The sequence below is a fragment of the Polyangiaceae bacterium genome (assembly GCA_016715885.1).
In the GTDB taxonomy this organism is placed as follows: Bacteria; Myxococcota_A; Polyangia; order Polyangiales; family Polyangiaceae; genus Polyangium.
Genome location: JADJXL010000016.1, coordinates 415,452 through 473,122, shown reverse-complemented (window position 1 = coordinate 473,122; position 57,671 = coordinate 415,452). Strand labels below are relative to the sequence as shown.

General features: G+C 60.2%; 44 protein-coding genes. 17 read left to right on the top strand and 27 right to left on the bottom strand.

From position 1 onward, the window contains the following. Positions 1–137 precede the first annotated feature (137 nt). From tssI to IPM54_19390, 3 genes are read left to right on the top strand one after another with little or no spacing between them, the layout of a single operon-like run. Entirely contained in the window at positions 138–2,453 is a 2,316-nt protein-coding gene (gene tssI, locus IPM54_19400) for a type VI secretion system tip protein VgrG (protein ID MBK9261957.1), read from the top strand. Next, the gene (locus tag IPM54_19395; protein MBK9261956.1) at positions 2,450–3,052 is read left to right on the top strand and encodes a hypothetical protein; all 603 of its coding nucleotides are present in this window, start codon (positions 2,450–2,452) and stop codon (positions 3,050–3,052) included. The genes tssI and IPM54_19395 overlap by 4 nt, the downstream gene beginning before the upstream one ends. Before the next feature lie 16 nt (positions 3,053–3,068). Then, entirely contained in the window at positions 3,069–5,081 is a 2,013-nt protein-coding gene (locus IPM54_19390; protein ID MBK9261955.1) for a tail fiber domain-containing protein, read from the top strand. An 8-nt stretch (positions 5,082–5,089) separates the two neighbouring features. Here the strand turns inward: IPM54_19390 and IPM54_19385 are convergent, their stop codons facing one another. Further along, a complete protein-coding gene (locus tag IPM54_19385) occupies positions 5,090–7,564 on the bottom strand; it encodes a DUF2169 domain-containing protein (protein MBK9261954.1) in 2,475 nt (824 codons plus the stop codon). A gap of 494 nt (positions 7,565–8,058) precedes the next feature. Here IPM54_19385 and IPM54_19380 point away from each other — a divergent pair, with 494 nt between their 5' ends. From IPM54_19380 to IPM54_19370, 3 genes are all read left to right on the top strand, one after another. After that, positions 8,059–9,405 (top strand): hypothetical protein, encoded by a 1,347-nt coding sequence (locus IPM54_19380; GenBank protein ID MBK9261953.1) that lies wholly within the window; start codon positions 8,059–8,061, stop codon positions 9,403–9,405. A 99-nt stretch (positions 9,406–9,504) separates the two neighbouring features. Continuing rightward, on the top strand, positions 9,505–11,232 hold the full coding sequence (locus tag IPM54_19375; protein MBK9261952.1) for a protein kinase: 1,728 nt from the start codon (positions 9,505–9,507) through the stop codon (positions 11,230–11,232). Between the two features lie 17 nt (positions 11,233–11,249). Next, on the top strand, positions 11,250–12,251 hold the full coding sequence (locus IPM54_19370) for a hypothetical protein (GenBank protein MBK9261951.1): 1,002 nt from the start codon (positions 11,250–11,252) through the stop codon (positions 12,249–12,251). On the opposite strand, the gene IPM54_19365 is transcribed toward IPM54_19370, so the two are convergent. From IPM54_19365 to IPM54_19345, 5 genes are all read right to left on the bottom strand, one after another. Beyond that, positions 12,236–13,318: a glycosyltransferase gene (locus IPM54_19365; GenBank protein MBK9261950.1), complete on the bottom strand. Its 1,083-nt coding sequence runs from the start codon at positions 13,316–13,318 to the stop codon at positions 12,236–12,238. The two genes, IPM54_19370 and IPM54_19365, sit on opposite strands and share 16 nt — an antisense overlap. Positions 13,319–13,599: 281 nt before the next feature. Then, entirely contained in the window at positions 13,600–14,520 is a 921-nt protein-coding gene (locus IPM54_19360) for a hypothetical protein (protein MBK9261949.1), read from the bottom strand. Between the two features lie 79 nt (positions 14,521–14,599). Continuing rightward, positions 14,600–15,901: a copper oxidase gene (locus IPM54_19355; GenBank protein ID MBK9261948.1), complete on the bottom strand. Its 1,302-nt coding sequence runs from the start codon at positions 15,899–15,901 to the stop codon at positions 14,600–14,602. Between the two features lie 20 nt (positions 15,902–15,921). Next, complete coding sequence (locus tag IPM54_19350) at positions 15,922–17,379, bottom strand: TolC family protein (protein MBK9261947.1); 1,458 nt, start codon at positions 17,377–17,379, stop codon at positions 15,922–15,924. Between the two features lie 7 nt (positions 17,380–17,386). Continuing rightward, positions 17,387–17,692 carry a hypothetical protein gene (locus IPM54_19345; protein MBK9261946.1) on the bottom strand — a complete coding sequence of 102 codons (306 nt, stop codon included), beginning with the start codon at positions 17,690–17,692 and terminating at the stop codon, positions 17,387–17,389. 49 nt (positions 17,693–17,741) lie between these two features. On the opposite strand from IPM54_19345, the gene IPM54_19340 reads away from it, so the two are divergent. From IPM54_19340 to IPM54_19330, 3 genes are all read left to right on the top strand, one after another. Then, positions 17,742–20,348, top strand: coding sequence for a protein kinase (locus IPM54_19340; protein MBK9261945.1), 2,607 nt, complete (start codon positions 17,742–17,744; stop codon positions 20,346–20,348). A gap of 115 nt (positions 20,349–20,463) precedes the next feature. Further along, on the top strand, positions 20,464–21,822 hold the full coding sequence (locus IPM54_19335; GenBank protein MBK9261944.1) for a hypothetical protein: 1,359 nt from the start codon (positions 20,464–20,466) through the stop codon (positions 21,820–21,822). A 125-nt stretch (positions 21,823–21,947) separates the two neighbouring features. Then, positions 21,948–23,180, top strand: coding sequence for a hypothetical protein (locus IPM54_19330; protein ID MBK9261943.1), 1,233 nt, complete (start codon positions 21,948–21,950; stop codon positions 23,178–23,180). A 421-nt stretch (positions 23,181–23,601) separates the two neighbouring features. Here IPM54_19330 and IPM54_19325 read toward each other — a convergent pair whose 3' ends face one another. Then, positions 23,602–24,381 carry a hypothetical protein gene (locus IPM54_19325; GenBank protein ID MBK9261942.1) on the bottom strand — a complete coding sequence of 260 codons (780 nt, stop codon included), beginning with the start codon at positions 24,379–24,381 and terminating at the stop codon, positions 23,602–23,604. Between the two features lie 104 nt (positions 24,382–24,485). Between IPM54_19325 and nth the strand changes: the two genes are divergently transcribed. From nth to IPM54_19310, 3 genes are all read left to right on the top strand, one after another. Next, the gene (nth, locus tag IPM54_19320) at positions 24,486–25,124 is read left to right on the top strand and encodes an endonuclease III (protein MBK9261941.1); all 639 of its coding nucleotides are present in this window, start codon (positions 24,486–24,488) and stop codon (positions 25,122–25,124) included. Between the two features lie 46 nt (positions 25,125–25,170). Beyond that, on the top strand, positions 25,171–26,301 hold the full coding sequence (locus IPM54_19315) for an SUMF1/EgtB/PvdO family nonheme iron enzyme (GenBank protein MBK9261940.1): 1,131 nt from the start codon (positions 25,171–25,173) through the stop codon (positions 26,299–26,301). A gap of 74 nt (positions 26,302–26,375) precedes the next feature. Further along, a complete protein-coding gene (locus tag IPM54_19310; protein ID MBK9261939.1) occupies positions 26,376–28,367 on the top strand; it encodes a lipoxygenase in 1,992 nt (663 codons plus the stop codon). A gap of 41 nt (positions 28,368–28,408) precedes the next feature. Here IPM54_19310 and IPM54_19305 read toward each other — a convergent pair whose 3' ends face one another. The 3 genes from IPM54_19305 to IPM54_19295 all read right to left on the bottom strand — a co-directional run bounded on the left by IPM54_19305 (position 28,409) and on the right by IPM54_19295 (position 32,463). Next, complete coding sequence (locus IPM54_19305; protein MBK9261938.1) at positions 28,409–29,149, bottom strand: Uma2 family endonuclease; 741 nt, start codon at positions 29,147–29,149, stop codon at positions 28,409–28,411. A 289-nt stretch (positions 29,150–29,438) separates the two neighbouring features. After that, on the bottom strand, positions 29,439–30,443 hold the full coding sequence (locus tag IPM54_19300) for a metallophosphoesterase (GenBank protein ID MBK9261937.1): 1,005 nt from the start codon (positions 30,441–30,443) through the stop codon (positions 29,439–29,441). Between the two features lie 265 nt (positions 30,444–30,708). Further along, positions 30,709–32,463, bottom strand: a complete 1,755-nt coding sequence (locus IPM54_19295) for a hypothetical protein (protein ID MBK9261936.1) — start codon at positions 32,461–32,463, stop codon at positions 30,709–30,711. A gap of 122 nt (positions 32,464–32,585) precedes the next feature. On the opposite strand from IPM54_19295, the gene IPM54_19290 reads away from it, so the two are divergent. Further along, entirely contained in the window at positions 32,586–34,133 is a 1,548-nt protein-coding gene (locus tag IPM54_19290) for a hypothetical protein (GenBank protein MBK9261935.1), read from the top strand. On the opposite strand, the gene IPM54_19285 is transcribed toward IPM54_19290, so the two are convergent. Beyond that, entirely contained in the window at positions 34,053–35,474 is a 1,422-nt protein-coding gene (locus tag IPM54_19285; protein MBK9261934.1) for a YkgJ family cysteine cluster protein, read from the bottom strand. The two genes, IPM54_19290 and IPM54_19285, sit on opposite strands and share 81 nt — an antisense overlap. Positions 35,475–35,680: 206 nt before the next feature. Between IPM54_19285 and IPM54_19280 the strand changes: the two genes are divergently transcribed. Both IPM54_19280 and IPM54_19275 read left to right on the top strand, forming a co-directional pair. Further along, positions 35,681–39,226, top strand: a complete 3,546-nt coding sequence (locus IPM54_19280; GenBank protein MBK9261933.1) for a protein kinase — start codon at positions 35,681–35,683, stop codon at positions 39,224–39,226. Between the two features lie 3 nt (positions 39,227–39,229). After that, positions 39,230–40,219, top strand: coding sequence for a tetratricopeptide repeat protein (locus IPM54_19275; GenBank protein ID MBK9261932.1), 990 nt, complete (start codon positions 39,230–39,232; stop codon positions 40,217–40,219). Between the two features lie 198 nt (positions 40,220–40,417). On the opposite strand, the gene rpsS is transcribed toward IPM54_19275, so the two are convergent. The 9 genes from rpsS to IPM54_19230 form a co-directional block, all read right to left on the bottom strand. Next, positions 40,418–40,714 carry a 30S ribosomal protein S19 gene (gene rpsS / locus IPM54_19270; protein ID MBK9261931.1) on the bottom strand — a complete coding sequence of 99 codons (297 nt, stop codon included), beginning with the start codon at positions 40,712–40,714 and terminating at the stop codon, positions 40,418–40,420. A gap of 3 nt (positions 40,715–40,717) precedes the next feature. Further along, entirely contained in the window at positions 40,718–41,548 is an 831-nt protein-coding gene (rplB, locus tag IPM54_19265; GenBank protein MBK9261930.1) for a 50S ribosomal protein L2, read from the bottom strand. Positions 41,549–41,551: 3 nt separating this feature from the next. Beyond that, positions 41,552–41,851, bottom strand: a complete 300-nt coding sequence (rplW, locus tag IPM54_19260) for a 50S ribosomal protein L23 (GenBank protein ID MBK9261929.1) — start codon at positions 41,849–41,851, stop codon at positions 41,552–41,554. A 12-nt stretch (positions 41,852–41,863) separates the two neighbouring features. After that, positions 41,864–42,487 (bottom strand): 50S ribosomal protein L4, encoded by a 624-nt coding sequence (gene rplD / locus IPM54_19255; protein ID MBK9261928.1) that lies wholly within the window; start codon positions 42,485–42,487, stop codon positions 41,864–41,866. A gap of 9 nt (positions 42,488–42,496) precedes the next feature. Then, the gene (gene rpsJ, locus IPM54_19250) at positions 42,497–42,808 is read right to left on the bottom strand and encodes a 30S ribosomal protein S10 (GenBank protein ID MBK9261927.1); all 312 of its coding nucleotides are present in this window, start codon (positions 42,806–42,808) and stop codon (positions 42,497–42,499) included. A gap of 15 nt (positions 42,809–42,823) precedes the next feature. Further along, entirely contained in the window at positions 42,824–44,014 is a 1,191-nt protein-coding gene (tuf, locus tag IPM54_19245) for an elongation factor Tu (GenBank protein MBK9261926.1), read from the bottom strand. Between the two features lie 6 nt (positions 44,015–44,020). Further along, on the bottom strand, positions 44,021–46,135 hold the full coding sequence (gene fusA, locus IPM54_19240) for an elongation factor G (protein ID MBK9261925.1): 2,115 nt from the start codon (positions 46,133–46,135) through the stop codon (positions 44,021–44,023). Between the two features lie 369 nt (positions 46,136–46,504). Continuing rightward, entirely contained in the window at positions 46,505–46,975 is a 471-nt protein-coding gene (rpsG, locus tag IPM54_19235) for a 30S ribosomal protein S7 (protein MBK9261924.1), read from the bottom strand. 50 nt (positions 46,976–47,025) lie between these two features. Continuing rightward, positions 47,026–47,424 carry a 30S ribosomal protein S12 gene (locus IPM54_19230; protein ID MBK9261923.1) on the bottom strand — a complete coding sequence of 133 codons (399 nt, stop codon included), beginning with the start codon at positions 47,422–47,424 and terminating at the stop codon, positions 47,026–47,028. A gap of 154 nt (positions 47,425–47,578) precedes the next feature. On the opposite strand from IPM54_19230, the gene IPM54_19225 reads away from it, so the two are divergent. Both IPM54_19225 and IPM54_19220 read left to right on the top strand, forming a co-directional pair. Beyond that, positions 47,579–48,301, top strand: coding sequence for a hypothetical protein (locus IPM54_19225; protein MBK9261922.1), 723 nt, complete (start codon positions 47,579–47,581; stop codon positions 48,299–48,301). 194 nt (positions 48,302–48,495) lie between these two features. Then, positions 48,496–49,278, top strand: coding sequence for a hypothetical protein (locus IPM54_19220; GenBank protein MBK9261921.1), 783 nt, complete (start codon positions 48,496–48,498; stop codon positions 49,276–49,278). A 7-nt stretch (positions 49,279–49,285) separates the two neighbouring features. Here IPM54_19220 and IPM54_19215 read toward each other — a convergent pair whose 3' ends face one another. The 7 genes from IPM54_19215 to IPM54_19185 form a co-directional block, all read right to left on the bottom strand. Then, positions 49,286–50,917 (bottom strand): DUF1957 domain-containing protein, encoded by a 1,632-nt coding sequence (locus IPM54_19215; GenBank protein ID MBK9261920.1) that lies wholly within the window; start codon positions 50,915–50,917, stop codon positions 49,286–49,288. 15 nt (positions 50,918–50,932) lie between these two features. Next, complete coding sequence (gene hemC / locus IPM54_19210; GenBank protein ID MBK9261919.1) at positions 50,933–51,844, bottom strand: hydroxymethylbilane synthase; 912 nt, start codon at positions 51,842–51,844, stop codon at positions 50,933–50,935. Continuing rightward, the gene (locus IPM54_19205) at positions 51,841–53,253 is read right to left on the bottom strand and encodes a glutamyl-tRNA reductase (protein MBK9261918.1); all 1,413 of its coding nucleotides are present in this window, start codon (positions 53,251–53,253) and stop codon (positions 51,841–51,843) included. The genes hemC and IPM54_19205 overlap by 4 nt, the downstream gene beginning before the upstream one ends. An 8-nt stretch (positions 53,254–53,261) precedes the next feature. Then, complete coding sequence (gene ccsA / locus IPM54_19200) at positions 53,262–54,128, bottom strand: cytochrome c biogenesis protein CcsA (protein MBK9261917.1); 867 nt, start codon at positions 54,126–54,128, stop codon at positions 53,262–53,264. 67 nt (positions 54,129–54,195) lie between these two features. Next, complete coding sequence (locus IPM54_19195) at positions 54,196–54,591, bottom strand: hypothetical protein (GenBank protein ID MBK9261916.1); 396 nt, start codon at positions 54,589–54,591, stop codon at positions 54,196–54,198. A 225-nt stretch (positions 54,592–54,816) separates the two neighbouring features. Further along, the gene (gene pssA, locus IPM54_19190; GenBank protein MBK9261915.1) at positions 54,817–55,638 is read right to left on the bottom strand and encodes a CDP-diacylglycerol--serine O-phosphatidyltransferase; all 822 of its coding nucleotides are present in this window, start codon (positions 55,636–55,638) and stop codon (positions 54,817–54,819) included. Positions 55,639–55,924: 286 nt separating this feature from the next. Next, entirely contained in the window at positions 55,925–57,463 is a 1,539-nt protein-coding gene (locus IPM54_19185) for an ATP-binding protein (protein MBK9261914.1), read from the bottom strand. Between the last annotated feature and the right edge of the window lie 208 nt (positions 57,464–57,671).

Here is a 57,671-nt window from a genome sequence, read left to right as displayed (position 1 = left end):
GCCCCAGCGATCAACCGGTCGATGTCAATACGCAATATGTATGACGTCGAAAGGCAAGAAAAGCGGCAACTGCGAGTATCAAGGTAGCCACGATCTGAAAGCTACTGGTTTTTCATGGCGCATTCGCAGTAGGATGGATGCATGGCCGTCCTCGACCTCTGGTTTGCCTCCGGCGAGAACTCCTTTCCGTTCGTCACTTCAAGACCATCGAGCACATCTTCGATCTGTTTGAGGTCATAGTTGTTGCTTTGTCCTCCAACGAAGACGTCGACTTCGATGCGATCGTCGGCAAGCCCGCTGCGCTCTACGTCGCATCCGGTACGCTTCACCTCGCGCGCGAGGGACGTCGGCTTGCGGGTCTGTGTTCACACATCGAACAAATCGCGACCGAGACGACGGGCCTATCGACGTATCGCATCCGAATCGTGCCTACGCTGTGGCAACTTACGCAACGCAAGAACCACCGCACGTTCCAGCATCTTTCGATCCCGGAGATCATCGATCAACTTCTTGGCGAATGGCGCATCGATCACACGTGGATCGTCGATCGCAGCATCCATCCAAAGCTCGAGCTGCGCGTGCAATACGGCGAGACTGACTACGACTTCTTCCGCCGTATGCTCGAGGAAGCGGGCATCGGCTTCTACTTTCGCGATGCGGACGACGACACTGCGGGAAAGCTCGTGCTTCACGAACGCCCTGATCGCGGCGACCTACGTCAAGGGTGCCCCCTGCGCTACGTCGACAACCCCAACGACGCGGCCGAGCACGAGTACGTAACGGAGCTGCATCTCGCGCAGGAGGTTCGAACGGGTCGCGTCACGATTCGTGATCATGACTTCCGCAGGCGCATGGAGCACAAGCTTCAAGGGCAGTCCACCGTACCTGCACCCGAACATCTGCTCGAGCATCACGTGTACGCACCGGGGGCATTTCTCGTCGAGGGCGGCAAGGGTGGGGATACGCCCGCGGCAGACGACAAGGGTGTTGCACGACATGCTGACGATGCGGGGGCACACCTGGCGGAGCGACGGCTCGAAGGGTTACGTATCTCGCGGCGAATCGTTTCATTCCGCACGAACGTGCTCGATCTACATCCTGGCGTGATCTTTTCGACGAAGGGACACTCTCGCTCGGATCTTGGGCCGCAACGACGCTTGCTTGTGACTGAGCTGTCGATGGAGGGGACTTCCACAAGCGAATGGACCATGCGCGGTAAGGCATTTTTTGCAGACGCGGCGTATCGACCTCCGCAAGTAACGCCGAAGCCGAAAATACAAGGTGTGGAGAGTGCCGTCGTCGTAGGTCCCAAGGGCGAAGAGATCCACACGGACGAGTTCGCGCGTGTTCGCGTTCAGTTTCATTGGGACCGTTACGCCGACTTCAGCGACAAGAGCTCGTGCTGGGTACGTGTGAGCCAAAGCTGGGCAGGCACAGGCTTTGGGATGATTGCGATTCCTCGCGTAGGCCAGGAGGTGCTCGTGGCGTTTTTGGGCGGGAATCCAGACCACCCGGTGATCGTGGGTCGGCTCTACAACGCGACGTCGCCCGTTCCGTACAAGCTCCCGGAGAACAAGAGTGTGAGCGGTTGGAAGAGCGCATCGACGCCTGGCGCAAACGGCTACAACGAGATCAAGTTCGAGGATGCGCGAGGGCGCGAAGTGCTGTCGATCCAGGCCGAAAGAAACCTCGAAAAGATTGTCAAGATTGACGAACGCGAGCTCACGGGCAAGACGCGCATCATCGAAGTCGGCGAACGTCTCGAGTTGACCACGGGCAAAGCGACGATCGTTCTCGACGGGGAAAACATCTCACTTGAAGCACAGGGGGATGTGATCATCAAGGGGGACAAACGCATCGTCACGCATGGCGGTCCGCTGACGGAGATGAACCCGTCGGTGCCGAAGAACAAGAAGGGCAAGGTCGAACCGCCCAAGCAATTTCCACCGATTCCGCACGTTCCGGGGGAGATCGCGGTGGAGGAGTACGCGGTTGGTATCGCCATGCGGGGGTATCCAGCGTTTCGCGAGCGGGTGCGGGCGGCGCTGGATCGATTGAAAGCGACGCGTACGGGGCGCGCGGTGATGAAGAAGATAGCGAAGAGCGGCGAGGTTGCCGTCATCATCGAGACGAAGTTGAAAAATACGATTACGTACCCGATGGATCCCCCAAATGCATCGTGGCAAGCGGCCGGCGTGGCAGGGCGTGGATCGAGCTCGATGATTGCGCACAATCCGGCCTTCGCACCCAAGGGACAAACGCCCGACGTCGTGCTTGGCCACGCGCTCGTCAATGCGTGGTACAACGCTGTCGGCCAACGCGAGGTGGGTACGACGGGGGGCGTGAGCAATCAATTGTTGAAGGCCCTTGGTTTGGCGCCGTATTCGAGATTGCGGCCGAGCGCGAACAGGCTGCGTAAGAACTTGGGTTTGCCGCTGCAGGACAGCGTGTGATTGCAACGAGCGAGGGCGGCACGGTGGACGACGGACAAGTTCGTCTCGAGACGGCGATAGGCAAGATGGATCGGGCGTCGATGGAGGTCCGTTACCGCGTGACGAACGGCCTGGAATGGCCGATTTTGCTACTAACGCCATTGCCACAATTCGACGAGGACACGCTTCGGGGGGTGCCTGGACGGGTCTACACTTACGTCGATCCAGAAGGCATTTTGCACATTACCAAACGTCTTTGGCTCATGCCCGACGATATCGATGTGGTCGTGCCCGAAGTGCCTTTTGCCACGGAAGTTCTTCCGCGCAAAGCGTTCAGTGAACGTTTCACGCTATCGTTGCCGGTCAAGTTGGAGCTTCCGTACTTGCTCGAGCCGGAGGAGTTCGACAAACCGCGTGAGGAGCTGTTTGGCGTGGCTTCGGGTGTGGTATTTTCGGTGGGGTACTTGAGCGAGGAGCATGGGCCGCTTCGGTTTGGACCGGCGGATCCCGACAGCGGTGCGAGTTTGACGGTACGATATGGTGTGGCCGCAGAGAACCAGCGAATTCTCGAAGGCGGACTCTTGCGAATCGGTGTGCCAGTGAAGGATTTGGCACGGTAGTCGAAGGAGTTGAGACATGGCGCTAGCAACGTACTACCCATTCTTTTTCAACTACACCGCACCCGGCGGCATTGTCAACCTAACACAAGGCGCCATTACGGAGGATCCGGCGATCTTGGATCGTGCGAAATGGGCGTTGGGAGTATCCTTCGATCCCGACGGCGTTGGCATGACGTATGCGCCATCGGTCACAGTAGGCCAGTCTTTGGGTGTTGGATTCGACCTTAACGAAGACGTCGGGTTGCTCAATCCTATCAATCATCCTAGCAATGCGGACCGAAAGCTTTTCGTTCTCGGTACCGGTAAAATCATGCGGCACCCGGATACGAGCAAGCAACCGATTGCGCTGCCGGATCTCGTGGTGGGTGCTGACAACCCCAATTTGCCTCCCGTGTACAAGCTCGGGCACCCCTATAGTTTACGCGTCAACGGACAAACCAGCGTAGTCACATTGGATGTCGAAGACAGTGCGTTGATACCACTCGGAAAAATCGAGACTGCATTAGTTACGACCAAGCTTGCAGTCCAAGGTACTGGCGCTGGAGGTACGCCCAAGCTAATCGAAGCGATCGTGGCAGATGAACATGTCACAGTTCACAGCGATTTGACGGTGAATAAAAACGTCAAGCTTCTGGGCAGACTTGATATTGATTACGTGGCGAAGTCGACAACCACCGGGATTTTTTTCAAAGACGTCAACAATGCCGGTGGCTCCGGGGTCAATCATATTCATCAATACAACCCGTTCAAACCAGGACCGACAGGCGCCACGGGTGCCACAGGAGCAACGGGGGCTACCGGCGCTACGGGGCAGACGGGGGCCACGGGCGCTACGGGGCAAACGGGGGCCACGGGCGCTACGGGGCAAACGGGGGCCACGGGCGCTACCGGGCAAACGGGGGCCACGGGCGCTACCGGGCAAACGGGGGCCACGGGCGCTACCGGGCAAACGGGGGCCACGGGCGCTACGGGGTCGAGAGGAGCAACAGGTGCGACGGGACCGCGTCGGCCGTGGTGGTTTCCACCTTGGTGGCTCTGGCACCACCATCACCATGGCCATCATCATCACCACCATCATCATGGCCATCACCACCACCATCACCATGGCCATCACCATCATCATGGCCATCATCACCACCATCACCATGGCCATCACCACCATCACCATGGCCATTACCATCACCCGTGGCGGCCCCGGTTATGGCCACCACTATCACCGCCCAACGAAAACCCCACGTCTAGCATTACATCGATCACTGGCGGCTTTTTTGGCCATTCCGCAACGCCCAATCCTACATTCACTGGGCCCGGCAAATACATTGCCATTGGTCAGGGGCCTGCCAGCGCATACGGTGGACGTTATGGCGTCACCATTCAAAATGGTAACCACTTCTGCGCATTGCGCGTGGTCACTGGCTCGCCTGGGGATGCCATTCTTTCTTGGGGAAACCGGCGGCTGCGCTTCAGGTACGAAGGGTCGTCATGGCCGGCCAACATTCAGGGAACCTGGACCAAGACCAGAAGCCGCGACGTCGTCGTCGTCCATCCCGACCAAATGATCGTATTTGGCGGCGTCACGTCAAACTCGTATTATTATCGATCCGACGCACGTTTCAAGGAAGCCGTCGAACCGATACGTGGCGCACTCGACAAAGTCCTGCACATGCAAGGCGTGAGCTTCCGCCTGAAGGACATGGATCTTCGCACAGACGTCGACGACGACCCTGAAGACGGCGATGTCGGGCTACCCATGGGACCCCTCGAGGGCAATGCCGCAGCCGCAACATCATCGGCCGACCGGCGCCTGGGGCTCGTCGCGCAGGAAGTCGAAAAGGTTTGTCCTGAGGCCGTCGCCACCGATGACGACGGATACAAATCACTGGACGTCACACAGCTCAATGCCGTTCTCGTCGAGGCCGTCAAGGATCAGCAAAAAATCATCGAAACGCAACAGGCACAGCTCGAAACGCAACAAACAAGGCTCGAGAGATTGGAAAGAGCGCTCGCGAAGCTGGGTATCGAGCTCTGAGTCTTCCGTCACCGGCGTGGCGTACCGCCGAGGATACGGCCGAGCGCGACTACGCGTAAGGCGCTCGGATGCGTTTCGTATTGATCCAACTGCGCTCTCACTTCGGCAATCATCCGAACGTTGAACCGCTGATACATCGGCAGTTCGCGCGCCAACGAGTAGGGAATGTAGGTGGGGGCTCGCGTAGATACGTTCTGCGAGCCGAGAAGCGCGCGAATCCAGGGTTGGCCCAAGAGCACACGCTTTTGGTAATGCCGCTGTTCAAGCAGAATGCGCTCGGTATGGGTCTCGAGATACCCGGCAGGAAGCAGTCGATTGCCGGTGCCGAACGCTTCCTTGACTTGATTCGTAAGCCGTTCGGTCACACTGCCGGCCGCCTGCAACCACGGCGTCCGCATGAGCTCGGTGACAGCGTCGATCGTTTCCTTGAGTTTCTTGTCGCCGGCCGCGAGCGGTGTGACGGCGGCAACGGTCGCTTTGAGCGTCTCGACTTCGTCAAAAGGAAACGACAGTTCGCCTCGAAGAAGAAGCAAGGGCGGTTGAAAGATCCCTCGTTCGTCGACCGCTTCGGCGAGTGCCATGTTCAACACTTCAATGCCCGACGCGTCGCCAAGCGTCAGGATGGCATTGATGTCCTCACGATCCTTGGGATCCGGCTGTCCCGGCGAAGGCGGCGCAGGCGGTTGCTTCTTATCGGTTTTCTTGATGCCATTGAGCTTGTCGCGCTCCTGCAGAATCGTGCGCATGGTTGCATCCTTGCGGATCGCCACTACGAATGCCGGATCGAACCACAAGACCTCCACGGGCGTTCGCCCGCGAAGCGGCGATATCGGAGAATCGGTAACCACTCCGCCAAACCAGGGGTCCGCTGCGGCATTCGATGCTGCAGTCGCGCTCGACGGAGCCATTCCCGGCACGGCGCCACTATTACTCAATGCGGCGACCGACCCCAGTTGTGGCGGTGCGCTCGGTGCGCTGTCTGCTGGATCGAACATCGCGACGCTTGCCACGAGCGGAGGTGCTGGTGCGTCGGCGATCCCTACGGGGCCAGGGGAAGACGCCGCTGCAGCAAGAACCGCTGCTTGCCCCACCGTGACCGCGGGTGCCGCGGCGATAGCGGCCGGTGGAACGACCGGTTGTGCTGCGACAATCGGTTCTACGGGACGAACCACGGGGGGGTTTTCTTGGCCAAACGGCAGCGGTGCCGCACGAGGTAGCCCCAGGGGCGCGAACATCGTTCCGCCCGCGTCATCTCGTTCGAGATCCACAGGTCCCATTGGCGGCAGCCACGCATCGAGCGCCGGAACTTCTTCGGGTGGTGCAGCCAGAAACGGCATCGTTCTTGTTGAACGATCCATGGGTAGCATCGTCATTTCAACCGATCTGTCGTCCGCAATCGATGTCGCGGAACCGCCACTGGTTGCTCGTCCGACATGCCCCATGACTGCGGGCGTTTCGCCGCTTTCCGAATCGAGAACGTACGTGCCTTCGACGTAACCCGTTGCCGTTGGCTGCGCTGCTTGCGCCAGAGCTTGTACCGTCGTGATGGTTACCCGCCCCGGCATGTCGGGGTTGTCGAGACGGATCTGACCCCGCCACGTCAACGTTGCGATGCCCCTATCCGTATCAATCCACAAAGTGTCCGCCGTCATCGACAATTCCTCGGCCGTGCTGGAACGCTCGACGCTGACTCGTGGCATCACGCCGGCGAGTGATGTCGCGAGTTGCGCATGCTGACCGTGTAAGTTTTCGAGAATGATTCTTTCGTGCGGATGGAGTCGATCGACTTGTTGGTCGAAAGGTGCGGAATTAAAAAAACGTGGATCGATTCCCTCGGGCATGGAACGCCGATTCCAGTCGCTCGGCAGTGATGGTGCGTGGGATGGTAAACGGCTCGCACGCGCATGCCACGAGGGAGCAATGGGGCCGTAACCAATGGGTGGAATACGCCCACTGACGGCAGTATCACTCAGGTCCGCGGGTTGAAGGTTGGGCAACGAGACGGTGCCTCCCTTGTCGCGCCGTGGTTCCACGCGAATGCCGACGGGGTTGTCGAGGCCGGCAGCCGCACGCTCATACCGCAATGGTACCTTGACAAACGGTGCCCCTTCATGCACCGTCCCGTCGGGCGTGATCGTACGGTCCGTCCAAACCTCGATACGCTTGTCGATCCCCCCAACGTGGAGCCGCGTTATCAGTGATCGCATGGGGGTCTGGCGCGGCGCGAACGCGTACCCAACCAGCAGCACGTCGGCGCGCGGTTTGAATGGCACCATGTCCGACGGTGCGTAGAGGCTCCGTGTATCGTCGTCGTTCCAGTGGTTGTCGTACTCGTTGGGAGGTTCTTGCCGCTCCGCAAGCGGTGAGACCCCGGGAACGAGCTGGTAGGTGGCCTTGGCGACGATGGTGAGCACATGCAGTCCCGCGCGTGGCATCCACAGAAGTGACGCGGTTTGGATGGGCCCGTAGGTGAGGATTTCCACGAGGAAAACTTGTACCAGAACGCTGGTCGGGTGGAAACGATTCGTTCGCCAGGGTCCGAAGAAAGTTGGCCTTTCACTCCATGATGTGATGTAGTAGGCTGCGGCTCCTGCTCTTGGATGGGCGGCCGGAGGCCATCGAAATGCGTGTTCGTCCTGGTACAGCAGTGATCATAGGTGGGCTGCTGGGGTCCGTCGCGGTGACGCTCCTTGGCTGCGGCAAGCTGATCGGGTGGGTTGAGCTGACGGATGATGGCCTTGATGTGGGCGCAGGCGGCGGGTCTACGAATGCGAGCAGCAGCGGTGGTGGAGAATCATCGTCCTCGAGTGGCATGGGTTCAGGAGCCGGCGGTACGGGCACGGGGGGCGGCGGCGTAGGCGGTGTGGGGGGCGGTGGAACATCAACGACCAGCTCGAGCTCGTCGAGTAGCTCGAGTAGTGGTGTACCACCGTGTTTCGATTGTCTCGAGCCTACGTGGCTTCAATCGCTCAATGGCATGGGCGATGAAGTTGTGAATGATATCGCAGTTGATAGTAAAGGAAACGTTGTCTTCGTTGGTAGCATCAATAGTTCGTCGAATTTCGCCGATAATTGCCCCGCATTGATGACCGGATCATGTCCGCTAAATACACTCGGTGGAATGGACGTGTTCGTCGTGAAAGTCGATCCTTCTGGTATACCGCTCTGGACGATCGTGGCCGGAGACCCAAATCCAACTCAAGAGGCACGATCTGTAGCCTTTGGCCCAAATGACGCGGTATTCATTGCCGGGAATTATGACGGCAAAATTGCGTTTCCTGGCGGCACGATACTGGAAAACCCGACGTTGACGACATCGAACATATTCGTCGCCAAATACAATGCCGACGGGACACACGGATGGAGCAAGGGCTTTGGAGACGAGTTTAAGCAAGTTGTTGGCGGGATTGCAGTTGATTCAACTGGCGACGTTGTCGTGACCGGCTATTTTACCAACTCCATCGACTTTGGCTGTCTAGACGGCATGATGATGCCGAACCTGCTGACCAGCACCGGTAGCAATGATATCTTTGTGGTCAAATTTCGCGGCACGGATGGTTCGTGCGTATGGAACCGGTCATTCGGCGATCCTAAGGATCAACGTGCTGCGGCTGTTGATATCGACAAGAACAATGATGCAATCTATTTCACTGGACGCTGTGCCGGCGTATTCCCGGTGAATTCAATGATGCCAACCCTGGACTGCGGCCAATCCGGCATGGATGTCATCGTTGGCAAACTAGATTCAATGGGCGAACCTATTTGGGGGATTCGATTCGGCGACACCGCCGATCAAGAAGGAACGAGCATTGCAGTTGCGCCGGACGGCAAAATTGCCGTGACCGGCCGTTTCTTCGGCACGCTGGACTTTGGTGGGGGAATGTCGGCGACGGCGCCGGGCGTCTTCGAGGATGCGTTTGTCGTTCAGCTCGATTCCACGGGCCTTGCAACGTGGGCGCGCTGGTTCAGTAGCACAGGGAAACAGGCGGGCACCAGCGTTGCGATTGGTGACAATGGTCAGGTTTTCGTTGCCGGTGAGATGACGGGATCCGTTCAATTTGGACTGAAACTTCTCTCCGCGACAGGAACGGATGCGTTTGTCCTTGCATATGATTCCTTAGGAAATACCATATGCGGAAACAACTATGGTGATACCGACGCGCAGAGTGGCGTAGCCATAGCGTCAATTAATACAAACGAAATTGTCGCAGGCCTCAACTATCAGGGCACTGTGGACCTCGACTACACCGCACAGTGCCTTGCGCCTGCGCCCAGTGCCACCTTCCAAGATGCGCTCGTCGGGAAATTCACATTGAAACCATGAACGATGCGTCGTTCAATTCGTTATCATTGATTAAAATCGAAATAATCCCTGCGCTATCGATGGACACCTAGCCTAACATTTCGTTGTGTTGTAGCCGCCATGAACCAATCCCAGCCTCCCGAACTCAAGGTCGGTAACATCATTGCCGGAAAGTACCGCGTCGAGCGCATTCTTGGTCAGGGCGCAATGGGCATGGTCGTCGCCGCAATGCACATCGATCTCCACGAGCGTCGTGCCATCAAATTCATGCTCCCGACCGCACTCGGAGACAATGACGGCGTCGAACGTTTTCTACGCGAAGCGCGCGCGTGCGCCAAGCTGAAAAGCAAACACGTCGCCGCGGTCTACGACGTCGGTCGGCTCGAAACCGGCGCGCCGTATATCGTCATGGAATACCTCGAGGGCACGGATCTCAAGGACGTCCTTCAAGTGCAGCGCGTCCTTCCCGTCCCACAAGCGGTCGATTACATGCTCCAAGCGCTCGAAGCTGTCGGCGAAGCACATCAGGCCGGTATCGTTCACCGCGATCTGAAACCCGCCAATATGTACCTTGCATCGGGTGTGGGTGGCGTGCCCTGTATCAAGATCCTCGACTTCGGTATCGCAAAATTGGCTCCGTCTCCAGCTTTCGGTCCGGAAATTCAAGAAATGACGACGACTGCCATGATCATGGGGTCGCCGCTTTACATGTCTCCAGAACAAATGCGCTCCAGTCGGCACGTGGACGCTCGAAGCGACATCTGGGCACTCGGCGTCGTACTGTTCCGAATGGTCACGGGAACAACTCCCTTTCACGCACCCACGCCGCCCGAGCTATTTGCAATGGTATTGAAGGACGCTGCGCCTCGACCATCGTCGTTGAATCCTCAGATTCCGCCCGGGTTCGAAGCGATCATCCTGAAATGCCTCGACAAGGATCCGAATCAACGGTGGAGCAGCGCCGCCGAATTAGCAGACGCGCTTCGTCCTTACTCCACACAAAACGTTGCGGCGACATCGAAAATGCAGCCCGCCGAGGTGGCGACACAAATATGGCGACCGCCTTCACCCTCCATACCGGATGGCAGCAGTAACACGGGCACAGTGCACGCAGGCGCTTCTGCATCGACGCGTAACTCAGCGAATGAACGCTTGTCCGCCAGCGGCAGCGTGCATGGTCAAACCACACCGCCAACGTCGGAAGGTGGAACCATTGCATTGTCTTCACAGCCCGGATCTCCAACGCCGTACCCATTGTCACAAACAGGCTCGAATCCAGCAATGTCACTTTCCTGGACAGATAGCCGGTCACATTCGAACGGTGCGCCCTTGCCAATGGGAGGAACGCACGTCATCGGCTCAAAGGGGGCCCTTGCAGCGACAAGCGAATCTGGTCTGTCTGGCCAAACGAGTCGATCGTGGTCACCGAACAGCACACCCATTGCGCCTCCACAGAACAAATCTCATGTCATCGCGATCAGCGTTGCTTTGGGGGGCCTGTTCTTTTTTGCAGGGATTGCATTGCTCCTGTTCATGCGCAATGGCGAATCGTCACAACCGACGTCGCATAGCACCGCAATGCCCACAGTGACAGCGTCGGTCCCGCCAGCCAACCCCGTCGTCACGCCGCTCGAGCCGTCATCGCCTCCACCCCTGGTCGAAGCACCGCTACAAGCGCCAGTAGCAAGTGCCAGTTCAAAACCGCTCGTGTCCACGGCACGCCCTTTAACCACCTCACCGATCAAAGCCCCAGCGCAACCGAGTACAACTGCAAACAAGCCTCCGCCGACGCCTCCCCCAGACGACAACCCATTCGCGAACGCCAGTCGTAGACCTCGCAAACCATAGATCGGAGCGTACGTTCAATGCGCAAGACCGTCATGCTCGTGCTCATCAGCACACTCGTCACCGCCGCGCCTGACGTGTATGCGCAAGCGACGCCAACAGACGTGGCCATGGCCAAAGATTTCTTCGAGCAAGGCATGGAGGCCATGCGTGCCAAAGACTATGCCAAGGCTTGCCCCCTGCTCGCCGACAGCGATCATCTCGATCCCTTGCCCTCCACCAAGGGCAATCTCGCCGTCTGTTATGAGCACCTTGGGCGCATTGCGAGCGCGTGGAAGCTGTTCGAAGCCGTCGCCGCGGCCTATCAGGACCAAGGTGACGAAAAACTCGCGAATTTCGCTCAAGAGCACGCCAACGACCTCCGACCGCGGCTTCCTCGAATCAAAATCGTCCTGCCACCCGGCAGTGCCGCTAGCGGGCTCAAGATCGAGCGCGATGGCGAAACCGTCGAAGAGATGTACTTGGGTAAGGAAGTTCCGGTCGATCCAGGAGCCCACACGATCAAAGCCTCGGCAGTCGGCAAGAAAACGTGGGAAACATCGGAATCGGTTGCTGAGCGTGCAGTTATCGTCGTCACGATTCCCGTACTCGAAGATCTACCCAAGTCGGACCAAACGCCTTCATTGCCGTCAGATAAGGTGATCCAGCCACAAGCCCCAAACTGGGGCCTTCGCGGTACAGCAATTGGGCTGGGCGTGGTCGGGCTAGCGGGCGTTGTCATTGGATCCATTACGGGTGCAAGTGCCATGGCGAAATGGGATCCTGACATCGTGAAAAATCAGTGCATTGACACCAAGACGAACAAATGCGACGACGACGCAATTGCACTGAGTCAAGAAGTCGGCACGTTGTCGTCGACATCAACGGCCACACTCATCGGAGGTGGCGTGAGCCTTGCTGCTGCTGGAGTTTTTTGGTACTTGTCGAGGCCGGCACCTCAAAAACCTGCATCAACGGGCGTCATCGTTTTGCCATCGGTAGCGCCGGGGCATCTTTCAGCACTCGTTCACGTCCAATTCTGACGCGGCTTCGCGCGGGAACCCGAATCCTCCGCCATCGCCCTTGCGCGAAGCCTGTTCGCTTCAGCCAATGCTCGCTCCGGTACGTCGCTCCTCGCGCGTACGATATCGCATGCCGTAATGGCCTGCTCATAAAGACCCAGTTCAACACAACAATACGCATACTCGAGCGGCATACCGTACGTATACATCCATCGATGGACGAACAGCACGTCATTGGACGGATACGGTTGGCTGAGCGCCGGATGCGCAAACACGATGGCCGTGTGAAACTCCCTCCGGCGTCGAAGTCGATGCACAATATGATACACCGGTTCGAGACGCGATGGCCGATATTCCCACGCCCGCACGTAGGCTTGAAATCCGGTGCCCCAGTCGTTGTGCCGGTCCACGAGCACGGCGATCTGATAAAGTGAATAGAATATTTCTTCCTCCCAACCGCCCCCCATGCTCACCCGTTTCTCGTAATACTCGAGCGCTTCATCGACACGACCCAGATCCCGCAGCGTTTGTGCAAGATAAAAAACCGTTCGAGAATTTTTCGAATCCTTTGCAAACGACGCCATCAGCATCTCGAGGTATCGTTGCGGTTTGCCACTCGACACACCGCAATCGCCATGATGCGTAACGGTCAATGTGTCGAGGAGCTCGAATCGCTCGTCAGCGGCTGTTTCCACGTACTCGTGCACGGCGCCGACGTACCTGTACGTTCGCCGCCCGCTAAGAATCAAACGCTGCCGATAATCCAAATCGCCAGTGAAGCGTATGAGGTACGAATCCAAGGACAGTGCGCGCTTGAACCCTTTCCCATACGACGCGGTCATGTCGCCGTCGAGGACGAGAATATAATCGGCCTTGTTTCTCGCCAGGGTAATTGCCTCCGTTCGGTTGGTCCCGAAATCCACCCAGGGGCGCCTATGCAACTCGCCTGGAACACCTTCGAGCGCTTTATGAATACGTTCTGGCGTATCATCGGTGGACCCGGTGTCACAGATGACCCAATAGTCGATGACTTCTCGGATGGAGGCAAGACATCGTTCAATGACTGCGGATTCGTTTTTGACGATCATGCAAAGGCAAATCGACTTTTCCGCATTGGATCTTGTTCGAGATGAATTGTGTTCGTGTGTGTCGATCATGTTATTAATGAGCTTGGCGCAAACGGAACATTCCACACGATGCCCCTCCCAAACGTAAGCGGTACGGGGCGCCGCCGTGACATCTGCGACCGTTATCACGATTCCGGGGGGTTGTCCACAACATTGGCAACGTCGCGCAGCGCGCGTCCCACGCGCGCGGAGCGAGGGTACAAATTCTGGCCCGGATTCAAACCGTATTTGGCAGCGAAAGGCTAAAAACAAGCCTTCCCCAACTTGGGGTACCGGTAGACTCCAGCGAAACACATCTCGGCCTTGGAGCTGTCGCCCCAATGGATCGTCTCCGATGTCGGATTTTTGTAGGTGCATTCGACGCGAAGCTGCTCTCCGGCGGCAACGGTGAGGGGCTCGATGGCATAGTTGACCTGTTCCCCAAAGCTGAAGGCACCGTCGTGCAATACCTTGCTGCCCGAAGCTCCGTCGTGGGTAATCTTCATGTTCGTCCCATATTGATGCATGTGGGGCCATAACGTGAATATCGTGGACGTCTCAGGAAAAACGCATGCATCTTCGATGGTTTGGGTGCCATTCGGAGGCACATTGACGTTCGTCGGGCCAGTCAAAATCATTTCCGCCTCGTACTTCACTTCGGCTGCGGAGACGGTTTTCACGAGCACCCCCGATACACCGTTCAAAGTGCTCGAATTGCTGTTGAAGAGATGCAAATTCAAGAGTAGCTGCGTGCCCGCGGGAATTTTGACGGCAACACCTTCGGGCATGACGAGATCGTCGGTATTGATCCCCGACGCGTGGACCATGTTCGACCCAAGGAGCGGTCCACATGCCTCTTCACCGTCGGGGCCTCCACCGTCTTTCCAAAGCAGCAGCGTATGATGCGTGCCTGGCGGCGCCTCCGCACGAAATGCCGTGATGTAAACATCGTCCTCGAGCGTCTTGCGCGTACACCAATACCCTTCGGTCCCCGGCGTCAATTGCCAGGTTCCGTCGACGAGCGTGGTCCAATCGTCGCTTACGCTGCCGCCGCTGGAGCTCGAAAACGAGCCCGAAGACGAGCCCGAAGACGCACCTTCGATGACGACGGTGCCGCCACAGCCGAAAAGCGCAAAAACGCCAAGAATGATCGCTGCATGAGTGGTTCGTTGAAGTGACGTCATGGTGAGAAGGATACACGAAATTGCGCGCAAAGTCCGCAACTCCTTACAACCGCCCCTGACAGCCAACTCAACCTCCCCCTCAGAATTTCACATCCGGATCCACTCCATCCGCTTGCATCATCGCCGCGTCGGCCTTGTCGGCAACCGAGCCTTTGGGATGCGAATACCAGCCTGATCCGTCTTCACTCTCCGGATTGTCCCGCACTTTCAAAATGGTGAACATGCCGCCCATGTCGATGCTCGAAAAGGGCCCTTTGCCGCCGACCATGGGAATCGAATTCTTCGGCGCTGGCATTTTCATTTCGGCCATGTCCCCCATGCCCGTATGTCCCATCGTCATGTAACCGGGGACCAATTGCTGCACGCGTGCATCGATTTTCGCCGCATTGGCACCGACGATCACGCCCATCCCGTGCCCCATTTGATTCATGATGTGGTGTGTCATGTGGCAATGCATCGCCCAATCGCCGGATTCGGTCGGGACAAACTCGATCACGCGCACGCTCCCCGTCGGCACGAGCACCGTCGTCTCGGGAACCCGCGCCGATACGGGAATGTCACCACCGTCCGTCCCAACGACCTCGAAGGACAAACCATGCAAATGAATCGGGTGGTGGTCCATCGCCGAAAGGTTGCCGAGCCGAATACGCACGCGTTCGCCTTTGCCCACGACGAGCGGTTCAGTTCCGGGAAACGCCTTGGCGTTGAACGTCAACACGTTGAAATCTTTCATTTCATTCGGATCGGGCCGGCGCATGCCCGCTCGAATGGCCCATTCGTGCGTGATGAGCGCAAAATCGCGATCGACGCGAGGTCCTTTTGGTTTTTTCGGATGAACCACGATCATGCCCACCATCCCGAGCGCCATTTGCGTCATCTCGTCGAAATGCGGGTGGTACATGAACGTTCCGGGTTTGTCGAACGTGAACTCGTACATGTGCGTCTCACGCGGCATGATCGGACGTTGCGTGAGTCCCGCGACGCCATCCATGCCATTGGGCAGAATGATACCGTGCCAATGCACCGTCGTGGGCTCCGGCAATCGGTTCGTCACGTAAAACCTCGCCCGATCGCCCTCGACGACTTCGATCGTCGGACCATGCACGCGCCCATTGTATCCCCAGCAGGCGCCTTCGAGCCCCGGGGCGAACGTGTGATCGACGGGCATCGCCACGAGGTGGCCAATCTTGAGCCCGTCCTTTTCCTTCATCGGCAGCGTCGCGCCGTTTGGCGTGACAACCCTCACCTGCCCTCCAGGAAACGGCCCTGGTTTCGCCGGCAATGGCCGCGCCTGCGAAGGCAACGCTTGACCTGCAGCACGGGCCGCGACGAGCGTTCCGGAAATGGCGGCACCGAGTTTGACGAAATCGCGACGATCCATTGAACTCACCTTTTCCGTGCTCAGTGTCCTGCACCCGAGCCTACGTCCATGCCTGCCGAAGATGTGTGTCCCGTACTGACCGCCCCGAGCGCTCGAGGTCGGGCGCCTCCAGCGAGAATTTGGTCGAGCGATGCGCGAGCTTTCCAATAATCGAGGAGCGTTTCGGTATAGGCAATGCCCGTTTCCGTGACGCGCCGCTGGACATCCAAAACCTGGAACACGGATACGTGCATCGCGTTGTATTGCAGGAGCGTTTCTGCTAGCGCTTTTTCACGAGCTGGCAAGAGGGCCTGCTGATAATGCCGAGCCCGCTTTCCTGCAGATTCGATTCGATTTTGCGTCATGCGCGCGCTCGAACGCACGCCAATCGCGGCAGCCACGTACCTTTCGCGCAATGCCCCGAGCTCGCTCTTGGCGCTGATGATCCGCCCCTGAGCTCGATCGAAAATGGGCAAACCCACGGTGACGTGCCCACCGAGCTCCCAGGAAATGCCGTCCTGTTCGCCGTGAAATCCCCCCGAAACGTGCGGCATGACGCCTTGGGTGCGATGCAGCCCCACGCGTTTGGCTGCTGCTTCCATTCGCCGCCCAATCTCGGCCAATTCGAGGCTTGCCGTGATCGCTTTTTTCTCCGTCACGACCGCATCGACGGGCATGTCTTCGGGCGGCGGCAAAGGCCCCGCAATGGTCCACGTGACCTGCTGTCCCGACAAACCAGCCGCGACGTTGAATCGTTCTCGCGCATCGAGCAGCGCATTTTCCGCTTCGGCGACGTCGATGCGCGAAGCCTCGACCGCCGCGCGATGTATTGCCAGGTCCGCGTCTGGGAGGTTACCGACGCGATGGAGCTCTTCGGCCGCCGCATATCCTGCCTGGAATGCGTCGAAAGCGCGCTTTTGCAAATCGAGCACCGCTTGCCTCGCCTGCACGTCGTAAAATGCAAGGCGCGCCTGAAACGCCGTTTCCAGCACGTCACGTGCGACGCGCACACGCGTCGCTTCGAGCTCGGCATCGGCGACGCCTTTGCGGAGCGGAACGAGGATCAAGGCCGAAAGATCGTATTCGAAGCCGATGTCCGCTTGGAGTCGCTGAAATGGATCCTGCGGCGCCCTTAGCGATATTTCGATTTCAGGATTCGGCAACAGGCCCGCCTGCACGGCCTGACCGCGCGCAATGCCCAATTCGTACATCGATGCACGCAATTCGCGATTTTGCACGAGCGCCAGCTTGACCGCATCGTCGGCCGTCAATGGCTTAGCCAAAATGCGCGGAGCCTCGGCACCATCGTTTTCCCAGGCATCCTCGGTCGGCATCGATATGGCCGAACCCGCGCCAGGACGCTGACCGATGTTCCGCCCCTGCGCTGCCAAGAACGCATTCACATCGCGCACGTCCGTCGCGACGGTCGACGAAGAACATCCGGTGACGAGCGCCACGGCAAGCGGCAGAATGTATTGAGCTTTTCGTGATAGGTTCATGGTTTGGTCAATGGTGGTGGTGATGGTGATGATGATCCGATTCCGCAGGCGCCGGAGGAGTCGCTCCGCTTGGAAGCGCACACGGTCCCGATTCCGGGCAAACTCGAGCTGCAAGAGGATCCTTTTCGGCGAGGATCGTTGCAACGGGCAAACGTGGAGCTGCCGGTGCGGTAGGATTGGCGGCCGAATCGGCGCGAAATGCGGTCGGCGTCTGTGCGCATCCCAATGGCGCACAAATGATCGAACAGAGCGCTAGCAAGAATCGAGTCACGAGCATCACCGAAACCTCGGGGGAAAACAGCTTGGACCACAAGGCGGCGCCAAGCTAGCACGGTTTCACGCGTCAGGCTTTCGCTACGAACATGAACAGCTTGCGTTTGCCGCGAAATGCTTCATCTTGCGGTGCCGTGCAGGAGGGAGACATCATCGGCGGTCGCTTCGTTCTCGGAAAACTTGCCGGACAAGGCGGGATGGGAACCGTTTTTCGAGGCCACGATCGTACGACATGCAAACCCGTGGCGGTCAAAGTGCTCGCGCACCACGACGCGGATGCAATCATCCGGTTCGACCACGAAGCCCGCGTGCTCGCGGAGCTTGGTCATCCGCACATCGTGCGGCACGTGGCGCATGGAGCAACGCTCGACGGCACACCGTACCTCGTCATGGAGTGGCTCGAAGGTCGAAGTTTGGCCGCGCGCCTGAATGAAGGACGATTGCCGCAAGCCGAAGCCATCGATTTGGCCACGAATGTCGCGTCGGCCCTGGCCGCGGCGCACGCCCGAGGCATCGTGCATCGGGATGTAAAACCAAGCAATGTTTTTCTCGTGGATGGCTCGGTACGCGCGGCACGCGTGCTCGATTTCGGTTTGGCTCAAGCGGCCGCTCCGGGCGCTCGATTGACGCGCACGGGGAGCGTCATTGGAACGCCCGGCTACATGGCTCCGGAGCAAGCGCAAGGTTCGCGTGGACGAGCGACTGCGCGCGTCGACGTTTTTTCGCTTGGTGCATTGTTATTCGAATGTTTGACGGGGAAACCTGCATTCGAGGGAGATGGTGTGATGGCCATTTTGGCGCGCGTGTTGCTCGAAGAGGCACCGCGTGTTCGCGCCATTTTGCCTGACATTCCCGAAGAGCTCGATACGCTCGTCGCGCGCATGCTGTCGCGCGTGCCGGAAGCTCGTCCGGCCGATGGAGCGCAGGTATTGCACGTGCTCGAGCAATTTGGACGTGGTCAATCGACGACGGTATCGAGCGAGCGACGCACGGCGCGCAATTTGGGTGAACGGGAAAATCGACTCGCCTGCATCGTGCTCGCCGCCCCGATTTCCGAAGCAACGACGGGACAATCGACGCCGACTTTGCGCACGAATTTGTCTCAATCGCGGTGGAACGAAGTGCAGCGCGTGGCCACGCGGCATGGTGGAATTACATCGGAGTTTGCCGGCGGCGGACTTCTCGTTCGGCTTCACGGCTGCGACGACCTGCTTACTCGAGCGGCCCAATGTGCGCTCGCAATATCGCACATCCTCGAAGGATTTCGCGTTGCGCTCGTGACGGGATGCGCCGATACGGCGCGAGATTTGCCCTATGCAGAGCTCATTGGGCGGGCCATTCATTTGCTGGAATTTTCCGTACGGCAAAAAAGCGTCGTGGGGGTGCGGATCGATCAGCAATCTGCCGCGCTTCTCGATTGTCGCTTCGAGGTCGCAGGGCCCAGCGATGCACCGCGCTTGTGCCGCGAACGTAGCGATCTTGGAATGTCCAGGCTCCTCTTGGACAAACCAATTCCATTCACGGGGCGAAAACGCGAAATTGGAACGCTCGTGGACTTTTTGGCCGAAGGGCTCGAAGAGGGCGAGGCAGCAACGGCGCTCGTCGTTGCGCATGCAGGAATGGGAAAGTCTCGGCTCGCGGGAGAAGTGCTGAAAGAATTATTTCAAAAAATTCCTAATTTGATTGTCGGCATCGGACGACCAGGTGCGACGTGCGCCAAGTTTAGCGTGCTTGCAGACCTGGTTCGACACGTCATCCCGTTTCGCGCACGGGCATCACGAAAGGATGTCAGCCGCGCGCTCGAAATGGTCATGACGGAAGGGAACGCTACCGGGCCCGAAAGGTTGGCGGGGTTTTTCCTGGACGAACGGGACGCGCACGACTCGACGCCCGCTCCGTCGGTCGAACAAGTGCGCCAAGCGTGGCTCGACCTGCTCGGGGCTCTTGCACGACGCGGGCCGCTGCTATTCATCGTCGAAGACGCGCAATGGGCCGATACCGCATCGATGGATTTGTTGCACGATGCGCTTGCCGAGGTGGATATTCCTCCATTCGGAGTTTTGGCGCTCGCACGGCCGGAAATACGCGAACGTGGCTTTGGACTATTTTTCCGGCGAGACGTTCAAGAAATGCGCCTCGGGTCATTGACTCAAAAAGCGGGGCGCGAGTTTGCTACGAAGTTCGTCTCCGGTGGCTCGGGCGCCATTGAATCGATCGTGGCTCGCTCGGAAGGGCATCCCATGCTGCTCGAAGAACTGATTCGATCTGCCGCGGCGGGTCGCGCTGGGTTTGCCCCGGAAACGCTGCTCGCCGTACACGGGCCTCAGATGTCGCGACTGCCCGCGGATGCTCAACAAGCGCTGCGGCTGGCGAGTCTCGTGGGCGACACGTTTTGGCTCGGTGCGGTGCTGGCATTGCAAGAGGCAACGAATGCAGAAGCGGACTTGCGTCGGATTTTCAGCCAGCTCGTGACAAGTGGGATCATTGCACGTCGTCGCACGAGCCGCATTCCGAACGACATCGAATACATGTTCGCGCAACCGACGATGCGCGAAGCATTTCTGGCGACGTGGACGAGCGACGATCGACAATACGCTCGCGGCATCGCAGAGGAATGGTTCGACAAACCCGATATTCGAGCAGCGCTGCAGGGAGGCGAAGAGCAGGCTCTTTCGGAGAGGAGGGGAAAGACGTGACGATCTTTGCCAATGAACTCGTATGTTACAGTAAGCGTAATACAAGACACAACTTTTACGTAACAAAAACCCGTCCCTGCCGCTCCTAAATCGGTTATCGTAACGTGGTGAAACGATGCTCGAGAGGCGCGAGATGACGGGCGCGCGCAGAACGCTCATGGGAATAGGCGCAGCGCTCTTGATGCTCGCGAGCATCGATTGTCGAAAAGCGCCGCCGCGCAAGGAAAACGCGCCGCTACCAGCGCCCCCACAAACCGCGTCCGCCGAAGCGCTGACGATCGCCAGCGCAGAGCCCGAAGAAAGCGCCGCGCCCGAGACGCCGGCAGCACCGTCAGCGTCGAGCGCGGGCGCAATGGCGCCCACTGGTTCGGCAGGACAAACGCACGCGCGAGGACCGCGACGAAGCTCGGCGCGCTTCATGCTCGATGGCCCCGAAACTCCGATTGCGATAGGCGGAGCAGCCACGGTGTTTTCGAAAGGAATCATCTGGCGCCTCTCGGGGAATGCGGCATCGGTGAGTCTTTTTGGGCCGAACGGTCCAGCGCTCGGACCAATGGAACCGGAGCGCGCGAAAAAATGGCCGCGCGGAAAAGTCGCCGTCGCCGAAGACGCTTCGGGAGCAATGCATGCGTATTGGATCGAAGGCAAAGACCTGATACGAAATACGATAACGCCCGAGGGAAAACTCGAAGCGCCTTCGGTCATTGCGCAGGACGCAGTGGCGGGTTCGTCACCATCGGCCCTGCGTTCTGCCGGACGAGATGTGGTCGCTTACGTCGCCCTCGGCAATGCGCGTAATGCCGAAAGGCACGCGCGGCTGTGGGTCGAGGGTGGGGGCATTTTGGATTTATCGCCCGAAGGCTCGGGTGCTTCGTCGATATCGCTCGTTCCCGTGGGCGAAGGGCAAGCGATTGCAATGTGGCTCGATGCACGACAAGCCATGACACCCTTGCATGCACGCAGGTTCGAGGTTCGCGAAAAAACGACGGCCATTGCCGAAGACGAAGTGGTCTTCGTGGGCGGGCCTCCCGAAGGGTATCCGGAATTGACTGCGATTCGCAAAGGAGGTTCTGCCGCAGGCCTCGTGCCACTCGCAACGGACAAAGGTTTTGCCCTGCATAACATTCTGGTGAATTGGCAAGGCAAAGCCCAAGTCAAGACGCTAGAATATCCCAACGGAATGGATATCGCGCCGGTAGCGGGCGCAACAGCGTGTGGGCAAGCGATTGTCGTGTACGCTCGGCCCGACGCCAAAGCACCAGGTTCCCCGCAAGTCTTGGAGCTCGCAACGATTGGAAGTAGTGGGTCGATCGACGTCGAAGAAGTGGCGGCGTATCCGGGACACGTCCTCGAGCTGAGCGCCGCGGCGACGGGCGATAGCACCGCGTGGGTGGTTTACACGGCAAACGCGAAATCGTTCGCCCTCCGTATCGGTTGCGGGGACAAAGCACAGGACAAACCAGCAGGCAAGTGATCCATCCTGCCGATGCAGAGCTCGAAAGAAATGTGTTGACAAAGGGACCCGTAGACGCTTGATTTGCGCCGTTCTTTTTGTCAACAGAATTTGTTTGTTGCACAACAACGGGAGAAGCAACTTCGATGGATCGTTTTCCCTCCGGATTTGCCGTGGTCGATGTGGAAACCACGGGATTGCGATGGCGAGCGGATCGAATCATCGAGGTTGCCGTTGTAAGACTCGATGCGGCTGGTAATGTCGTGTCGGAGTTTTCGACGCTCGTGTTTCCGGAGCGGAATCCTGGAGCGTCTCATATTCATGGGCTTTCCGTGGAAGATTTGCAGGGGGCGCCTCGATTTGGTGAAATTCTGAGCGAGCTATTGCGACACTTGGATGGCGCGGTGTTCGTCGGGCACAACGTGCAATTCGATGCGTCTTTTTTGCGGGAGGAACTTTTGCGCGCAGGCATCGTCATGCCGCGCGTGCCCGTATTGTGTACGCGGGACCTTTCGCAGACGGTGCTGCCGAAACTCGGCGAATATCGGCTTGCGGCGTGTTGTCGGGCGTTTGGCATTGCGCAAGGTCCCGAGCATCAAGCTCTGGAAGATGCGCGGGCAACCGCAAAATTGTTCGTTCGGTTGTGGAACGAGGACATCATCCAGCGCGATGCTCCACGCGATATCGAGCATGCGCGCAGTGTCGAGTGGCCGAGCGTGGATGGGCCGACGCGCGTGTATTCGCGTGAAGACGCTGCCAAGAATCGAATCGTGGAAAGCTCGCGGATGGGTGAATTGGTGGCGAGTTTGCCCGAGGGAACGACGACGAACGATATCGGCGGGTACTTGGCGCTGCTCGACGACATGCTCGAAGATCGTCACGTGACCGAAGAAGAAGCCGCATCGGCGAAGGAGTACATTCACGCGGCGGGGCTTTTGCGGGATGACGTCGTGCGAGCTCACCGAACGTACCTAACGAATGTAGCTCGCGCGGCACTGGAAGCGGATCTCGCGCAGGGAATCGGTTCGGCCGACGTCGCTTTCGTGACGAGGTTGCTTGGTTTGTCGGAGGATGACAAGACAAACGCCTTGACGAACGCGCGTGACAATCACGAAATGCCGCTGCGAAGGCCGAGCAAGCCATTACAACCGGGAACGACCGTGTGTTTTACGGGGGATCCCGTTCCGTCGAAGAGTGAGCTGACGGGTCGAGCCGTCGCGGCGGGGCTCGTGGTGAAGGAATCGGTGACGAAGAAGCTCGACCTGTTGGTGGTGGACCAGCCGCAGTCGATGTCGGCGAAGGCGCAGAAGGCGCGATCGATTGGGACACGGATCATGGCCGTTCCGGTGTTCTTGATGCATTTGAAGGCGATGCGTTGACGGGCAGACCCTGGTCCCAGTCTCAAAACTCGCGATTCGGCATCTCGGGCGGCCTCGGGGCGGAATGAAGAGGCTGTCTCAAAACTCGGAACGCGTATCCTCGCCCAGCCCCGCGCGGGGTTGAAACCCCGCGCTACACGACAAGAAGTCCTCGCGCTACCGCGCTCGGACTGACGTCATGGCTGCATGGCGAGGCCTGCAATCTATGCGAAATCGTTGAGGATTCTCGATGACGATCCGAAATTCCACAAGGCCAGTCCCGAACGGTAGTGAGGGACTTTTGAATGTGTAGCGCGGGATTTCAATCCCGCGCGGGCGTTCGGTGACACACTACGGCTCGAGTTTTGAGACAGCCTCTTTAGTCCACCCCGGGGCCGCAATGACCAATGAGGTCGTGCGTTATGAGACCGCCTCTTCAATCCTATCGCTTCTTCGGGTCCGGTTTCTTAAGCGCCTCCACTTTGCGGAATGGGCGCAATGCCAATTTGCGTTGATGCGTTTTGGCAACGGTGCCATCGGGCGCTCGGCCGTGCACGTAATCCTTCTGCCATTCCATTTCGTGCGCGTCGGTGCCTTCGACGGGCAAGTCCTGAATGAACTTGCTGCGGCTCTCCCGCCATTGCGTGTAGCCCTTTGCCGTCGCCGGGTCGTCGTAGAGACCTCGAATCGTCGGGGCAAACAATTCCAGATCGCCTCGATGCATCGGAATGAGCATCGCAATGGGTTCGCCCTTGTTGAACGTGACTGGATGGTTCGGCCGCGTGAATTGCCAATTCATCGTAAATGTCGCGAATGCCCAATCCGTTTCGATGATGCCGTCGAGCGCGCAAATGCCGTCTTTGGGCATGTTCGTCGGGCCACGTACCATCAAGTTCCAATTGGTCGGCGTGCGGAACAGAAACGGAATCGTGAACGTGAGGATTCCGTAACCAAAATGCGTCGCCGCCATGTAAGGCTCGGGGCCCTCGATGTGCTCGATGTCGATGCTGTTGATTTCGTTCGACCCATTCCATGTCGCTCGTACGGTATGAGGCGACAAGACAAACCAGCCAGCTTGGTTGGCGATGAGCAGCGGCAAGCAGCGATTGGCAAACCCGTCGCGCGTTTTGGACATCCATTCCCGCTGAATGGGTGCAGGCGAAAGCTCCGGCGTAGCACCGACGCTCGTGTGATAGGCGATGAAGGGATATGTCTTGACCATCGGACCGGCGTCCTTGTACTCGATGTTCGTCCACGTGTGCACTGAAATCTCGCGTGCGCAGCTCACTTGGCGTACGATCGCCGCGCAAGCTGGAGACACTCCTCATGACGAACCGAGCCGGCATCCCCATGAACACGCTTCTCGAACGCCTGGAGAAGAAGCACCCCGACGCCAAGTACGAGCTCGATTGGACGACGCCGCTCGAGCTGCTCGTCGCGACGATCCTCGCGGCGCAGTGCACCGACGTGCGCGTGAACAAAGTGACGAAGACGCTGTTTCCCAAGTATCGAACGGCGCGTGAATACGCCGACGCGAACACGGAAGAGCTCGAAGAAATATTGAAACCGACGGGCACGTTCAAGCAGAAGGCGAAGAGCATTCAAGACGCCTGCAAAATGATCGTGGAGCGGCACGGGGGCGAGGTGCCGAAAACGATGGAGGAGCTCGTCAAGCTGCGCGGCGTCGCACGAAAGACGGCCAACGTGGTGCTGAACAATGCGTGGGACATCCCGTCGGGCATCATCGTGGACACGCACGTTTCGCGCGTGAGTCAGCGCATGGGGCTGACGAAAAACGACAAACCCGACGTCATCGAACAAGACTTGATGAAGATCGTGCCGAAAGGCAAGTGGACCAAGTTCGGGCCCGCCATGGTGCTGCACGGAAGGTACACGTGCACGGCAAAAGTGGCCCATTGCAACGAGTGCCCATTTACGGACATGTGTCCAAAAATCGGCATCTGACGCGCATTTCGAGCATGTGTGCCATTCATTTGGCAATCGCGACGAAATGCGGTTAAAGTCGGCGCCGATGCGTTCGCCGAGCGTTTTCTTCGTCGTCATTTTCGCCGCTTTGGGCTGTCAAAAGGCCGATTCGAAACGCGAAGGCGAACAATCCCTCCCCGATGCCGGAAGTCCTTTGGCGAACGCATCCAGCCCTTCGACATCCGTAGTCGTCGAAGCCCCGCCCGCGCCAGCCAAACCCGCGGGTCCCTGCGATGGCAAACCGGAAGGCGCGACCGCGTGCGATGGCCAGCTCGTCGTGCGCTGCAAAGGTTCGGACGCCCAGCCCGAGGTGGTGCGCAGTTGCTTCACAATCGAACGATGTGATGCGGGCGCATGCGTCGGAGCGTGTCCCGCCGGCGAAGTCTATGTGCCTCCAACGGGGCCCGACGGATTCAAAATGGGCAAAGGCATGGCGACATTTGCATTCGGTTCACGTGCATCGGGAAATGCGGGCAGTGGCATGGCCGATGCCCCGCACAAAGTCGTCCTGACAAAACCGTTTTGCATGGATGCGAATGAAGTGACGGCGGGGGCCTATCGCAAATGCGTCGAAGAAAAAGGCTGCAAGGTGCCGACCAAGCCGGATCGCTGGGCCACGTACTCGAACAAGCCCGATTACCCCATCAACATGGTCGATTGGTTCATGGCAAAATATTATTGCGAACAAATGAACCAATCGCTGCCGACCGAAGCGCAATGGGAATGGGCTGCGACGGGCGGTGATGGTCGATCGTGGCCTTGGGGCGAGGAAGAACCGACCTGCGAGCATGCGGATTATACGCAAGCCATTCTGATATCGCCCGGTGGTGACAGCGGATGCCATGGCGGAGGTGCGTCGAAAGTCGGTTCGCATCCGAAAGGCGACATGATTTGGCCATCGGGAGCCATTCACGACCTCGCAGGCAACGTTTGGGAATGGGTCATCGACAGTTATGTGCCTTATCGCGGCGTGAAGGAAGTCGATCCCGTGCACGACAATCCCAACATCGGCAATCGCGTCGTCCGAGGTGGTGGGTGGAATCGAAGTGGGCGGGGTATTCTGTCCGCATTCCGAGGTGGCGCGGTCATGACGTACAAGGTCCCGGGGCTCGGCTTCCGTTGCGTTCGCAATGCCGAACTACCGCCGAAGTCATGATCGCCACGCCGAGTATCAATCGTACGATGACGCGGGGCTTGCATTCGGTGCGTGAATGAGGCTAGCGTGGTTGCATGTCCGACCACGACTCTCAGGACGTCGCGCCAGCACTCGAAAACTTCGGCCTGCTCGACGTTGCGCCGCCACGATCTCCCGACGCCTACAAGTACAACTACACGTACGTCGCGCCCTTGGCGATGCTCCAGTCGGTACCCAAGGCGGATAAACCAAGTCTTGGGTGGATGGTGCGCGTGGTTTGGCAATCGCTACGCATTGCCAAAAATCGAGTCACTTGGGCGCTCAATACGGGACGAGCCGTCCAGCCTGGGGACGAAGTTCTGACATTTTCGGGCGAAGGGGACCTACCTGGCTCGACGACCCTGAACCTCGAACATTTGGGGCTGCCCGAAATTGACCTATTGGCTGCCAATTTCGACGACGAATTACCCACAGTGGGCGTGAGGCTCGGTTCCGATCCGGGCATTGGCGAAGAGCTGCTTTCGTTTGGCCATGAGCAAGACACCGTGCGCGATGGTTTCACGACACATGCGCATGCGATGGAAATTGCCACGAAAATGATGAAGTTTGGCATAACGAACCCGCTCGACGTGCTCGAAACCGTCTTGCGATCGCTGCTCGACGGACCCACGGGGCGTCCGACGTCGCTCGACGACTACCGGGAGCTTTTTGCGACGCTTCCGAAACCATGGCTTTTTCATCGCCCCGAAGATGACGAGACGTTTGCTTGGATGCGCGTGGCTGGATGGAACCCGCTCGTGATCGAAAGAATTTCCGCGATTCCGGCGAATTTCGCGGTCACCGAGGACATGTTCGGCCAAGCCATGAATGACGGCTTCGATTCGCTCGAGCACGCTGCGCGCGAAGGGCGGCTCTATCTCGCCGACTACTCCATGTTGTCGAATGTCGTCAATGGTAGTTTCCCTGTCGGTCCCAAATATTGTTTTGCACCACTCGCACTTTTTGCATTGCCTCGCGGGACGGGCAAACGGCGCCTGCGCCCCATTGCCATTCAATGCGGCCAGGACCCTCGCGACTATCGCACGTACACGCCTGCCGACGGTGAATTGTGGCGAAAAGCGAAGCTCATCGTCTCGTGCGCCGATGCCAATCACCACGAGCTCGTGAGTCACCTGGGCCGAACGCATCTCTTGATCGAGCCCATCGCCATTGCCACACATCGCGTGCTCGGGGAAGACCACCCCATCGGCCGATTGCTCATGCCGCATTTCGAGGGCACGCTATCCATCAACGACGAAGCTCAAAGCAAGCTCATTCGCAAAGGATTCGCGGTCGATCGCCTCATGGCTGGAACCATCGAAGCGAGCCGCACGATAGCCGTGGAAGCGCTCTCCATTCCGTACTTCAATGAAGGCTTCTTGCCAAAAGCGCTCGCGGCCCGAGGCGTGCTCGACGAAGACCTCGATTACCCCTATCGCGACGACGCGCTGCTCGTGTGGAGCGCCATCGAACGCTGGGTGACGGCGTACGTCGGCCACCATTACGCATCGGATACGCAAGTTTCCGGCGATCAGCAACTATGCCGCTGGGCCACCGAAATCGTGGCGCGAGACGGCGGGCGCCTCTTGGGGTTTGGCGAAGACGGCAAGGGCAAACTCACGACGACGTGGTATCTCATCAAGGCATTGACGATGATCATTTTCACGTCGAGCGCACAGCATGCCGCCGTGAATTTCGCGCAGGCAGATTTGATGACGTTCACGCCAGCCGTGCCGCTTTCCACATATCGTGGCGCGCCACTATCGAAGGCAGAATCCGAGAACAACCCGACGCTCGATATGCTGGCCCCCATGGACATGGCCATGCTGCAGGTGGAATTCCTGTCGCTGCTCGGAGGCGTCTACCACACCAAGCTCGGAGCATACCCGGCGTTCTGGTTCCGCGACGTAGCGCTTCACCAAGCGCTCGAGCAATTCCAGAAAGAGCTCGTCGAGATTGGCAAGGTCATCGAAGAGCGCAATCGGACGAGGTTAGGGCCGTACCCGTACTTCATTCCGGAGCGCATTCCGCAGAGCATCAATATCTGATGTTCGCTCGCTTCGTCGACGGTTGCTGATATCAAAGCGCGTCAAAGATCGTCGACCTTGACGCCGAGCGCCCGAAGTTTCTCGAGAAGGCGCGCTTTTTCCTGCTCCACGCGCGCTTTTTCCCGCTCGGCTCGCGCTGCCTTCTCCTCGGCACGTCGCGCTCGCAAGGCTTCAGCGTCTGCTCGCGCGGCCTGTTTCAATGCGTCTTCCGGCGGCAAGGCAATGGGCTGCTTGTCTGGCGTAAACAGACGCGCCAGAACTCCGTATTGAGGATCCGGCGGCATCAGCTCATCGCCCGGATTTTGGTACATTCCCAGGAACATTCCGAGCCGTTCGCTCCACAGGAGTCCCTCGCTCGTGCGCTCGATGGGCACATATCGTCCCTTCGACAATCGCCAGCCGAAAATCTTTTCTTTTATCGTATCGACGATGTAATACTCGTGCGTCTTGAATATCCGCTCGTAGATGCCCTTCTTCTCCCCGAAATCTTTTTTCTTGGTCTTCGGCGAAAGCACCTCGACGATGACGTCTGGAAACTTCCCGTCCTCGTTGTCGATGACCCAACTATTGCGGCGCGGTTTTTGGAACGGATTGAGGACGACGAAGAAATCGGGGCCTCGAAACACGAGCTTACGATGTTGCCGGCGGCCGGACTTTGGATCCTTGATATAGTAATAAATGCTCAAATTGGCGCCAACGTAATAGTCGCTTCGCTGACGCCACGTCCATTTCAAGCAGGTGACGAGCGTAAAGATCGTCCAAAACTGGGTATCTGAATCCATTTCGGGTTCGTCGCTCGGGGGGCCCGGGTCAAGCTCCGGTGGGATGCGTTGCTTGATGCGCTTGCTCGACTTCGGGACATCGACCGCATCCGCTGTCGACAGAATCGGCGACGGAATCGGCAAGGATGGGCGGTCCTTCGCCGAGGTTGCTTCAGACGCGATTTTGGGAACCCGAGCAGCGACCATGGTTTGCCCATGCTACCTGCGAAAACAAGCAGCGTCAAGCGATTCCATGGCGTGGGTGATGCCCCGGTGAGTGCTTGTTGGGCGAGCGCCAGCGCTCTGCAATCTACTTCCAGAGCGGCGGATCTATCGTCAGCTTGAAGTCCTGATCCTTCGCCGTGGCGAAAACGCCGAGCGACGGCGAATACGTCTTTACGCGCAAGGTTTTTCCGTCTGGAAGGAATTCGAGCAACCGCAAATACCCGAGGCCCCCTTCGTCGAGCATTTGATAATTGACCAGCATCTGGTGCACCGTATTGCCCTTGTCACCCTTGCTCGTCAAAAGTCCCGTACCATTGTTGAGCACGTGTCCATTGACGGTGAGAAACACGCCGGGGTGTTTTTTCAGGAGAGCTTGCCAAATCATTTCGCCATCGTGATCGTGCGCATCCGGGCCATCGTCCTTGTGCGTGGGATACGCCAGCGGATTCCATTCCTGCGCCGGACCCTTGGTCTTGAAATCGTAACGCGTACTGTCCGAATACAAATACGCGTGCGTCGCCATCATGATGCGATGCTTCGGATGCTTCGCGAGCACTTTGTCCGCCCAATCGATGACCGCCTTGCGCGTGCTCCATTCGAATATGAGCACGCCGATGGATACCTTGCCGAGATCGATGGAGTAGAATGCATTCTCGAGTTTTCCCGGCTCCATCGTCTCGACGAGCGATTTCGATTGCTCGACGAACTTCGTATCGAAATATTCGCCAAAGAACGTCCTTCGAGCATTGGCAGAACCACCGTCACCGTAATCGTGATTGCCCAGCGTGAGCAAAAACGGAAAGGTCGGATCGAGCGGCTTCAGCGACTCGCGGTAAAACTCCCATTCATCTTTCCAATTGTGCTCGGTCAAGTCACCAAGCGTCACCGCTGCGCGAATGTTCCGCGCACTTCGCTGCGCCATGAGCCATTCCACCTGCTTGCGCACGTGCGGTGAACGGCAATCGACGTAATATTGTGTGTCAGGTAAAACCGCGATCGTGGCGGTTCCAGCGACGAACGCGTCCGGTTCGACCTGCGTCGTCGGTTCGAGCTTACGCGGCCAGTCCGACTTCGGAAGGCTCGCAGGCATGCCACACGCCCGCGGCTCCGGCGCTTTCGCCACAGACGGCGCGGAAGAAGCCGCTGAAACAACCTGTCCCGGTGCTTTCGCCTCTCTTCTGGACGTGGCGGAGCTGGCCCCCGTAGGACTCTGGCCACACGATGCCAGACCAAAAACGAGCGCGAAAAGCGGTAAAACGGTGCGCTTGCGAAGCATGTGACGAGAACCCTCCGGCGGAGACCACACAACACAATCCCCACGCATGTCAACTTTCAGGTCGAATCGCAACGTCAGGTCACAAAGCCCCGCGCCGCTTGACGAGTTCTTGGATCACGATGTTGGCAATGTCGAGCCGCATCCACGGATCGTCCTGGCCAAACCCCTCGCCGCCCTTGCCCAGCGCAAATACGAGCGGCGCACCGGTGGCCGGAAGCGCGCTGCCCGCTTGCCGCGCAAGCACGCGAATCGGATCGGCATACACGACAAACGCCGCTTTGCCCCCGAGCGCCGCAATGGCCTTCGCCACTTCGCCCCTCGTGGACAAATTGTCCTTCGGTGACGCGTCGAGCACCATGCGAAACGCGGCCTTCGCATCGTATCCCGCACCAAAAACGAGGTCGTTCGCTCCAAAATGATAGAGCACGTCAATGGACGAAGGCGTTTCCAGTTTGGCCGACGATACATCGGGCTTCTTGGGCGTCTCGGGCTGTTTTCCAGCCGGTTTTTTCGCAGGTTTGTCCGCCTTCGCCTCGAGCCGCTCAATGCGAATGCGACGAACGTCACCTTTCACGTCCTCGACGACCGTTTTGCTCGTCGATACGCCAAGCTCGAGGTCACCCAGCCAGCGCGCAACCGGTTTGCGATCGACCAGCCCAAAAAGATCATCAATTGCCTTGCCAAACCCATCACGATCCGTGACGGAGCTTTTCACGAATGCCGCCGGTCCCGTAGGCAATATCGAAAATCCCGCGGCAAACGTATCTCCGCGTGATTTTGCAAGCGAAAGCAGTGCTTTCTCCATCGCCGCGCGATCGTCGTCGGAAACGTCCTTGCCAATGGCCGTCGCGAGCGCCGTGGCATACCCCTTTGCATCGATTTCCCGAACTTCCGCCGCATCGTGAATGTAGAGGGCCACGTCCGTCGCCGCTGGCAATTCGAGCAATTTGCTCGGATCCCCAACGGTCATCGTCGCCACGCGCGATCCCGCAGCGACGGGACTTCGCGGCGTTCCCAAAAAGCGCACGTGCGCAGCTTGCTCGTCGAAGTCGACCGTCACCTTGGCGCGATCGATTTCCCCGAGCACGCCGAGCACGCCGTCCACGAAACTTTGAAGAGGGCTCGGAAGCGAAGCCGACGCACCGGCAGCAGCCGTCGAATTCGTCCGCGGGCGCGGCTTGATGCCGTCCCACTTCGACCGCACGGTTTTCGCCACGGGGCCCTCGAGCGCTGCACGCGGAAGCTCGAACGTCATGTCGTTCTTGGGCATCTTCGTCGTCGTGAGATTTCGAACGACGTACGGGCCCACGTCGACGAGCTCCGCAACCGTTGGTGCAGCAATCAAGTAGTTGCCAAGCACGCCGAGCGCGGCCGATCCAGTTCCCCCGCCCTTCGGCTCGATCAGCGTGATCTTGGTTTGCTCATCGACGCGAGACACGTGCCGAGCATTTTCGCCCGTGGTCACTTGATGAATGAACTTGTCCGCAGCGCGAAGGTGAAGCGCAATCGCCGCTCGTAGCTTGCCTCCATCACGTCCATCGAGAACCGCTCCGACCACGGGCACGTTGCCATCGATCTCGCTTGCCACGATGAGCGGGAGGCCGAGGAGCGTTGCCGCCAAAGCGCCCGTCGTTGCGGGCAGAAACATCGCTGGACCTCCAACGGCTACGCGAGCCTTGGCCCAGGCAGCATCGGGGTTCGGCACGAACACATCGGCGACGAGGTCCGCGGGAATGGGAAGCGGATCGAGCACCACGGGTTTCTCGGGCAGCGGTGCCGCTTGCTCTTGCTTGCATCCATGGGCCGTCGCGACGAGCAGGGCGAGCGAGATCATGGTGCCAAGGCGCCGAGTCGAGCGAGCGAAACGCAGAACACGCGAGGTCATCACGCAAGGAAGCTAATACGAAAACGGTGCTGGTTTCATCCGCTTCCGCGACGATGGAGTAAGCTGCCGGCATGCACTGCCCCGGACCGGCCGAGGTCCATCGGTTCAACCGTCACGAAAGTCGTGCCCTCGACCAGCCAAGTGCAAGTTCATCGCGCGGGTCGGCTTTGACGTCGGCGAGAGCGCCAGAGCGTCAGCCGATTCGGTGGCGAGCGACTCACTCGGTCGAGGTTTGTCCAGTACACGCTCTCTTGCCGATTGTCCTGGCACTCGGGTTTGTCGCGTGTAGCCCCGGTCCCGAGCGTCTTGCGGTGGTCGATGCCGCACCGAGCGTGCCGCCGAGCGCGATGCCCGTGCCCACTGCAGCACCGGCGCCATCGGCAAGCGTGGCGCCGCCCGTGGATGCGACGGCAAAGACCGAAGACGTGGCGCCTCCGCCGCCTGCACCTCCGGCAGGTCCTCCCGAGCTTGCGCGGTTTCACGCGGCGCTTCGGGAGCTCGAACGCGGAACGCGAAAAACGCACGTGCGCGTCGCGTGGTACGGCGATTCGCACGGCCAAGCGGATTTCTGGTCTGGAGCCCTGCGCGACGCGCTTCAGAAGCGCTTTGGCAAGGTCGGCCCCGGGTTTGTCCACATCGGCTGGAAGCAATATCGACACGACGGCATCAAGATCTCGGTCGAAGAAAAGTGGCGGGTACGACCCAAGGCTCCGTCGGCACCTTCGAAGTCGGAAGATGGCGTGTTCGGGCTCGGCGGAATCATCACGTCAGGGTTTGCGGGGCTCAGCCGCGCCTATGTGCAGGTGAGCGACGAACAGCTCGAGGGCAAACTCACGTGGGATCTCTGCTACCGACTGCATTCGGCGGACGAACAATTCCACGTCTCGCTCGGATCGGCGTCACCGATGGTCGTGAAAGCGACCGCTGCTGATCCACCTGGCAAACTCAATCACTTGATACTGACGACCACGGGCCGAGACACGATCACGGTGTCGCCCACGCGAGGTACTCCGGACTTTTGCGGGGTCGTGATCGAGCGAGATCACGTGGAAAAACCCGGCGTCGTGCTCGATACGCTCGGCATCAACGGAGCGCGGTTGAGCACGCCGCTTGCGTGGGATGAAGCGAGTTTTGGAGCAGAGTTTCTGCGGCGAAAACCGTCGCTCGTGATTTTGGAGTACGGGACGAACGAGTCCGGGGATCTGCAAATCGATCCATCGAAGTACACGAAGCGCGTCGTTCAGCTCATGGAGCGGATGCGCAAGTTCGTCCCGGAAACGGATTGTTTGGTACTCGCACCGACGGATCGATCGGACACGCGCGAACGCACGCCGCTCGTACGTGACGCGATCCGCGAGGGTGCACGCGAAGCTCGGTGCAGCTTCTGGGATACGTACGCTTTCATGGGCGGCGCGGGATCCATCCGGGCTTGGGCGAACGAGGATCGACCGCGGGCCGCGAAAGATGGTGTGCACTTGACTCAACGCGGCTACCGGGAGCTCGGCGAAGCGCTTGCGGCGCACGTGCTCACGGGTTTGTCAAAGCAGGCCGCCCCGGGACAAGAGACCGTGGGCGCGAAGCGTGGCCTCGACGAGCGCGAGGGGATACCGGAGCGTTGATTCGGCGGCTTGTTCGTCGGGACGAACGACCAGCGGCAAGGCTCGGGCAAGCACGAGACGCACGGCGCGATCGCGAAGCGCGTGTGTCAATGGGGCGTCGCACAAGACAAACTGATGACCGTGGGCGCCTGCACGCAGGTAGAACGCCTCGGAGGCCCCATCGATCGCGGACGGGGGAGCCGCGAGGATCGCCCGGAGAGCCGCGGAGTCATTGGCAAGAAGCGTCGCTGCATCGAAGAGCCAACGCACGGCGCGGCGCGCGAGGTCACTTTCGGATCGCCACGTCGCATCGATGTTCATGCGGCGTCCTGCGCGTTCGATCAGGGCAAACAGCGACGGGCGTAAAGCGTCCGGATCGGGCGATCGAGGTGACGAGAAGGCACGCGCAGCAGCTTCCGTATCGAGGCCCCATGCTTCGATTTCGGCTGCGAGCGCGGTAAAAACAGAAACGGCATCGACGGGGGGTGGGGCGCTCGCAACGACGCGTGACCAAGCGACGAGGTCACTTCGGGGTCCATACCGTTTGGCCGTGATCAAAATCATGTCGGGCAGGCGCTCGACGTGAATGCCCTCGTCGAGATCGCCCGTGGTCATCACGCCTGGCGCAACGAGCGGCTCGCCTTCGTGCGGCTTTCGTAGGCTCGCGAGCACACACGCGCATTCGACGGCGGGGGTCACTCGGACGGCAACGCCGTCATCGACGAACAGCGCGGGAAAGGTCCGACATCCAAGCGGTTTGCCTCGGGATCCGCCGGCCGCATGCAAACCACATTGCCCTGCGGCTTCGAGATAGGCGCATCGGCCTTCGACGAACGCCGCGGTAGCGCCGCCACATGGTGACGACCCCGAGAGGGGTGCGAAGGCTTGTTCGGGGTGATTTCCGGCATCGAGGACGCTCGGCAGGAGCGATCGCGCAACCGCTTGTTCGAGTGGTCGAAACATGATCGTGCCGTACAGGCGGCAGCAGCCGCCGGTTCCATCGCAAGCGAGACGGAAGTCGGGCAGCGGATCGAGCGGCAAGGGCCGAAGCGGTTCGGGACGGGGTGGGTCGGAAGCGACTCCGTCGCTCAGGAGGTTGGCTTCGTGCAGCGTTTCGAGAAAAGCCTGGAGCGCCGAGACGCGTGCATGGGTTCCATCACGTGCAGCGGCCGCGATGATTCCATCGAGATCACGCGTGCCATCGGCGTGGGCGATGAGGTTCCATTCTCGGGTGCCAAGCCGATACGCCATGCCCGAGAGTTCGTCGTGAAGAACCCAAAAGTCTTCGTCTTGCACGCGATGTCGCCTCGGCGAGACGTGATCAGCGATACGGGGTCGTGCAGGCAGTGGAGAGCGGGGCATGGACCGAAACGCGGCGTGACCATCTTGGCCGTCGTCACGTTGGAAATTTACATATCATACGTGCGTTCGAGGACGTCGAGCGCACCACGTGGCGATCGTTACACGGGAAACGGATTGGGCGCTGCTGTCGGGGAATTCTGAAATGGGGTTCGTTCAATGCAGCTTCCTGGATCCGTTTTTTGCAAACCTGGTAGCATGCTGCGGCCATGTCCCTCGACCAGAAGCCCACGATTGGATCGGTCTTCAAGCTCGGCAAGTACGAGCTATCGCGCGAGCTAGCCAGCAGCGGTATCGCGACGACGTGGGCTGCCAAGACCCCCGACGACGAGCGGAGCTACATCGTTCTGCGCCTCAACCGCAACGTGACGAAAAAGCCCGAAGCGGCCGAAGCATTTTTACGTGACGCGGAGAGTGGAAAGCTTGCGCCGCACGCGAATCTGATACCCGTCGTTCAATGCGGTTCGGCCGATGGCGAAGTGTTTGTCGTTTATGAACATTTTGCTGGCGAGGCGCTTTCGTCGCTCATCACGCAAGCGAAGACCGAAGGCATCCCAGCGCCGATTGCGCTGCGGATCGGCCGCGACATGCTCGAAGGTTTGGCGGCGGCTCATGGGGCGACCCCCGCTTTGGCGCATGGTGAGTTGAATCCTTTTCATCTCATTGTCGGCAAGGATGCGGTGACGCGGATTGCCGGCTTCGGGTGGGCGCATGCGCTATCGAAGTTCGGTCCGCATGGGCTGATGAAGCCGGATCGGCTTGCGTATGCGGCTCCGGAGCGGGTGAAGACATTGAGCGCTGCGACGGCAAACACGCCGACGCAGCCCGGCGACGTGAAGGGGGACGTTTTTGCCGCGGGCGTCATCCTGTGGGAGCTCTTGGCAAAACAGCGGCTTTTTGCGTCGAAAATGGAGGCAGCGGTCGTTCAAAGGGTAACGTCGGGCCCGATTGCTGCGCTTGCGAATCAGCCTGGCGTAAAGGTTCCCGCCGCTGTCACGGATGCGATTCACAAAGCGCTCGAGCGGGATCCGGCGAAGCGATCGAGCGGCATCGACGAGATGCTGCAAGCGATCCGGGCGATCCCCGAGGAAGAGTTTGCCAAACCGGAAGACGTGACGGCGCTCGTGGAAAAACTGGCCGCCAAAGCAGCCGCCGCGCCGTCGCCGCCCACCGCAGCAGTGGCCCCCGCAGCGCAGAAAGCGCCTATTGCGGCACGGCCCGCACCCACACCTGCCATCGCGGCAAAACCCGCCGCTGCAGGCGACAAGGAAGGTGCGCCGAAACCTGCTGGCCTGGCTCCCAAGGCGGTTCCCGCACGCAAAGCAACGCTGGTCGGGGGTATCGATGCAACGAAGCTCGATTTGCCGAAGCCGCCTGCTCGCCCCGAGTCTCCGGATAAGCCGGCGGTCGCGAAGGCAACCAGCAAACCTGCAGAGACCTCCGCCGAAAAGGCCGACAAGGTAGCCGACAAACCGCCGCTTCCTCGAATCGGAGAATCGAAGCGGCCTGGACCTCCGGCCCCGCCGCCGCCTCCGCCTCCGCGCGCTTCGGCGCCGCCACCTGCGCGCGCTTCAGCACCACCGCCACCTCCGCCGCCAAAGATGGGCATGCCCAAGCCGCCCACGTTCGCGGCAAAACCCGAAGCTCCCAAGCCTCCCGCTGCGCGACCGCCGGCAGAGTCACTCGGTGCAGACGACATCGACGTGGCTCCCGATTCGTCTCCGGCGGCCGCGAAGGAGGCTGCCCCCATCCCGACCGTCAACTCGGCGATGGAAAAAGCGACCATCCCGGTGCCGGCGATGCTCGCGATCAAGGAAGAAGCGACGGCAAGAAAGACGACGGAACCAGCGAAAGCGCCAGACAAGGAAGCAAGCGCAGAGCTGGATGTGCCGATCGACATGGACGATGCGGCCCCGGCCAATGCAAAACCGGCCGAGGTAAAACCGGCGCTCGCAGAACCGATCGCTGCAAAGACGGAAGTGACGATCACGGCGCACACGCCGACCAGTCATCCTTCGGCGTCGCCTCGAGACAACGAAGACGGGCCTCCATCGCGATCGACGACCAAGTCGAGCGCTTTGGACAAACTCAAGCCACGCAGCACGCTTGGTCGTTACGAGATCCTCATGCGCGTCGCGCAAGGGGGCATGGCGTCCGTCTGGGCTGCGCGATTGCAAGGCACGCGTGGCTTCCAGAAGATCGTCGCGCTGAAGACGATGCTGCCGGATGTTTCCGACGATCCGGATTTCGAAACGATGTTCCTCGACGAAGCCCGCGTGGCTGCACGCATTCGTCATCCAAACGTCGTCGAAATCTTCGATCTCGGCGAACAAGACGACGTCTTGTATCTCGTCATGGAGTGGGTCGAAGGCGACACATTGAGCGGCATTCAGAAGGCCGCCAAGCGCCATGGTGGCATCCCGCAGAACCTCATCATGCGTATTGCGTCCCAGGTCTGCGCAGGCCTGCATGCAGCCCACGAGCTGCGCGATGACAACGGCACGCTCGTGGACTTGGTTCACCGCGACATTTCACCTGGCAACATCCTGATTTCCACGAGCGGTTTCGCCAAGGTCACCGACTTCGGGGTCGCCAAGAGCGCCGGGCGATTGCACGTCACGCGCGCCGATGGAGTGGTCAAAGGGAAAACCCCGTACTTGTCACCCGAACAGCTCGGCACCCTGCCCCTCGATCGGCGCAGCGACCTGTTTTCCCTCGGCGTGCTGCTTTACGTACTGGTGACGGGCCTGCATCCCTTCCGCGGCGACTCGGAGTTCAAGACCGTCGAAAACATCGCGCTGAAGGATCCCATCCCGCCGATCCAGTTGGTCCCGAGCGTCCACCCGGACCTCGACAAACTCATCCTCAAAGCGCTCGAAAAGGACCGAACGAAGCGGTTTTCGACGGCCGCAGAAATGCAGCGCGCGATCGACCACGTCGCCGCGCAATTGGGCGATCCGGTCACCGACGACGACGTGGCGAGCTTCGTGCGTAAGTGCTTGGGCGAAACCCTTGCGAAAAACTCCGCAGATTTGCGCGCGGCCATCGCCGCTGCAGACGCAACGGCTGCCGATCGCGTCTCCATGACGGGTGACGGGCAACTTCGTTCAGCAACGGAGAGCAAGCCGGACATCGCTCCGGCTGCCATCAGCGCAGGACACGATGCTCCCATTAACGTTGCGAGTGACGGAGCAGCAGCCGTTGCAGCCGTCGCCGCCGTGGTTGCTCCTGCAGGAGCCGCAAACGACGGTGCAGCCACCGCTTCACCACAAGCGAACACCGACGACGCCACGCCGCCGAAGAAAAACAAGAAAGGCGCGCTCATCGGCATCGTGGCCGCAACCGCAGTCGCTGCCGGCGTGATTGGCGTGTTCATGGCCACCGGCAGCGGGGACAAACCAGCGTCCAACACCGCTCCGACGACGACCGAGCAGGCCCCTGCCGCTCAAACGACAACGCCGCCGCCGGAAACGGCACCGACGCAAGCTCCCGAGCCGCCCAAGGCCGAAGAACCGAAAGCCGAAGAGCCCAAAGCGGAGGAGCCCAAGGCCGAAGAGCCGAAGGCCGAGGAACCCAAGGCGGAAGCGCCGGTCGCCACGGCGGCTGCGACGACCACGCAGGCGCCAGTTGCCAACAAGACACCAACGTCGACAAAGCAGACGTTTACAAATCCGGCGAATACGAGCAAGACAAACACCAAAACGCCAATCAAAACGGTCAAAACGAAGAAACCATACGACCCCGGTGGGATCTGATCCGTGCGTACCAGAACAACTGCACTCACCGCAATCATCGCCGTTTCATCTGCACTCGCAATGGGTGCCCCAGATGTTGCTCGAGCTCAGCCAAAGCCTCCGCCGCCGGCCGCGGCATCGGGTGACATGGCGCAGGCGAAAGCGCGATTCGACAAGGGTAAAACCCTGTACAACGCCAAGAATTTCGCCGATGCACTCGTCGAATTCCGAGCGTCCTACTCGCTCTACAAGAGCCCAAACTCCCACTTCTTCGTCGCGAACTGCCTGCGAGACCTGGGCCGACTGGCCGAAGCTCACGTCGAGTACGACCGCGTTGCTGCGGAAGCCAGAACCGCGGGGGAGCAATACGCGGGCGCCGTCGATGCCGCCATCGCCGAACGCGATGCGCTCACGCCCAAGCTCGTGATGGTCAACGTCACGACACCAGGCAGCCAGACCGATTCAACGCTGAACGTCGGTGGCATTGACGTCACGTCGGACCTGTGGGGCAAGCCGATTCCTGCAATGCCGGGCAGCGTCGAAGTCAAGTTGTCTGCGCCAGGAAAAACCCCGGTGACGCAAACCGTTACCGGCGCCGCAGGCGAGACGAAAATGGTGACCATCGACTTTGCCTCGGAAACGCCGGGCGATGGAGATGCGCCATCTGGCGGAGGCAAGATGTTCACGCCGCTGCGCATCGGAGCGATCGCTGCGGCAGGCGTCGGCGTGGCCGGCATGATTCTGTTTGCAGTCGAGGGCTCGGCTTCGCAGGCAACGTACGACCGGCTGGTGGAGCGATGCGGCAGCGGCCCCTGTCCACAGGCGTACGCAGCAGATGTCGACAAGGGCCAAACGCAACAGATCGTTGCCAATGTGGGCCTCGTATTGGGTGTCGCCGGTCTCGCTGCCGGAGCAACGCTGTTCGTCCTCGACCTGAAGAAAAGGAAGTCCGACGCAGCCCAGACGACCTTGCTCCTCGGCCCCGGATCGTTCGGCGTACGCGGCACGTTTTGACACCATCCCCGAGTCCCCTCTTCAACGTGGCGTTGGAGAGGGGAAAACCGCTCCTCGAGATAGGTACGCGCAAATCGGAGCCATGACTGCCGCGAACGGCAGAAACAGATCCGAGTGTTGCTTGGGAGTTTGTCGTGGTACAGCTCCCCCTCCCCGCCGCGCCGTAAGCACGTGGGGAGAGGGGGTGGGGGTGAGGCTTTAGCGGCCCCCGGGCTTGCCGACTTTGGATTTTTTGTCGCCCGAATGCCCGTGGAACGTGCGGGTAGGAGCGAACTCGCCAAGCTTGTGGCCGACCATGTTTTCCGTGACGAACACGGGGACGAACTTGCGGCCGTTGTGCACGGCGAAGGTCAAACCCACGGCATCCGGGATGATGGTGGACCGACGGGACCACGTCTTGATGACCTTTTTCGGGCCGCCTGAAGCCTGAGAGGCCTGGATTTTCTCCATCAGGTGACCATCGACGAAGGGTCCTTTCTTAATGCTACGCGGCATGGCTCAGCCCTTGGTTCCACGACGACGGATGATCATTCCGTCCGTTCGTTTGTTGTTGCGAGTCTTGAGGCCCTTGGCGAGTTGTCCCCACGGCGAGCAGGGATGGCGACCACCGGACGAACGACCCTCGCCACCGCCCATCGGGTGGTCGACGGGGTTCATGGTGACGCCGCGATTATGCGGACGGCGACCGAGCCATCGCGAGCGACCTGCTTTGCCGAGCGAGATGCTTGCGTGCTCGATATTCGACACCTGACCGACGGTCGCCCGACAATCGAGGTGAATCTTGCGAATCTCGCCGCTCGGCAGACGAACCTGGGCATACGACCCGTCCTTGGCCATGAGCTGCGCAGCAACGCCCGCGGAGCGAACGAGCTGGCCGCCCTTGCCCTTGCGGATCTCGATGTTGTGAATCGAGGTTCCCGGCGGGATGTGCCGCAGCGTGAGGCTGTTGCCGGGCTTGATGTCGGCATTGCGGCTCGCGAGGAGCGTGACGCCGACCTTCAACCCATCGGGCGCGAGGATGTAGCGCTTTTCGCCGTCTGCGTAATGCAACAAGGCAATGCGCGCCGTGCGATTGGGATCGTATTCGATGGCCGCAACGTTCGCCGGAATGCCGATCTTGTCGCGCTTGAAGTCGACGAGACGATACCGCTGCTTGTGACCACCGCCGCGGAACCGCGAGGTGATCCGGCCGTTGTTGTTGCGGCCGCCGGTCGAGTTTTGCTTCTCGATGAGCGAACGCTCCGGCTCGGACTTGGTGATTTCTTTGAAATCACTGACCGAATAAAAGCGTCGCGCCGGGGACGTCGGTTTGAAGCTCTTGATACCCATGGCTTACTCCGACTTCTCCTCGTCGAAAAACTGGATTTGGTCGCCCGGCGCGAGGGTCACGACGGCCTTTTTCCAGTTGTGGAGTTTGGCGTAACCACGCCCCATGCGACGGTCCTTACCGCGCATGACGAGCGTGTTCACATCGACCACGCCAACCTTGAAGAGCGTCTGGATCGCGTTCTTGATCTGAATCTTGTTCGCTTCCGGATGAACTTCGAAGATGACCTTGTTGCCTTGTTCTCGAAGCCGGCTCGACTTTTCCGTCAAAACGATCGGCCGACGAATGATGTGCTCGGGCTGCATGGCGTGTTCCCTCTAGCGAAGGCAGCGCGCTTCGAGCGCTTTGGCCGCCTCTTTCGAGACGACGAGGTGGTCGTGGCGGAGGAGGTCATACACATTGACCCCTTCCGGCGGCAAGAACTGGTGATGCTCGAGGTTGCGAATCGACTTCACCAATTTTTCATTGCCGGCATTATCGACGACGAGCGCCTTCTTGTCGGCTTTGAGAGCACCAAGCGCATCGACGATCGCCTTGGTCTTGAACTCGGGCAATTCGAGGCTGTCCAACACGATCAGGCGGTCCTGCTTCGCAAACAGCGACAAGGCGCTCTTCAACGCGCCAATACGCACCTTGCGAGGCGGACGGTACGACCAGTCCTGCGGCTCGAGCGCATGCGCCGCACCACCACCGGGATGATGCGGTGCACGGAGCGAACCCTGACGCGCTCGGCCCGTGCCCTTTTGACGATAAAGCTTCTTGGACGAACCACTTACGGCACTGCGCTCTTTCGTCGCCTTCGTGCCCGCTCGGCGTGAAGCAAGCTGAGCCTTCACCACCTCGTAAAAGAGATGCTCTTTCACTTCGGTACCGAAGACTTCGTCAGAAAGCTCGATCTCGCCAACCTGCTCGCGCTTTAGGTTGTAGACGTTGACTTTCATGCGCGGCTCCTAGCTCTTGATCTCGACGTCGACACCAGCCGACAAATCGAGCTTCATCAGGGCGTCGAGGGTCTGTTGCGTGGGCTCGATGATGTCCAATAGCCGCTTGTGCGTGCGAATCTCGAACTGCTCGCGCGACTTCTTGTCCACGTGCGGGCCGCGAAGGACCGTGTACCGACGGATCTCCGTCGGCAGAGGAATGGGACCCGCAACATGTGCGCCCGTTCGCTTGGCTGTCTCGACAATGTCACTCGTGGACTTGTCCAGAAGCTGATGATCGAACGCCTTCAGGCGGATCCGGATTTTCGTCGTGTCGGCCATGACGCTGGTTTTTCCTTACTCGAGAATCTTCGTAACGACCCCAGCGCCAACGGTCTTCCCACCCTCGCGGATGGCAAACCGCATCTGCTCCTCGAGAGCCACGGGGGCGATGAGCTCGATGTTCATCGTGATGTTGTCGCCCGGCATGACCATCTTCACGCCTTCGGGCAGCATCACCGTACCCGTCACGTCCGTCGTGCGGATGTAGAACTGGGGACGATAATTCGTGAAGAACGGCGTGTGACGACCGCCCTCTTCCTTCTTCAAGACGTACACCTCGCCGAGGAACTTCGTGTGCGGCTTGATCGAACCGGGCTTGGCGAGCACCTGACCGCGCTCGATCTCGTCCTTCTCGACACCACGCAAGAGGCACCCGACGTTGTCGCCAGCTTGGCCTTGATCGAGCAGCTTGCGGAACATCTCGACGCCCGTGACGACGGACTTCCTCGTGTCCTTGAAGCCGAGAATCTCGATCTCTTCGCCAACCTTGATCACGCCGCGCTCGATACGACCCGTCGCGACCGTACCACGGCCCTTGATCGAAAAGACGTCTTCGACCGCCATGAGGAAGGGTTTGTCCACGGCACGCTCGGGCTCGGGAATGTAGCTGTCGAGCGCATTGAGCAGCTCCTTGATCGATAGCTTCCACTTCGCATCGCCCTGAAGCGCCGGAAGCGACGCACCACGAACGACGGGCGCGTTGTCGCCATCGAACTTGTACTTGTTGAGGAGCTCGCGGACTTCCATCTCGACGAGGTCGAGCATCTCGGGGTCGTCGACCGCATCGCACTTGTTGAGGAACACGACGAGGTGGTTCAGACCGACCTGACGCGCGAGGAGCACGTGTTCGCGGGTCTGCGGCATGACGCTGTCGAGCGCGCTGACGACGAGAATCGCGCCGTCCATCTGCGCCGCACCCGTGATCATGTTCTTGATGTAGTCGGCGTGTCCGGGGCAGTCGACGTGCGCGTAGTGGCGCTTCGGCGACTCGTACTCGACGTGCGCCGCTGCAATCGTCACCGTCTTGGTCTCGTCGCGAACCGTACCGCCCTTGGCGATGTCGGCGTACGAGATCACCTTGGCGAGCTTGTCCTCGGACTGGACCTTGACGATGGCTGCAGTGAGCGTGGTCTTGCCATGATCGATGTGACCGATCGTGCCGACGTTCACGTGGGGCTTGGTTCGATTGAATTTCTCTTTGGCCATGGCCTTCTATCCTCGCTGCTTGGCAACGATCTCATCCTGGATCGCGGCAGGAACAGGTGCGTAATGAGAGAACTGCATCGTGTGCGTCGCGCGACCCTGCGTTTTCGAGCGAACGTCGGTCGCGTAACCGAACATGGTTGCCAGCGGGACCTCGGCACGCACCACGCGTGCGTTGCCCCGTTGACCCATATCCACAATTTTTCCGCGGCGTGAATTCAGGTCGCCAATGACGTCACCAAGGTATTGCTCAGGGCAAACGACCTCGACCGACATCACTGGCTCCAGGAGCACGAGCCCCGCGAGTTTGGCTCCGTCCTGGAAAGCCATCGAGCCGGCCACCTCGAAGGCGGGGCCCGATGAATCGACCTCGTGGTAGCTCCCGAAGTGCAAACGCACTTCGACATCCACCACCTGATACCCGGCGAGCACTCCGCGCCCGAGCGCATCCCGAATTCCCTTCTCAATCGAAGAAATGAATTCCTTGGGGATGATGCCGCCGGTGATGTCGTTCACGAAGACAAACCCCGTGCCTCGAGGCGCAGGGCCGACGTCGATCACGACGTGACCATATTGACCATGTCCGCCCGTTTGCCTTACGAAACGGCCCTCGACGTTCGTTGCTTTGCGCAGCACCGTTTCGCGATAGGCCACTTGAGGCTTGCCAACGTTGGCGTCCACTTTGAACTCACGCTTCAACCGGTCGACGATGATCTCGAGGTGTAACTCACCCATCCCCGAAATGATCGTTTGCCCAGTCTCATCGTTTGTGTACGTACGAAACGAAGGATCCTCGAACATCAGCTTCTGAAGCGTCACCCCCAGTTTGTCGAGGTCAGCCTTCGTCTTTGGCTCGATCGCGATCGAAATGACCGGATCGGGAAACTCCATCCGCTCGAGAACCACGGGATGTTTGTCCTCACAGAGCGTGTCGCCCGTGCGCGTATCCCGTAGCCCCACGGCTGCGTAAATATTGCCTGCGTAGCAGGTCTTGATCTCTTCACGCTTGTTCGCGTGCATGCGCAAAATGCGCCCGAATCGCTCGCGTTTGCCTCGCGTCGAATTGAGCACGCTCGCGCCGCTTTCCACCGTGCCCGAATACACGCGGAAATACGTGAGGTGCCCGAAGGGATCGTTCATCACCTTGAACGCAAGCGCCGCAAACGGCTCCGAGTCGCTCGCTTTGCGCGTCACGACCTTGTCCTTCTTGTCCGGATCCGTCCCTTGCACCGGAGGAATATCGACCGGCGACGGCAAGTACTGAAGGATCGCATCGAGCAAGAGCTGAATGCCCTTGTTCTTGAATGCCGAACCGCAAAGCACCGGGACAAACTTGAACCCCAACGTGCCCGCGCGAATCGCTGCGTAAAGCTCGTCCGCCGTAACGGAACCGGTGTCGCCTGCGACAAACTTTTCCATCACCGCGTCACTGGCATCCGCACAAGCCTCGACGAGCACTTCACGGAGCTGCTTGCAGCGCGGCAAAAGATCTTCGGGGATGTCAGTCCACGCGAACTTCTGCCCCTTGGTCTCGTCGTCGAACACCGCCGCCTGCATGCGCACGAGCTCGATGACGCCGCGAAACTGATCCTCGGCTCCAAGCGGGAAATGCACCGCGACGGCATTGGCTCCGAGACGGTCTTTCATCGAATCGACACACATCTCGAAGTCCGCACCGACCTTGTCCATCTTGTTGATGAACGCGATGCGCGGGACCTTGTACTTGTCCGCTTGACGCCAAACCGTCTCGCTCTGCGGCTCGACGCCATTGCCCCCATCGAACACCGCAACGGCCCCATCGAGCACGCGCAGGCTTCGCTCGACCTCGATGGTGAAGTCGACGTGACCCGGCGTGTCGATGATGTTCACGCGATGCCGGATCCCCTTGTAGGGACCTTCTTCCGGCTCCCAGAAACAGTTCGTCGCGGCCGCCGTGATGGTGATGCCGCGCTCCTGCTCCTGGACCATCCAGTCCATCGTCGCAGCGCCTTCGTGCACTTCGCCGAGCTTGTAGTTGACGCCGGTGTAATAGAGGATCCGCTCGGTCACCGTGGTCTTGCCCGCGTCGATGTGGGCCATGATCCCGATGTTTCTCGTGCGTTCCAAGCTGTAGTCGCGCGCCATTTGGTTCCTCCGTCCGGTCGGCCTTTCGCTCGATGCGGCCTTCAGCGTCTTTCGGTCCAGTTTGTCGTATCGAACTCCAAACGCACGACACCCTCTCCAGCCCTGCTCACCTCCATTCGGTGAGCTTCGAGAAACCTGGAGAGGGTGTCGGGGTACGTTCGCCGGCGGCGCTGTTCAACACGAGCGCTGCCTATTGTTCGAGCTACGTAACCCGATCCTTATGTCGCCTGTGCCATCTCGGTCGATGTGTCTCCCTGCTTCGTTGGTCCCAGAGGCAAAGTCGCGCTCGGCTTCACCTAGCTCGAACGTTTGGGGCTTGGGATCGCCTTCTGCGTCCTTCGCCCCAAACCTCAGCTTGCGACGCGAAGGTCACCAGCGGTAGTGCGCGAAAGCCTTGTTGGCTTCCGCCATCTTGTGCGTGTCGTCCTTCTTCTTCACCGCGTTGCCGCGATTCTGAGCGGCATCGATGAACTCCGCCGCAAGGCGCTCACGCATCGTCTTTTCGCCACGCGAGCGCGAGTACGTCACGAGCCAACGCATGGCCAGCGCCACGCGTCGTTCCGGACGAACCTCGACGGGCACCTGATACGTCGCACCGCCGACGCGTCGGCTCTTGACCTCGAGCTTCGGCTTGACGTTGTCGAGAGCTTTGCGGAAGACCTCGATGGGCTCCTCCTTGAAACGGTCGCGAATGACATCGAACGCGCCGTACAAGATGCTCTCCGCCGTCGCTTTCTTCCCGCTCAGCATGAGCGAGTTGGTGAACTTGGCGACGAGCTTGTCCTTGAACTTCGGGTCCGGAATGATTCTGCGCTTCGGAACTTCACGTCGACGAGGCATGGGTGCTTCCTCAGATCACGAATTGAAAATCGATGACGCTCGCGACGCGATCAGCGCTTCGGGCGCTTGACGCCGTACTTCGAACGCTTGCGGTTGCGGGTCGCCTTGTTGGTGGAGCTCGGCCCTGCCGCACCAGACGCGTCCAAGGTACCGCGCACGACGTGATAACGCACGCCCGGCAGGTCCTTCACGCGGCCGCCGCGGATGAGCACGACGGAGTGCTCTTGCAGGTTGTGCCCCTCGCCCGGGATGTAGCTCGTGACCTCCATCTGGTTCGTGAGGCGCACGCGACAAACTTTGCGCAAGGCCGAGTTCGGCTTCTTGGGCGTCGTCGTGTACACACGAACGCAGACACCACGGCGTTGGGGGCAAGACTTGAGCGCCGGAGAGGCCGTCTTGTAACGAGCGGCTTCACGGCCGTATCGAATGAGCTGGCTAATGGTCGGCATGGTGGATCGTTCTAACCCGGAAAGGGGACGCGGAAGATACTCGGGGAAGGTGCCGTGTCAAGCTGGTGGGCGCGACTTTTGCCACAGCCCTCGTTTCCCACCCCAAAGCGCAGGGGTTTTGCCAGATCGAACGCGCTTCGAGTACCGTCGGATCGTGAGTAAAAAGCCGACCCGTGCCCAGCGCAAGGAAATGCGTGCCCGCAGTGCTCGCAATCGCACTCCGTCCGTTCCGCAAAACCCTACGCCTGCCGAGAAAAACCCGGCACCGAGCAGTCCGCCCGCAGCCGCCGCGGCACCGAGCGCTCCGAAAAAAACCGCGCCCCAGCGTCCCAAACGCACCGCTGCAAAATCCGCCGTCAAAGCATCCGAACCCACGACGACGGAAAAGCCGCGCGAATCATCACCGACTCCCGCACCAGCTCGTGCCAAGAAAAAGCCAAGCCGCGAACTCGCTATCTTCGCCTTCGGCGCACTCCTCGCCGTTGCCGCCCTGATCGCATATTTCGCAACGCGCAAGCCTTCTCCCGCGCTGGTTTCGGAAGACAAACCCCAGACGACAGCGACGGAACAACGCTCGGAACCGGCACGCACGGAAGCGCCGAAACCCGCCGCAGCACCACCTCTTCCGCCACCGGTCGTCGCCGAGCCGCAAGCGCCTGCATCCGCGATCGCGCCCGAACCAATCGCTTCGGCGATTCCCGCGGACAAACCCGAGCCGAAGGAAGAACCTCCGGCGAAGGAAGAGCCTCCGGCGAAAAAGACAAGCGACAAACCCACCACGACCGCTCCCGCAACGAAGCCCATCGCGACGGTCAAACAACCAAGCAAACCTGCACCGCCAAAGCCCGCGCCTTCTCCGAGCGACGACTACGAATGAATCACTGCTCCAACGCGTCGAGCACTCGCTGTAGCCCGCTCGCCACTCTTTCCGCTATCCTGCAGCGTGCGCACGAGCGAGCACATCCGTCGCGCAACGTTCGATCGAAAGGACACACGTCGATGCTCACGCCAGCCCCAAACGCGCCGCCCCGCTCGGCACATCTCTCCCGCACACGCGCCGCCCTTGCGTGCGTGAGCTTGTCGTCAGTGCTGCTCGTGAACACGATCGGGTTTGCCCAAGCGCAACCCCCACCGCCTCCACCGCCCGGAGCTGCGCCGGATGCGGCGGCGCCCACGACTGCGCTGCCACCACCGCCACAACCACCGCCAACGGCGCAACCACCCGCGGGAACGCCAACGCCTCCACCTGGATACGCGCCGCAACCTGGATATGGGCCTCCGCCTGGATACGCGCCGCCTCCAGGTTATGCGCCTCAACCAGGGTACGGACCTCCGCCTGGATACGCGCCTCCGCCTGGATACGCGCCTCCGAGTGAGTACGGACAAACCCCTCCGGGCTATGCTCCCTATCCACCAGGTTACCCGCCGTATTACGGCCCGTATTACGGGCCTCCCGCAGGTCCTCCGCCGCCGAAGTTCGAACGTCACAACGCTGGCATGATGGTGGGCGGCGTGCTTCTGACGACCGGCGGCATCCTCGGCGTGCTCATCGGATCCGCAGTCGCAACGACGGCATCCGACCAGATCCCGATCTACTGCAACCGAGGGTTTGGCCCAGAAGTCTGCGAAACGCGCGCGGACGAAACGCAACTCGGCGTCGGCATCGGGGTGCTCGTCGCAGGCCTCGCGGCAATCGGCGTCGGAATTCCGCTGTGGGTCATCGGGGGCAAACGCGTGCCCGTCAAAGACACGCCCGCGGATCAACCCCCGTCCACACCTGCACCAGATGCACCAAAGACGAGCCTCGAGCTTGTCGTAGGCCCGTCCTCAGCCGCTCTGCGCGCAACGTTCTGAGCGGTCGTCAACTCGTCGCGTCGAACACGTCGCGAAGACGTTCACCACCAAGCTGCGCAAGAAAAGGATTGTGCTCACGCAAGCGCACGATCCATCGCTCGTCTTCGGCATTGATCCATCCGCGATCGACGAGCCTACACAAGCGCTCCACGCGGCTCGCATGCGCCTGCACGCGACTCGTCGCGTAGCGCGACATGTCGCCACGTCGAAGCATGAACCCCCAATCACTCGACTCGAGAAGCAACAGCTCCACGATCGCCTGATCAATCGCCTGACCTACTACGCCGTCGGCATGCCGACGCGTCGCAACGACTCGCCGCACGGTCCTCTCCGCATGGCGCATGTGTCGAATCAAGTGCGCGGGTGACATGCCTGCTTGGCTTGTCCCATCGAGCGATCGACCCAGCCAAGCGTCACCAAATCCTCCCTCGCCCCACGACGACGCCATAGGCTCGGCAACCGCTAGTTCCGGCTGTTTCGCAAGATAGCCGCCCAGCGTGATCGCAGCGACGCCCGTCTCGCCCTTCGACGCGTGGAGCGTGCGCAGAACGTGTTCGAGAAAGACCGGCCCCTCGAACCACCAGTGCCCAAACAGCTCGGCATCGAACGGCGCAACCACGATCGCTTGATCTCGCGTGTCACCTCGTGCCGCTAGCGCTGCAACGCGCCCCTGCACGAAATGCTCGGCATCGATCCGCGCTTGCTGGTCCGCACGTTCGGGATTCCAAACCTCCTTGTCGACACCGCGCCCCGTCACCCGATGGTACTTCAACCCCGTCATGAGCCTCGTTCCATCCGGACCAACCTCCCCGGTGAGCATCGATTCGGGCAAGTCGAAGCCGATATCACGGTAAAAGTCGCGATAATCGGGATGGCCGGGATAACCCACCTCACGCGACCACACGTCACGCGATGCCCACGGATCGCGACCGAAAAACGCCACACCAAAAGGCGCAACGATGGGCTCGAAAATCGCAGCCGGAGGTCGCGGCTGCGCAAGCTCGATACCATGCGCATCGAGCACCGTGTAACGCACGTTTGCCCGGACAATCTCGTTCGAGATCGAAGGATCGTACCCGCATTCGGGTAGCCACATCCCTCGCGGTCGATGCCCCGCAAACACCTCGAACGCTCGCAGCCCTATCTCGATTTGCGCTCGCACCGATGCCGGCGTGAGCGCCGGTAAGTAGGCGTGCGTCGCGCACGTCGTCACAAGCTCGATCGCCCCCGCACGCTCGAGACGCACGAAAGCCCCCACGAGGTCTCCACCGATACGCGCCCACGTCGCGCGCGTACGAGCCAGCCGCTCGCGGTAAAACTCGACGACGTGCGCCACATCCGGAAGCGCACGCGTCCGGATCGATTCGCGCGCAACAAGTTCGTCGAGACGATCGAGCTGCGCGACGAACCGCTGGCGCAGAAGCGAGTCGCCGAGCATCGCCATGAGCGGTGGCGATAGCGACACCGTCACGGGCGCCAAAACGCCGTCGTCCACGAGCCTTTCGAAGACGTCGACGAGCGGCAGGTACGATTCCCAAAGCGCCTCGTAAAGCCACCGCTCCTCGAGCGATCGTGGATGCTCGGGACTGCGCACCCATGGCAAGTGCGCGTGCAAAACAATCGCTACCGAGCCACTCATCGATCGCACGAGCCGTCAGCTCGCCTGACCCCGCACGAGCTCTTGCCCAAGATCCAAGCCGACACGCCGCGCGTCGGCAACGTCGACAGGCCACGGAGTTCGTCGCTCCCCGGTTCGTACGTTGCTTCCATCCGCATCGGCCGCCATCGCTCGAAGCCACAACACGTCACCACGCCTCACGGCATGTGCTGCAACCGGCGTGCGACAATCGGCCCCGAGCGATGCCATCACGCCTCGTTCTGCCGCAACACAAACTTCGGTCTCTCGATGCACGAGCGGCAACAGAAGCTCACGCGTTTCCGTATCCGATGCGCGAATCTCCACGGCAAGCGCGCCCTGCCCGATCGCCGGTAGCATCACTTCCGGTTCCAGCACTTCGGTCGCTCGATGCGCGATCCCCAAGCGAACGAGCCCTGCGCGCGCAAGCACGATCGCCTCGGCCTGCCCTTCCTCGAGCTTCCGCAAACGCGTGTCGACGTTGCCTCGCAACGGAACGATCACCAAGTCCGGACGAACGAGCCGCAAGGCCACAGCTCGCCGAAGGCTCGACGTTCCAACGCGGGCTGCGTGCGGCAGATCCGCGAGTTTTGCGCCGCTCGCCGAAACGAGCACATCCCGCGGATCTTCGCGCAAGGGTACGCATGCGATCGCAAATTCGGGCGCGATCTCGGCCGGAACGTCTTTGAAAGAATGCACCGCGATGTGCGCTCTTCCTTCGAGCAGCGCTTCCTCGAGCTCCTTGATGAACAGCCCTTTGCCACCCACGTCGACAAGCGGTCTGTCGGTGATCCGATCACCCTTCGTCACCACCTCGAGCTCCTCGATCTCGAGCCCTGGAGATGCCTGCATCAGTGCACGCGCGAAGGCTCGAGATTGGGCCAGTGCCAACGCAGAACGACGCGTGGCGAGAATCAACCGAGTCGTCATCGGAGGTCCTTTGCATCCACGACATCACGCACCGAAGTACGTGGGCCGAGACTTTCGTGCAGGGGGATTTCGTCGTCGATTTTGCGAAGAAGACGAGGTTCGGCCATCGCCACGGATTCCGCTTCGGCTTGCTCCTTGGCCGAAACCTGAACCTCCGCAAGCTCGAAAAGATCCTGCATCACTTCGACATACATGTCCGCGCGCGCGTCCCCGGCAAGCTCGCGAAGCCGGCTCACGGGACCGTGGAGTAGCTTGTTCGTTGCTGCTCCAATCATCGCCAAAAGCGCATCCTTTTCCGCAGGACCAAGGTGCTTCAGACGACCAGCAAGACTGCGCTCGAGCTCGGACGCGAGCACACCGCGCGTTCGTGCGAACATCTTGGCAATCGTCGGCGTGAGCTCGCGCTCGAGCGTCCACTGCTCGAACGCTGCCGTCTCCTCGTCGACGATCTCTTCGGCCCGCACGGCCTCGACCGCACGGCCTTCGAGCGATTCCGCAACGATGCGCGATAGATCGTCGACGTCGTAGAGGTACACCCCATCGAGCTCGTGGACGGCGGGATCGATGTCTCGAGGTACGGCGATGTCGATCAAAAACAAGCTCTTGCCACGGCGCGCTTTGCGCACGCGTTTGATCAAGTCCGTCGTGATCACGTGCGTGGGACTCGACGTCGACGCGATGGCAATGTCGACTTCGGCCAGTGTTCGTTCGAGATCCGCCATGGTTCGAGGTTCGCCGCCGACGTCTTGCGCCAAAAGGTTTGCCCGAGCAGGGCTGCGGTTGAGCACGACGATCTTGGCTCCTGCCTTGGCAAGCAAACGTGCTGCTGCTTCGGCCATCTCGCCCGCGCCCACGAGAGCCGCTTTTCTGCCGCGCAACTCGCCGAAGATCTCCTGCGCGAGATCCACCGACACGCTCGAAACCGACACTTGCCCAGCACCAATGGCCGTTTCATGACGGACACGCTTGCCTACGCGCACGGCGCGAAGCATCGCTTTGCCCAAGGTTTGTCCTAACGACTTCGCTTCGCGCGCTGCCTCGATGGCATCCTTCAACTGCCCGAGAATCTGTGGCTCGCCAACGACGAGCGAATCGAGCGACGACGCCACGCGAAACAGGTGCTTGATGGCATCTTTGCCGTCCTTGGCATGCAGATGCTGCCGAGCCATCTCACCGCCCATCGCCACGAGCTTCGTCAGCACGACGCTGCGAGTCGCTTCGAGCGGCTCGCCGAGTGCGGGAGCTGCAAAGATCTCGACACGGTTACACGTGGACAAGACGACGGCTTCGTTCACGGCATCGTTTGCCCGAAGTCGTGCGAGGAGCTCCGGAAGTTCGTCTCGACCAACGGCGAGGCGTTCGCGAATGGCGATCGGAGCTGTCTTGTGCGAGAGGCCGACGACGACGATCACGCCGCTTAGCCTCCAACCCGCTCGATGGCCGGCCGCACGAGATAGATGGCAAGTACGGCTGCGACGCAAAGAAGGCCGGTGATCGTGCCGTATGCGGCTCGCCGGCCACGAAATCCGGCCGCGGCGCGTAGAAGCAAAACGGTGGCAAAGACAAACCACGTCGTGTAGCCGAGCACCGAGCGTAAAATCTCGTCGATCGTCCCCGACTCGAGATGGTTCGACCAGATGGTCCCCGTGAGGATGCCGAGCGTGAGCAAGGGAAAACCCGCCACGAGAAAACGATGGCCTGCTTTGTCCAGCACTTCGAGCGGCGGAAGGCGACGCGTCCGAGCCTGTGCATGCTTCTGTTTGATCCTACGTTCCTGAATCAAATAAAGCAGTGACGAACCTCCAGCGAGCATGAACAGCGCCGCGCCAGCGAGGTTGGCGAGCACGTGGAGAGCAAGAAACGGAGCGCCGAACGAATTGGCGGAGGCCGGTTGGCCTACGAAAAATGTACCGAGGATGGTTGCGAGACCCAGTGGGGCCAGGAGCACGCCGATCGCATCGATACGAAATCGTCTCCTGGCTGGGAGATACAGGACCACTGCGAGGATCGATGCAAGGGAGAGCGAAAAATGCACTGAGTTGACAGGACAAACCTTGGCCACGATGCCCGCGAAGGTGACGTAGGCCAGGTGCGAAACTGCTGCGATGCCGAGGAGCGCGGGTGGAAGCCGTGGCTCGGCTGAGGATCGCGCGCTCGTACGGCCATCGTTCGTAGGGCCAGGCCTCAGGTTTTTCCGGGCGATATCGAGAAAAAACAGCACGCTGGCCACTCCATAGAGGAGCGCCGCCACGAGGAACGTGGCCAGTGAAAGGACGTGCGTCATCGGCCGTGAAGGTAGCGCGTCCCTGGCGAGGCAACAGGGCGAACGGACAAGCTGCGAGCCTGTCGCATCAAAGTTTCGTGGCCAGGAAGGCCGCCAGCAAATCCTCGTCCGTTACGGGCACCGGTGCTGGTGAAGATGAGGTCGGCGCTTGTTGCGATGCGATCGCTCCGATGGGTGCTCCCACGAATCCTGGAACGACGTCGTATGCGTTGTCCCCCAAAATCATGGATGTCTCGAGTAGCTCCGCGCCAAGCTCGAGCAAAAACGCCTTGGACTTGACCTTGCCGATGAGCTCGTGGCCGTCCGACATACCGCTCACTTCGCGCAAGACACGAATGCCTTCGACGATGCGGTACTTCCGGTTCTCGCTCTTGATCAGCAATTCTTCGTTGCGCAGCTCGACACGCTCGTCCGCAACCCATTCATCGAGGGCAGCTTGCGGAAAAAACACGCGATTTCTCATGGAATGGTCACGAGTCTAGGACAAAGCCCGACGAACAAGCACGCACAATGACGAGGTCTCCATTCGATCCTGGGGGGGTATGGGAGGCCCGAGCCTCGCCGTGCTCTTGTGCGCAGCGCAAAAGCACCGGGAGGCGAGCCTCGGGCCCCCCCATCGTGAACTAGCCTCGCGGAGCGCGCGTCCCACGCGCGCGAAGCGAGCGGACAAACTCTGGCCCGGTATCAACTAAGCCGTCGCTGCGGGCGGGGGGCTCGAATCACGCGCGACGGCGGATGAACGCATGCGACGAGGCAACTGCCAAATCGACTCGACCACACCGACGAAGAGATAGCAACCGAGCAGCCAAAGCAGAACGAAGGCCGGCTGCATCTTCACCGAGACAAACACGCTGGAGAGCACGACGAACGTGACGAGCAGCGCGGTCATCGCGTTGAAGCGAACTTCCTTGAACGAACGGAAACGGATCGTCGACACCATGAAGACCGACAAGCCAAACGTCACGCCCAGGATCATCGGAGCGTGCTCGGCATGACCGATGACGTCCCCAGCCGAGTGGTTTGCCAAGACAATCGCCACGAGGACGCCGGCAGCTCCCGGAATGGGCAAACCCACGATGTACTTCGACGGCTTCGACGGTTTGCCGCCATCACCCATGCTGAGCACGTTGAATCGAGCCAAACGCACAGCACCGGCCGCCGTGAACAAGAAGGAGACGACGAGACCAAGCGTATCGAGACGGAAGAGCTGCCACTGGTAAACGAGGAGCGATGGCGCCACGCCGAACGAAACGATGTCGGCAAGCGAATCGATCTGCAGTCCAAACGCACTCTGCGTCTTCGTCGCCCGTGCAACGCGTCCATCGAGCGTGTCGAAAAACATCGCGAACACGATGAGCAACGCAGCGCGGTAAAAATCACTTTCCCCCTGCGCCCTCGCCGACGTGACGATGCTGTAAAACCCGCAAAAGATGCTCGTCAGCGTGATCATGTTCGGCAGCAAAAATAGGCTCTTCTTCAAGTCGAATCGTCGCCGTAGTGCCTTGTTCATCGCCGTGGCCTCCGCAAAGAATGCAGCGTAACGACGCGTTGCGGCACCGAGCAAGGACCAATCATCAGATCGCACAGAAAATGTCCGACCTCGGAAGGGCACTACGCACCTGAAGCCCGCCGCGCGCCTCGAGTGGATAGCTTCTTTCGCACTCGGCCGAGATCCAGGGCCGTCCGCGCAGCAAGGCAATTGTTCGAGGACAAACGACTTCGTCACATCGTTATGATCTCGAACGATATTTTATTTTTGGTTCAAACCAATGACGGTCGCGTGCAGGCGGTAGACGTCACACGCGCACGACCACGATTTGACGACCTGCAGGCGTCTCGGCTGGAGTCGCTCGCAGGCGTTGGGACACGGGCGGAAGACCTTTGCGCCTGTCGAAGATGACGAGCCATCCGTCTTCGATGCCATGACGCGCAAGCGATTCATCGACCTGCGTAAGCCCCTCGACCACCGGATCGGCGTCGCGATCGCGCCGCACTTTCACGACCATCGCGAGCGCCGACCCGCCCTGACGAATGCACACATCCATGCGCCCTCGCCCGAGCGCGTACTCGCGCTCGATGAGCCCTCCGCTCTTCACGATGCCGTTCAGAAACGCGGTGAGCACGAGCGGCGAAAGCTCGCCATACGTGGCGCCCGCAAAAACCTGATCGCCATGCCTTCGCCAGAACTCGAGAAATGTGTCGAGCAACTTGGCAGGATCGAGCCGTCCGTCGGGACGAACCCATGAAGGCTTGTCCGTCGAGAACAGCGAGCTTCGGGCAGTCGGAAGCTGCTTCGCGGCGAACAAGCGCCAGATCGGATTGGCAAACTGCACCGAGCCATCCGGCAGCTCGCGAGCGATTCCCAAGTCCACCGCGGCCCGCCCTTCTTCGGACGAAAGGTCTCGCAACGTGCCCGCCGTGAGTTGCTCGAGCAGCGTCTTGAAACGCGCGTCTCGCATGCGTTCGGCAACTTCGTCGAGCAATCCGCCACGACGCTCGAGCAGAACCTCACGCGCCTTGTCCACATCGCTGGCGGTCACGGGGCCCTTGCGCGTCTCTTGAAATTCGATGATGCGTTGCGCGAGCGAGTTCACAAGAAATGGAGCGCCTTGCGTCAGGTCGAAGATGCGATCCATCGCCGTGGAAAGCACCGGCTGAGTCAACTGCTCCGAAAGCGATTCGCAAAGCTGTCCAACCTGTTCGCGTGACAGAGGAGGCAACGCGATCACTTCGGCTTCGAGCGAGATGGAGCTTATCGGATTCGTTGCGCTGCTCGGTCCCTGCGCTGAATCGAGCTCGCGTGGATCACGAAGCGACGCGAACCCGATCGACCACGGAAACCCCTTTGGACGTCGCGGCTTTCCCGCTCGAATCTGCCGGATGACCGACACGCGCACGTCACGAGACAACGTGTCGAGGCCATCGAGGAACAGAACCAACGGACGCGGGCATTCCTGCGCAAACGCGGAGAGAGCTGCGCCGATGCGATTGCCAGGCGGAGCATCGGGCCATCGCGGCGCAGGCACATCCGCGGGCAAATACGCTGCGAAGTCGTACCGCCACGAGTCGAGCATCGCGAGCTCGGCGGCATCCACTCCAGGAAACGAAGCACCTGGTTCGAGCGAAACGACTGCGGCAACGTGAGTCTTTTCACGATTGATGGCTGCTGCCAAGTCGAGCAGCAGCGTGGTCTTGCCCATCTGCCGAGGCGCATGGAGCACGAAGAAACTGCCCTGCTCGATGATTTCCCACAGGGCGGGAACGCGCGAGCGCGCAGAAATCGTGGTGTGGCGAGCCGAATCGTTCGGGCCAGCCGTATTGAATCGGCGGGGCATGGCGGCAGGATCCCAAGGCAACGTGATGACGTCAAGCAAAGCGCCGCATGTATGTCGAACTCGGCGAATTTCCGCCGGGTCTGCCAACAACCATGGTCAAACACCAGCGCTGCTCGGTGCAGACATGAGCTAAGTTCTCGCATCGGCAGTCGGGCACCGCACGGTAGCGTCGGTCGACGTCGCTTCATGCCGAACCACGAAATCAACC

What these genes read in the sequence shown, in the direction of transcription:
- pssA (MBK9261915.1), bottom strand. Translation starts at nt 55,638, where the DNA reads ATGAACAAGGCACTACGGCGACGATTCGACTTGAAGAAGAGCCTATTT.
- nth (MBK9261941.1), top strand. Translation starts at nt 24,486, where the DNA reads ATGACGAACCGAGCCGGCATCCCCATGAACACGCTTCTCGAACGCCTG.
- IPM54_19290 (MBK9261935.1), top strand. Translation starts at nt 32,586, where the DNA reads ATGCACTGCCCCGGACCGGCCGAGGTCCATCGGTTCAACCGTCACGAA.
- IPM54_19185 (MBK9261914.1), bottom strand. Translation starts at nt 57,463, where the DNA reads ATGCCCCGCCGATTCAATACGGCTGGCCCGAACGATTCGGCTCGCCAC.
- IPM54_19215 (MBK9261920.1), bottom strand. Translation starts at nt 50,917, where the DNA reads ATGAGTGGCTCGGTAGCGATTGTTTTGCACGCGCACTTGCCATGGGTG.
- IPM54_19285 (MBK9261934.1), bottom strand. Translation starts at nt 35,474, where the DNA reads ATGCCCCGCTCTCCACTGCCTGCACGACCCCGTATCGCTGATCACGTC.
- IPM54_19360 (MBK9261949.1), bottom strand. Translation starts at nt 14,520, where the DNA reads ATGACGTCACTTCAACGAACCACTCATGCAGCGATCATTCTTGGCGTT.
- IPM54_19305 (MBK9261938.1), bottom strand. Translation starts at nt 29,149, where the DNA reads ATGGATTCAGATACCCAGTTTTGGACGATCTTTACGCTCGTCACCTGC.
- rpsG (MBK9261924.1), bottom strand. Translation starts at nt 46,975, where the DNA reads ATGCCTCGTCGACGTGAAGTTCCGAAGCGCAGAATCATTCCGGACCCG.
- IPM54_19310 (MBK9261939.1), top strand. Translation starts at nt 26,376, where the DNA reads ATGTCCGACCACGACTCTCAGGACGTCGCGCCAGCACTCGAAAACTTC.
- rpsS (MBK9261931.1), bottom strand. Translation starts at nt 40,714, where the DNA reads ATGCCGCGTAGCATTAAGAAAGGACCCTTCGTCGATGGTCACCTGATG.
- IPM54_19350 (MBK9261947.1), bottom strand. Translation starts at nt 17,379, where the DNA reads ATGAACCTATCACGAAAAGCTCAATACATTCTGCCGCTTGCCGTGGCG.
- IPM54_19230 (MBK9261923.1), bottom strand. Translation starts at nt 47,424, where the DNA reads ATGCCGACCATTAGCCAGCTCATTCGATACGGCCGTGAAGCCGCTCGT.
- IPM54_19340 (MBK9261945.1), top strand. Translation starts at nt 17,742, where the DNA reads ATGAACAGCTTGCGTTTGCCGCGAAATGCTTCATCTTGCGGTGCCGTG.
- rplB (MBK9261930.1), bottom strand. Translation starts at nt 41,548, where the DNA reads ATGGGTATCAAGAGCTTCAAACCGACGTCCCCGGCGCGACGCTTTTAT.
- IPM54_19355 (MBK9261948.1), bottom strand. Translation starts at nt 15,901, where the DNA reads ATGGATCGTCGCGATTTCGTCAAACTCGGTGCCGCCATTTCCGGAACG.
- IPM54_19300 (MBK9261937.1), bottom strand. Translation starts at nt 30,443, where the DNA reads ATGCCTGCGAGCCTTCCGAAGTCGGACTGGCCGCGTAAGCTCGAACCG.
- rpsJ (MBK9261927.1), bottom strand. Translation starts at nt 42,808, where the DNA reads ATGGCCGACACGACGAAAATCCGGATCCGCCTGAAGGCGTTCGATCAT.
- IPM54_19195 (MBK9261916.1), bottom strand. Translation starts at nt 54,591, where the DNA reads ATGAGAAATCGCGTGTTTTTTCCGCAAGCTGCCCTCGATGAATGGGTT.
- rplW (MBK9261929.1), bottom strand. Translation starts at nt 41,851, where the DNA reads ATGCAGCCCGAGCACATCATTCGTCGGCCGATCGTTTTGACGGAAAAG.
- IPM54_19325 (MBK9261942.1), bottom strand. Translation starts at nt 24,381, where the DNA reads ATGGTCAAGACATATCCCTTCATCGCCTATCACACGAGCGTCGGTGCT.
- fusA (MBK9261925.1), bottom strand. Translation starts at nt 46,135, where the DNA reads ATGGCGCGCGACTACAGCTTGGAACGCACGAGAAACATCGGGATCATG.
- IPM54_19365 (MBK9261950.1), bottom strand. Translation starts at nt 13,318, where the DNA reads ATGATCGTCAAAAACGAATCCGCAGTCATTGAACGATGTCTTGCCTCC.
- IPM54_19390 (MBK9261955.1), top strand. Translation starts at nt 3,069, where the DNA reads ATGGCGCTAGCAACGTACTACCCATTCTTTTTCAACTACACCGCACCC.
- IPM54_19370 (MBK9261951.1), top strand. Translation starts at nt 11,250, where the DNA reads ATGCGCAAGACCGTCATGCTCGTGCTCATCAGCACACTCGTCACCGCC.
- IPM54_19380 (MBK9261953.1), top strand. Translation starts at nt 8,059, where the DNA reads ATGGGCGATGAAGTTGTGAATGATATCGCAGTTGATAGTAAAGGAAAC.
- hemC (MBK9261919.1), bottom strand. Translation starts at nt 51,844, where the DNA reads ATGACGACTCGGTTGATTCTCGCCACGCGTCGTTCTGCGTTGGCACTG.
- IPM54_19375 (MBK9261952.1), top strand. Translation starts at nt 9,505, where the DNA reads ATGAACCAATCCCAGCCTCCCGAACTCAAGGTCGGTAACATCATTGCC.
- ccsA (MBK9261917.1), bottom strand. Translation starts at nt 54,128, where the DNA reads ATGACGCACGTCCTTTCACTGGCCACGTTCCTCGTGGCGGCGCTCCTC.
- IPM54_19280 (MBK9261933.1), top strand. Translation starts at nt 35,681, where the DNA reads ATGTCCCTCGACCAGAAGCCCACGATTGGATCGGTCTTCAAGCTCGGC.
- rplD (MBK9261928.1), bottom strand. Translation starts at nt 42,487, where the DNA reads ATGAAAGTCAACGTCTACAACCTAAAGCGCGAGCAGGTTGGCGAGATC.
- IPM54_19330 (MBK9261943.1), top strand. Translation starts at nt 21,948, where the DNA reads ATGGATCGTTTTCCCTCCGGATTTGCCGTGGTCGATGTGGAAACCACG.
- tssI (MBK9261957.1), top strand. Translation starts at nt 138, where the DNA reads ATGCATGGCCGTCCTCGACCTCTGGTTTGCCTCCGGCGAGAACTCCTT.
- IPM54_19335 (MBK9261944.1), top strand. Translation starts at nt 20,464, where the DNA reads ATGCTCGAGAGGCGCGAGATGACGGGCGCGCGCAGAACGCTCATGGGA.
- IPM54_19315 (MBK9261940.1), top strand. Translation starts at nt 25,171, where the DNA reads ATGCGGTTAAAGTCGGCGCCGATGCGTTCGCCGAGCGTTTTCTTCGTC.
- tuf (MBK9261926.1), bottom strand. Translation starts at nt 44,014, where the DNA reads ATGGCCAAAGAGAAATTCAATCGAACCAAGCCCCACGTGAACGTCGGC.
- IPM54_19295 (MBK9261936.1), bottom strand. Translation starts at nt 32,463, where the DNA reads ATGATCTCGCTCGCCCTGCTCGTCGCGACGGCCCATGGATGCAAGCAA.